Genomic DNA, 55,962 nt, shown 5'->3' on the forward strand with positions numbered 1-55,962 from the left:
GGCCGCCTGCTGGACGCCGGGAAGGCGGCCGGTGCCCTCCGCACGGACGTGGACGCCCACGGGGTCCTGCTGCTGATCGCCTACCTCGGCCGGCTGGACCGGGACGCGTGGGAATCGACGGCACGGCCGCTGATGAGCGTCATCCTCGACGGCCTCCGCCGACGGGACGCGGAGCGGTGAGGGCCCGTACGGCGAGGCGGGACACCCCCAGCCCTCCGGTACCTGAGCAGCCGAGCGCCGGGGGGCGGAGATGCCCCACCCCCAGCCCCTCCAGCGTTTGAGGAGCGGGGTCCCGGGAGCGGAGATGCCTCACCCCAGCCCCTCCGACACTCAAGCAGCAGGGCCCCGGGGCGGAGAAGCCCCACCCCCAGCCCCTCCGGCGTTTGAGGAGCGGGGTCCGGGGGCGGAGCCCCGGCGGGGGTGTGGGGGGCGGAAGCCCCCACCAGGGGGGCCGGGGGCCGTGCCCCCGGTTCGGGAAGGGGCGGGGTGGGGAAAGGTCACCCCAGCTGTTTTCAGCGGGGTGAAGTAGAGCCGGTGGGGCGGTGGTTTTGGGAGCCGCTGGTTCGGCGGCGGGAATGGGAGCCACCTGGTGTGATGGTGCGCGACATGCCACCTTTGGAGTAATCGGGGTTTTGGGCTGTTTGGCCGCTCACGCTGTGGTCGTTGATCACGGTCGTGTCAGGAGACCCGTGTGTACAGGTCGCGTGAGTGGATCTTTGAGCGGATCCGCCGGGACCGGCGTCTGGACCCGGCGGTGTCGGGGCGGGCGCTGGCCCTGCGGTACCGGGTGTCGCGGAACACGGTGGCGAAGGCGCTGGCGTCGCCGGTGCCGGCGAAGCGGAAGAAGCCACCGCCGCGTGCGAGTGTGCTGGAGGTGATGCCCGCTCTTCTGCACCCTGCCGTCCTGAGCAGCGTCGAAAGGAGGCCAAGGCCAATGGTGGACCGATGAAGGAAAGGCGCCAGAGTGACTGAGCACGACATGACGGTCGAAGGGCTGCTGGCAGCGGTGGAACAGGCGCCACCAGTAGATTCTGTTGCAGTGGTCGCCCAGGCCCTTGCCAGGCAGATGGATGCCCGTGAGGTCCGCTTCTGGATCATCGATTTCACCGGCGACGTCTTGCTGTCTCTACCGGTGGCCAATAACACGGAAGGCGAAGGCGGAGACCAAGACCACATCGACCTTCGCGGCGGCCTCCACGAGGAGGTGATCCGCTCCCAGCAACTGCACATCACCCAGACCCCCGAGCCGGTGAGCGGATACCGGGCGCTGGCACCGGTGACCACCCATGGAGACGCCATCGGCATCCTGGAAGTGACCACAACCGCCCAGCCCAGCCCACGTCACCGCCACCAGATCACGCAGGCCTCCCAAGCCCTGGCCTACATCGTCACCTCCAACCGGCGCTTCACCGACCTCTACGAATGGGGCCGGCGCAGCATCCCGCCCACCCTGGCCGCTGAAATCCAGCACAACCTTCTCCCACAGGCTCTGTCCTGTGAAGCCGGACCGGTCACTTTCGCCGGCGCCCTCCAGCCAACCCACGACATCTCCGGCGACACCTTCGACTACAGCCTGGACAGGCACACCCTGCACGTCTCCATCACCGACGCCATGGGCCACCACACCCACGCCGCACTACTGGCAACGCTCATCGTCGGCTCCCTGCGCAACACCCGGCGCGCCCGGGCCCCTCTGGCCGAGCAGGCCCGGGCAGCACACCAGGCCGTCCTGGACTACGGCCAGGACGCCACCGTCACGGGCCAGCTCCTGAACATCAACCTGTCCACCGGCCACGCCCAGTTCGTCAACGCCGGCCACCCCTGGCCACTGCGACTGCGCAACGGCCGCGTCAGCGAGATCCAACCGGAAGTGGACCTGCCCTTCGGCGCACCCTGGGACGGCCACTTCCGCGTGCAGAACCTTCACCTGGCCCCCGGAGACCGACTGGTTCTGATCACCGACGGGATGACCGAACGCAACACCACCGCCCTGGACCTCCCCGCCCGCATCGAAGCCGACGCCGCCCTACACCCCCGCGAAGCCGTCCGCTCCCTCATGCGCGCCCTCCGCCGAGCCACCCAAGGAAACCTGCTGGACGACGCCACCGTCATCTGCCTGGACTGGCACGGCACCGGCTCCAGCCGGCACACCAGCACGACCAGCGCCGACACCTTCCCAAATCGCCACTGACGCACACCAGAACACGAGCACCACCGCAGCCCGCTCCCAGCACACGGAGTCGGGCCCCTTGGCACGCGCCTGTCAGGGACACGAATCAAAGGGCCCGGGGACCACAAGGTATCGAGACCGACGACCAGGCCAACGCGGACATGCTCGTCCGTGTCCTCACGGACAAACATCACCCGATAGGGGCGGCTCCCGATCCCACCGCCGATCATGATCCGCGGTGCTGTCCCTCTCGTGCACAAACGCAGCAGTCTGGCTCCCGATCCCACCGCCCAAGTGGCTCCCGTTCACCCCGTCAGAAACACCCCAGCCGAGCCAGCGCCTTCCGCACCTCCCCCAAATCCCCGTCCGACGCCAACCCCGCGTGGTACAGCCGGATCTCATCCGCGCCCAACTCCACCGCATGCGCCGCGTCATCCACCAGCGCCGACGGCCGGCCCCCCATCCCCGCCACCACCGTGAAGTTCGCGGCGAGCACCGTCCCCTCCCGCCGGTGCGGAACAAACGGCGGGAGGACGGCCGTGCGCACCGCCCCGTCACCGGTGCACGGCAGCACCACCCCATCCGCGTGCGCCAGCACATCCGCCGGGTCGACACCCACGTTGGCCCCGACGCCCCGCCGGTTCGGCACCGCGTGCAGCAGCACCTGGAAGCCGGCCGGGGCCGCGGCCCGTACCGCGGCGACCGCGTCCCGCTGCAGCCCGCTCGCGACCCCGTCCCGCCACGCCGAGAAGACCCCGGCCACGTCCGCGTCCAGGGTCCCGGGAGCGGGCGCCCCGGCCCACACCGGGGCCAGCGCCCGCCGTACGGCCCCCCGCAGCTCCCCCGGGTCCGCGCCCAGCCCCTCGTAGCCCGCGCAGCAGCACTCGCAGAAGCACAGCGACATCAGGTACTGCGCCTCGTCCCCCAGCCCCACGCCCCCGATCTTGTCGTGGGCGTGGAGATGGGCGAGCCCGTACCACCCGCAGGACTCCAGCTCGACGCCCAGCGCCCCCGGCCGCGCCGAAGCCTCGGCCGCCAGGTCGACCAGGTACTCCCGCACCTCGGGCCGCCCGATGCACGGCGCCCACGGATAACGGTCCCCGTACGCGTTCCGTACGGAGGTGCCCGGATGCTCGTCCCCCATCCGCGAGTTGTGGGCCAGCACGACCCACGCGTGCACCTCGAGACCGGCCCCGGCCAGGGCCTCCGCGGCCTCGCCGAAGGGGTCGGCCCCGGCCACCCACGCCTGCTCGTACGGCCGCAGCGCGCGCCCGGCCCACCGCTTGGCGTCCGGCGGGTACAGCACCGCCGCGTGCCGGGCGGTCACGATCCGGTGTTCGGGGTGCCGGGGGGTCAGGGCCCGCGTCGAGTGGTACGCGGACGCCAAGGTGACCTGCCGTACGCCCAGGTCGGCGATCCGCGCCGCCGCGTCCGGGTCCCCGACCACATCCCACGGATAGACAAAGGCCGAGGACTTCATCGCGCCCCGCCCTCCCCCACCAGTTCCATGCCCCGCTCGATGAGCCCGGCCAGTTCCTTGACGTGCGCCGCGCTCGGCTCGCTCAGCGGCGGCCGCACCTCGCCCACGTCCAGCCCGCGCAGCCGCACGCCCGCCTTCACCAGCGATACGGCGTACCCCCGCCCCTGGTTCCGCAGTTCGACGAGCGGCCGGAAGAAGCCGTCCAGCAGCCGGTTGACGACATCGTCGTCCCCGGCCGTCAGGGCCCGGTGGAACGCCAGCGCGACCTCGGGCACGAAGCAGAAGACGGCGGACGAGTAGAGCGTCACCCCGATCGACCGGTACGCGAGCCCGGTCAGCTCGGCGGTCGGGAGGCCGTTGAAGTACCGGAATCCGTTGTCCGCTCCCGCCTCCCGCACCGCGCTCACGATCCGCTGCATCAGGTCCAGGTCGCCGAGCCCGTCCTTCAGCCCGGTGATCCCCGGCACCCGCGCCAGCCGCACCACGGTCTCCGGCGTGAAGACGGCGTTGTCGCGCTGGTAGACCACGACGTCCAGCCCGGTCGAGCCCGCCAGCGCCGTGTAGTGCCGGACCAGCCCCTCCTGGTCCGCGACCACCAGGTACGGCGGCATGGCGAGCAGCCCGTCGGCCCCGGCCCGCTCCGCGAGCTCGGCGTACTGGACGGCCAGCGCCGTCCCGTACCCGGCGCCCGCGACGACCGGCACCCGCACCCCGCCGGCGGCCTCGACCGCCGCGGCCTCTTCCACGGCCACCGTGACGCAGTCGTGGAACTCCTCGGGGGTCAGCGCGTGGAATTCCCCCGTACCGCAGCACGCGAAAACGGCCCCCGCGCCCGCTTCGATGCCTCGGCGCACATGGGTGCGGTACACGTCGAGGTCGAGGGCGCCATCGGGCCCATAGGCGGTCACGGGGAAGAACAGCAGTCCGTCAAGGCGCTCGGCGAGCGATGCCGAGGCTGCGGGGGCTGTGGTCACGGGCTCTCCCTGTCGCGTGCACGTTTCTGACCGACATCTATATTCATGAACGCACACACCGTAAGGTAGCCGTCGCGTACGGGTCAAGAGTCGAGGCGTGCGTCGATCACCCTTGACGCCACCTCCCGTAATCCCTACGTTGTCCATGCATCTGAACAAGATGCACATATACGTCCTACGTCGCGTCCGTACGGAGGAGATCCGCCCATGTCCGCGCCCGCTCCCCGCACCATCCTCCTCACCGGCGCCGCCGGAGGCATGGGCACCCTGATGCGGGAGCTGCTGCCCCCGTACGGCTACGAGCTGCGCCTGCTGGACATGGCGCCCATCCCCGACGCCCCCGACGCGATCGTCGCCGATCTCGCCGACAAGGACGCGCTGCGCCACGCGGTGGAGGGCGTCGACGCGATCATCCATCTGGCGGGCATCTCCCTGGAAGCCTCGTTCGAGAAGATCCTCAGCTCCAACATCCAGGGCACGTACAACCTGTACGAGGCGGCCCGCGAGGCGGGCGTCCGCCGGATCGTCTTCGCCTCCAGCAATCACGCGGTGGGTTTCACCCCCCGCCCGGCCGGCGACGACGCCCCGCTGATCCCGGTCGACACCCCGCGCCGCCCGGACACCTACTACGGCATCTCCAAGTCGTTCGGCGAGGACCTGGCCTCGTACTACTGGGACAAGCACGGTATCGAGTCCGTCGCCATCCGCATCGGCTCCTGCTTCCCCCAGCCGACGAGCGTCCGGATGCTGTCGATCTGGATGAGCCCGGCCGACGGCGCCCGCCTCCTGCACGCCGCCCTCACCGCGAAGGACGTCGGCTACACCGTCGTGTACGGCAGCTCGGCCAACACCCGCCTGTGGTGGGACCTGTCCTCCGCGCGGGCGCTGGGCTACGACCCGCAGGACGACTCGGAGCCGTACGCCGCGAAGCTCATCGCCGAGCAGGGCGAGCTGGACCCGGACAACCCCGAGCACGCCCACCTGGGCGGCGCGTTCTGCGTCAACCCGCCGATCTGGCCCCACTGATCGCGTACAACATCACGTACGCAGGTCATCACGTACCACTCCGGCCGACGCGATCGCGAGGGCCGGAATGCCGGGGCGGTGGCGGCGGTTGGGCTGATCATGACGCAGAATCCGGGACCCAGACCCCTCTCCGACGACGCCGCCTCCGCGCTGCTCGCCGCCCAGCAGTTCGGCACGCTCGCCACCGTCAAGCGCAGCGGCCACCCCCACCTGACCACCATGGTCTACGGCTGGGACCCGGACGCCCGCATCGTGCGGTTCTCCACCACGGCGGACCGGGTCAAGGTCACGCATCTGCGGCGCGAGCCCCGGGCGGCGGTGCATGTGCAGGGTGGCGACCCGTGGTCGTTCGCCGTGGCGGAGGGGGAGGCCGAGGTCTCCGAGGTGACGACGGCTCCGGGGGACGCGGTGGGGCGGGAACTGCTGGGGATGCTGCCGGAGGCCGCGAAGCCGGAGGACGAGGACGCGTTCCTGGCGCAGTTGGTCGCCGAGCGCCGGGTGGTCATCCGGCTGAAGGTGGACCGGCTGTACGGGACGGCGCTGGACTTCGACACCCCCTAAGGGCCGTCGGGGGTGATCGTGGCGGGCATCGGGCCGTCCGGGCGGACCGTGAAGCCGAACACGGTCGCCGCCGGGGTGGCGTGGAACGCCGGGGTGAAGGCGGGCAGGAGGTGCCGCAGCAGCTCGGTCGTCTCGCGCATCGCGAACTGCGCGCCCAGGCAGGCCCGGGCGCCGAGGCCGAAGGGGTAGTACGCGCCCTGCCGGGAGGAGCGGTCCACCCCGGCGAACCGCGTCGGGTCGAACCGCTCCGGGTCCGGCCACAGGGCCGGGTCGCGGTGGGTGAGGTAGGGGCAGACGAAGATGTCGGTGCCCGCCTCGACGCGGTAGCCGGTGAGGGTGTCGTCCTCGGTGGCGTGCCGGGGGATCAGCCACGCCGACGGATAGAGCCGCATGGCCTCGGAGACGAGGGCGCGCAGGGCGCTCTCGCGCTCGGGCGAGCCCTCGTCTCCCGCGTCCAGGGCCCAGCGGCGGGCCTCGGGGTGGCGGTCGAGCAGCAGATACAGCCAGGACAGGGTGGTGGCGGTGGTCTCGTGCCCGGCGGCCATCAGCGTGACCAACTCGTCGCGGATGAGCTGGTCGGTGTATTCGGGGCGGGTCTCCCCGGCGTCCACCAGGACGCGCAGCACGCCGGGCCCGTCCGGGCCCGCCTCTCCCCGGCGGGCGGCCGCGATCGCGCGTGCGGCGACGGCGTCGATCCGCGCGAGGTCGGCGGCCACGGTGGCGCGCAGCGCCTCCGTGTCGGTGGAGGCGGAGGGGGTCGACGGGAGGGCGGCCCCCACGGCCTCGACGGCGGCCAGCTCGCGGTGGGTGGCCTCGTCGAGGGGGTGGCCGGTGAGGGAGCGCCAGATGGTGTCGAGGGCGAAGAAGCGCAGGTCCTCGGCGACATCGGTGGGGGCGCCGGTACGGGCGGCGGCCGCCCAGCGCTCGGCGGCCCGGCGCGCGGCGGCGGCGATGCGCTCCTCGTAGCGGCGGATGCCCGCCCCGGTGAACTGGGCCTGGAGCAGGCGGCGCTGCCGCTTCCACGCCTCCCCGGTGGCCGAGAGCACCCCGTCGCCGACGAGCACCCGCGCCCGGTGGGAGCGCTTGACGTAGCGGTCGGGGTGCAGGGCGAGGACGTGCCGCACCGCCTCCGGTTCGGTGACCAGCACGGTGGGGCGCGGCCCGAGCCGTACGCCGCTGACCCCGCCGAGTTCGCGCGCGAGGGCCAGCAGATCGACCACCGCCCCCGAGGTGGCGCGCCACCGCTCGACGGCGGCCGGGTCGAGGAGCGGGACGGGGGCGCCGTGCGGGGCTGTGGTGGCCAAGGTGCTCTCCTGCTCGCTCGATGAACACTGGGTACGACGACGCTCGGTACAACGAGGGAGCGGGCTCCCGGGTCAGCGTACTGGCCCGGCAGCCTTGAGGACGTCACCCGTTACGGCTTGGGGCCCTGTGCGGCGACGGCCTCGACCCACGCGTCCACGGTCGTCACGGTCGCCTGGCGCGGGAACACCTTCTCGGTGAGCACCCGGTGCACCTCCTCGTCGGTGTCGGCGCAGCCGTCGGCCAGCACGGTGAGCCGGTAGTCCAGGTCGGCGGCCTGCCGCAGCGTGGACAGCACGACACCGCTGGTCGCGACGCCGGTCAGGACGAGATCGGTGATGCCCTGGGACCGCAGGACCAGCTCCAGGTCGCTTCCGGCGAAGGCGCTGATCCGCTTCTTGGTGATCACCGGCTCATCGGGCCGGGGCGCGATGTCGGGGTGGATCGCGGCGCCCGGGTCCACGGGCGTGAACGCCTCGGACGCCCCCAGCGCGCTGAAGGACATGTTCCGTTCCGACACCTCCGGGTGCCCGGACCGGAAGCCGACCACGACGTGCAGCACCGGAATCCCGGCGCTGCGGGCGGCGTCGACCGCGCGGGCCAGGCGCGGCAGGTAGTCGGGGTCGGCGACGCGGCCCACGATGCCGTTCTGGATGTCCATCGCGAGCAGTGCGGTGTGCGGCATGGTTGAGCCTTTCAGCGCTGAGGGGAAGGGGCGGAGGCGATGCGGCCCAGCGAGCGGTCCGCGACCGTCATCGCCAGGAACAGTCCGGCGATGGCGAGCATGAGCCAGGCCAGGCCGTGCAGGCCGACGGTGTCGGCGTGGGGCCCGAAGAAGGCGCCGTTGGCGCCGGAGGCGACCATCGCGCCGATGTAGAGGAACGTGCGCAGCAGCCCCGCGGACGAGCCCATCCGCTCGGGGTCCGCCTGGTGGTACACCGCGTTCTGCAGGGCCAGGTTGTTCAGCCCCTGCGGTACGCCGCACACGAGCGCGACGGCGATCAGCAGCCACACCGGGCTGTGCGGCTGGAGCGTGAGCAGGATGAGGCATACGGCGATCTGCCCGACCGCGCCGACGATGAGTTTGCCGCGCACCTCGCTGCGGCGGCCGGTCGCCGTGGACACCGCGATCGCCGCCAGGAACAGCGGCAGTTGCGCGAGGCCCGCCTGCGACGCGGTCAGCCCCCGCCCCTCCTGGAGCCACTGGGTGTAGCCGTACAGCATGACGTACGACACGACAGCGACCAGGAACATGCGCGCGTACGTCAGCAGCAGCGGAACGTTGCCTCCGAGCACCCGCAGATCGATGAACGGCTCCGCCACCCGCAGCTCACGCACCGCGAACCCGGCCGCCGCCGCCACCATGAGCACCGGCAGGTACCAGCGGTCCGCGCCCGGCTCCATCAGGAACAGCAGCAGCGATACGAGCATCCCGGCGAACAGCGCCATGCCGACGAGGTCCAGCCCGGCTCCCGCGCCTTCACGGCGTGGGTGGGCTTTCGGCAGCCGCCGGGCGCCGAGGATCAGCCCGGCCACGGCCAGCGGGAGGTTGACGGCGAACGTCGTACGCCAGCCACCGACCCCGATCAGCAACCCGCCCAGGGACGGGCCGATCACCGCGACGGTCTGGTTGGCCACCGCGAGCGCGGTCAGCACCCCGGCGGGGCTCTCCCGGCCCGTACGCCGGGCCTCGCTGCGGATGAGGTACATCGCGGCCGGATAGCCCGCGCACGTACCGAACCCCAGCACCACCCGCGCCACGATCAGCGCACCCAGGTCCGGGGCCAGCACGCCGATGAGCCCCGACAGCCCCGTCAGCGCCGAACCGGCGAGGAACAGGCGGCGCGGCCCGTACAGATCGATCAGCCGCCCCACCACGGGCTGGCCTATCGCGGTCGCCAGATAGAGCGCCGAGACCAGCCAGGCCGTCTGCGCGGGCGGAGCGCCGAAGGCCGCGCCGATCGGCACCAACGACACCGAGACGATGGAGGAGTTGACCGGGTTGAGGATCGACCCCAGCATCATCGGCGCGAGCAGCCTGCGGTCGAATCCGCCGGGCGCCTGGGGCTTGCCGACGCGTCGCATGAGTCGCGTGATCATATGGCGTTGAGCCGGTCGAGCAGGGCCAGCGCCTCGATGACGGTCTGCCGTTCGTCCTCGGTGAAGCCGGATTCGAGCGACCGGGCCAGCCACTCCTCGCCCGCCCGCCGCTTGTCCTCCAGGAACGCCTGCCCGGTCTCGCTCACCGAGATCAGCTGCCGCCGCCGGTCATCCGGATCGGGCCGCCGCTCGATCAGCCCCCGCTCATCGAGCGCGCCGAGCGTGAGCGCCATGGACTGCGGCCGCACGCGCTCGGCGGCGGCGAGCCCACTGGCCGAGGACGGCCCGTCCTTGCTGAGCCTGCTGAGCACGGACGTCTGCGTGGGGGTGAGCCCTTCCACGTCGTACGTCTCCCGCAGCCGCCGCCGCAGACGGCCGACGACGATACGGATCTCATGCGCGGCGCGCACGGACGACGCGGACATGCCGGGTGGGGTCTCTGCCATGCCCCCACCATAAATTTCATCAGGCCAGCCTGTCCAGTCTGCACTGAACAGGCTGGCCTGCCATTCAGCCGTCTCCGGCCGGTCAGGGGATCAGCCTGCGCGGCAGAGCGTGTCCTTTACGGGCATCGTGCCCTCGACGAGGTAGCGCGTGGTGGTGTTCAACGCGCAGGGATTGTCGCCGAGGACGTAGGCACCGTGCCCGGTGTCGTCGACGCTGAGCAGCCGGGACCGGTCCGCGAACTTCTGGCGCAGCATCTTCCCGCCCTCGTGCGGTGTCGCCGGGTCGCGCAGGTTCTGGACGAGCAGCACGTTCCGTGGCCCGTCGTCGTCGATCGCGACCGGCGGCTCGGCCGGGGCGTACGGCCAGAAGGCGCAGGGCGTGATGTTCGCGGCGGCGGCGCCGAACAGCGGGTAGCGCTCGCGGTCCTCGGCGACGCCGTTCCGATAGGTGTCGACGTCCTTGGGCCACTTGACATCGTTGCAGGTCACGGCGGCGAACACGGCCAAGGGGTTGTCGATCGAGGACGACGGCCCGGACGCCCTCAGACGGCGGGCAGCCGCCTCGTCGCCACCCGCCAGCGCCTGCCACTGCTGAGCCAGCTTGGGGTACTGCGACTTCTTGTACAGGAGGCCGAAGGTGTACTGCCGCAACAGGCTGCCGTCGACGCCCGCCACCGGAGCCTTGTCGAGCCGCTCGGCGAGGGTGAAGTAGGTCGTGCGGACCTGCTCGGGAGTGCGGCCCAGGCCGTAGCTGTCGTGCCGGGCGGCCGCCCATTTCGCGAAGTCGGGGAACGCCTGCTCCATCCCGAGGGCGTAGCGGCGCATGCCGTCGCGGTCGAGGTGGGTGTCGCCGATGTTGCTGTCGAGCACGACCCGGTCGGAGCGCTCGGGGAACATCGACGCGTAGGCGGCCCCGAGTGCCGTGCCGTAGGAGTAGCCCAGGTAGCTGGTCTTCTCCTCGCCGAGCGCGGCCCGGATACGGTCCAGGTCGCGGGCGGTGTTCGCCGTGGTCAGGTGACGTAACACCCCGTCGCGGTCATGGCTCCGGCACTGCTCGGCCGCCTCCTTCGCGACCTTCGCCTGTGCGGTGACCGCCGCGTCGTCGACCGCGTAGGGAGGAATGTTGGCGTTGTAGGGGCCGTCCTCCGTGAACCCGCACGCGACCGGTGCCGAGTGCCCGACGCCGCGCGTGTCCATGCCGATCAGGTCGTAGCGGTCCAGGACGCCGGCGGGTATGCCCCGGGCCGCCAGCAGCGCGGGCAGTGCCAGCCCGGACCCGCCGGGGCCACCCGGATTGAGCATGAGCGTGCCGCGCCGCTTGTCCGGGTTCGTGCTGGCCAGCCGGGAGATCATGACATCGATCCGAGCGGCCCCGGGGTCGGCGTAGTCGACCGGCACAGGCACGGTGGCGCACTGCAACGTGGTCGGGGCCGCCTCGGTCACGACGTCCTCCGGGCAGGTGCCCCACCGCACCTGCGGCGCTCGCGGCGCGTCCGCGACGGCCGGCCCCGGGGCCAGCGAGCCGCTGAGGCCGAGGACGAGCGCCAGGGCCGACGTCCGGCCGATACTGCGTTGTCGTTTCATGTCCAGTCTCCGCATACCCATCGCACGGCTGTGGTCGCCACCCATCGCACCCCGTGCCCTTGGGGCATGGTCAACACCGGCGCGGTCGAGGCTTGACCATGCCCCAAGGGCACGGTCTTGAATGGATCGCGGGAAAGGGCACCCCGATGACATGGAGCACACGTCAGCTGGCCGAACTCGCCGGCACGACACTGAAAACCGTCCGGCACTATCACGAGATCGGCTTGCTGGACGAGCCGGACCGAGCGGCCAACGGCTACAAGCGGTACGGCGTCACGCACCTGGTCCGCCTGCTGCGCATCCGCAGGCTGGTCGACCTCGGCGTACCGCTGTCGGACATCCCCTCGGTCGAGGCCGCCGACGAGAGGTCCGAGGAGATCCTCCGCGTCCTGGACGCGGAACTCGCGGCGAGCATCGCTCGCCAGCAGCGGATGCGACGGGAACTGGCGGCGATCCTGGACAACCGGGCCTCGATCGACCTTCCGGCGGACTTCACGACGCTCGCCGACGGTCTGCCGGAAGCGCAACGCTCCCTCCTGCTGGCGTACTCCAGCATTCTCAACCCCTCGGCGATGTCCGCGCTCCGGGAGCAGCTCTCAGGGCCGCGCAGCGATGTCGCCGCGCAGTTCGAGGCCCTCCCCGAGGACGCGCCCGAGGAGGTGCGGCGGCACATCGCGCGACGCCTCGCGCCCGAAGTCCGCGAACAGCAGAAGGACCACCCGATCCTGCGTGACCTGGAAGCCTCCTCCCGCCGGGGAGCGGCGATCACCCAGTCGGTGATCGTGAAGGCATTGACCGAGTTCTACAACGAGGCCCACCTCGACGTTCTGCGCCGCGTGCACGCGTTGCTGGCGGAGGACGACGACGGTCCAGCCTGCCGCCGCGAGGGCTGAACAGGCTGGACCGTTGGTTCAGTTGTGCGCGGCGAACCCCACGAACGTATCCCACGCGGTGGCCGGGAACGTCAGCACCGGGCCGGTGGTGTCCTTGCTGTCACGGACGTGGATGGTGCTCGGGCACGCGGCGACCTCGACGCACTGGCCGCCCTCACCCCCGCTGTAGCTGCTCTTACGCCACTCCATGGCGACCTCGACGCAGTTGCCGCCCTGGCTACCGCTGTAGCTGCTCTTGAACCAGACCAACTCGCCTATGCCCCTGTTCATAGCTCTCCCAGCATCCCCTCGATGAGGTCCAGCGACTCCCGTGGATTGAGAGCCTGGGCCCGGATGATTCCATACCGTACGGCGATGGAGCGGACCTCTTCCCGGTCGGTAATCAAAATGCCGCGCCCCTGACCTTCCAGGTAGGCGACCTGCTCCCCCTTCTTGGGAACCATCAGCGTGAACGGGCCGTCGATACCGGCGTTGTCCTCCCGGGCCGTCGGCATGACCTGGATCTCGACGTTGCGCTTCTCCCCGATGAGAAGCAGCTGCTCCAACTGTCCGCGCAGAACCTTCCGTCCACCATACGGCTTGCGCAAAACCGACTCCTCCATGACGAAGCTCATGATGGGAGCGGGATTCGCGCTGAAGACCGTCTGGCGGGCCAGCCGTGCGGCCACGCCCTGGTCGATGATTTCCTGACCCAGCAGGGGGCGCCGCAGCACGAACATCGCGTTCGCGTAGTCGTCCGTCTGCAAGAGTCCGTTGATGACGTGGGTGTCGTACACATGCATCTCGACAGCTTCCGCTTCGATCTGCGCCGCATCACGGAAGAACGCCGGGTAACGGGCCAGCGCGGCCTGTTCCTTCATCGTCTTGAGGATGCCCCCGGCACTCAGCACCTCATCGGCTTTATCGATCAGATCCGGCTTCGGGATGCGGCGCCCGCACTCCACCGACGCGATCTGGTCCGCGCTGTACCCGACGCGTGCCCCCAGTTCCGCCTGCGTGAGTCCCGCTCGCTCCCGGAACAGCTTCAACTGCCTGCCGAACGCCCTCGTGAACGCTGACGTGTTATCCGAACCTGCCATTGGGTCACCACCCCTGCCCATCGCGCCCTCGCGTGTCCGACAGACACTGTCCGTACAGGCGCGCTTACTGGTCACGGTAGGCACACGACCGCCACCCTCGTTGCCATGACGACCGAAAATCCCCCCTCACGGGGTACGACGCAGGGCCAGCTCCCCTCCGTACCCGGCGAGTTCGCCATGCGCTTCACCTCGACGCCGCGCGGTGCGCGGCTCGCGCGGCGGCTCGTATCGCACCGGCTGGCCGCGTGGGGGTACCCGTACGATTCCAGCCCCAACGAGATCACCACGCTGATCGCCAGCGAGCTGTGCGCGAACGCGGTGCGTCACGGACGCGTCCCCGGGCGGGACTTCCACGTACGGCTGACCGCGCCCCTGGACGCGTCCGGCCCGATCCGTATCGAGGTCTCCGACACCCGCACCGAACGGCTGCCCGCGCTCAAAGCGGCGGCGCCGGAGGCGGAGACGGGCCGTGGTCTCTTCCTCGTATCGCAGTTCGCCGAGCGGTGGGCGGTCGGGCCACGGCCCAACGGCGGGCCCGGGAAAACTATTTGGGCTGAGATCGCAACAAAATATGGGTCGCCCGCGCCTATCGTTGGCGACCATGGAACAGCGGATACAAGCCGCCCTGCGCGTGGAGATCAGCGCCGAGGCGGATGATGGGGATCTCGCGATCCACGACCTGTACCGGTGGCTGCGGCAGGACAAGGACGTCCGCGCGCACGCCGATCTGAACATGCTCCCGGCCCACCCGCACGGAAAGCTGGAGATCATCGATCTGGTGGTCACCCAGGGGCTCGGCGCGCTGAACCTCGGGCTGTCCTACGCCGCGTGGCGCGCCGCGCGCCCGACCGCGCCCGCCGTCGTCATCAGCGCCAACGGGCGGTCGATAACGGTGCGCGGGGAGTGTGACGCGGAGACGGTGCGCCGCTTCGTGGAGGCGATGGAGTCCGCTTCCGCCCCCGTGGCGGAAGCGGACGGCTGACCGCTCGGCCTTGACGGCCTCCGCCTCCCGGGTGACAGTCGTGGAACGTCATAGAACCCACAGGAGAGTGGAGCGAGTCATGGCGTTACGGTTCATCGCCAAGGACCCGAACACCAACGGGACACAGTGCCCCACGGCCTGGGTGGACGACGAAGCGGAGGAGATCGTCGTTCAGGGATGGAAGGCCGGGGAAGCGCTCTTGGCTCAATGCCGGGAGACGGGTCCGATCCCCGAGTCGGAATCGGTGGTACGGCTGCCCATCCGCATGGTGCCCGCACTGAGAGAGGCGTGTGATGTCGCAGACCGACTTGGCATTCACTGAGCTACTCGCCAACACGTACCATTCAGCCGTCCATCTGGAGATGCGCGACTCCTATGGAATCGGGGAGGAGGCGGCGGAGTTCGAACAGTGGTGTTCGGGCTGGCGGCCCGATCCGGACCCGGCCACGTGGTGGAACGACTTCCACACCTGGGTCCGCGAGGCGACGGCCCGGGGCGTGGTGTTCCGCCGGGCACGCCTCGTATCCGAACCGGTCAGCGAGTACATCCGATACGAACACGCCTGCACATACCAGAACGTGACGGCCGGGGAGCTGGTCCGGTGGCTTCCACGCCGCCAAGCATCGGACATCGCACTTCCTGGAAATGACTTCTGGCTCTTTGATGGTCGTCTGGTCATGTGGAACCACTTCACCGGTGAGGGTGGTTCGGCCGGGCCGGAGCTGGACGAACGCCCGGAAGCGGCGAAGCTGTGCGCGTCGGCGTTCGAAGCCGTCTGGGAACGTGCGACGCCACACGAGGACTACACGATCCGATAGACCTGTTCAGCACATGCCCGTGTCTCCGTCATCAAGCGTCCAGGCTGCCCGTAGGAGCGTTGCCGACCGACTCCGGGAGCTACGGAGGGACGCGGGCCTGACCGGCCATGGCTTGGCCGAGAGGGCCGGTTGGTACAAGTCCAAGGTGTCCCGGCTGGAGAATGCCGTGACCCCGCCATCGGACGACGACATACGTCGATGGTGTGCCGCGTGCCGGGCGGAGGACCAGGCCCCCGACCTGATCGCGGCGGCCCGCTCCGCCGACAACATGTATGTGGAGTGGCGGCGTGTCCAGCGCACGGGGCTGCGCAGACTCCAGGAGTCCTACGCCGCTCTCTATGAGCGCACACGGCTTTTTCGGACCTACTGCGCCAACGTCGTCCCCGGCGTCCTCCAGACGCACGAATATGCCACGGCCCTGCTGCGGTCCATCAGTCAGTTTCACGAGACACCGGACGACGTGGCAGACGCGGTAGAAGCTCGGCTGGCCCGCTCGGCGCGCGTCGTGCGCGAGGGAGACCACCGGTTCGCACTGCTCGTGGAGGAGTCGGTCCTCCGCCATCGTGTGGGTGACACGGAGACGATGGCCGGCCAGTTGGGCTATCTGCTGTCCGTCATGGCGTTCCCGTCCGTCTCTCTGGGGGTGATTCCGTTCACCGCCGAACGCCGTATGTGGATGATCGAGACCTTCACGGTCTACGACGACGAACAGGCCGAAGCGGAGTTGCTGACTGCCCGCGTGAACGTGACCGCACCCACTGAAGTGCGCCAGTACCTGAAGGCGTTCGGGGAGTTCTCCCGTCTGGCGGTCTACGGGGGCGACGCGCGGGCCCTGATCACCTCCGCCATCAGCGCCCTGGAGTGATCCGCGTGGAACTCTGTGGAACTTCCTTGGGGTGGCCCCACCGCCATCCCTAGCGTGCTGCTCACCCAGCACAACCGACCGATGAGGAGCGGTGAGACAACGATGAGGGTAAACATCAACCTGAACGCCCAGGGCGACGACGACAACACGCCCGGCCAGCCCTGGCAACCCCCGCAGGACCCCCCGAGCCCCGACGGTTCCAGCCCCGAGGGCGACGGGAAGCACCGCAAGTGACACTGGACGTTCTGCGTACGGACCGCCCCAGCCGCAAGGAGCTGGGGCGAGTCCTCATGGAGTCCGGCGCCCTCTCCTCGGATTGGGCGCCGACATTCGCGGCCGTGGACCGGGCCATGTTCCTCCCGGATCTCATCTGGCCCTATGACATGACCACCCGCACGAGTAGCCCCGTCGACCGGCAGAAGGACCCGGACGCCTGGTACGACGCCGCGGACAGCGACATTCCCATCGTGACCCAGTGGGACGACGGGGCACACCGGGGCCCCGGCCCCGGGGAACTGTCCACCAGCTCGTCGTCCATGCCGTCCGTCGTCTATTCCCTGCTCCAGGACCTCGGCGTGGAGGACGGATTGCGGGTGCTGGACGTGGGCACGGGCACCGGGGAAACGGCTGGGGCGCTCACCCACCGGCTGGGGCGCGAAAACGTGACGACGATCGAGGTGGACGGGGCGGTGTCCGCGGCGGCCCGCGAATGCCTGTGCAGGCATGGCCTGTACCCCCAGGTGGTCGTGGGCGACGGGTTCGAGGGCTGCCCGGACGCGGCTCCCTATGACCGCGTCCTTGCAACGGTCGGCATCCGCAGCGTGCCCACGGCGTGGATCAACCAGACCCGGCCCGGCGGGGCCATCCTCGCGCCCTGGGGCACGTTCTACAGCAACGCGGACGCCATGGTTCGGCTGACGGTCACGTCAGGGGTGGCCACGGGCCCTTTCACTCGCTCCGTGGAGTTCATGAAACTCCGCGCACAGCGCGGCCCCACGACCCGTCATGACGACTACCTGTCGGCTGGACACCTGGAAGACGCGGAGCGGAGCGCCACGGACATCACGGAGGAGGAGTTCGTCACCGGTCGGTTCACGGACCTGCCGTTCGTGCTCGGTCTCCGGGTGTTCCAGTGCCGCCAGGCCGTAGCGGTCAAGCGCGACGGCGCGCGACCCGTGTGGTTCTACGGCCTGACGGACAGCTCCTGGGCGTGCGTGATGTTTCGGGACGAGGAGGCGCGAGCCTCCGTCTGGCAGTCAGGGGCCCGGCGCCTGTGGGACGAGGTGACCGACGCCTACCGCTGGTGGAAGCGCCGGGGTTCTCCTGAGCTGACCCGCTTCGGACTTACGGTCACCGCGCACGGTCAACGCGCGTGGCTGGACGATCCGGCACAGGAGTCATGGCCCGTGTGCTCCCCTGACTGACACCCTCGCAGTACCGGCCCGGCCGTGCAAATCCCGGTGGCGCATGGGCGGGCCGTTGTCCTCGGCCACCGATTCCTCCGGTCCCGGGCCAGGTGACCCCGGGCCTTCGCAACGCACCCCCAGGGGCTCGGCGCGCTGAACCTCGGGCTGTCCTACGCCGCGTGGCGCGCCGCGCGCCCGACCGCGCCCGCCGTCGTCATCAGCGCCAACGGGCGGTCGATAACGGTGCGCGGGGAGTGTGACGCGGAGACGGTGCGCCGCTTCGTGGAGGCGATGGAGTCCGCTTCCGCCCCCGTGGCGGAAGCGGACGGCTGACCGCTCATTCGCTGCCGCGCAGCGTGAGGATGTACGTCGCGGTGAGCGCGACGGCGCGGTCGTCGTCATGCGACAGATCCGCGAGGGCACGTGACGCCAGGCTCCCGGGGATGTCCGCGAGCGCCTGGGTCAGCCGTCGACGTGCGGCCGCTCCGACGGCGGCTCGGGCGAGGCAGTCGACGAGCCCGGTGGCGATCTGATTCGCCAGCGCGGGATCACGCGCCAGCGTGCTCAGCGCGTCGGCCGCGTCGACGTCGTTCCGCTCCTCGACGATCATGTCGATGAGCGTCGGGACCGCGTCGGCCACTCCCCGCGCCCCGAGCGCCAGAGCCGCGTACCCGCGAACCACGACGTCGGGGCTCGTGAGGGCGTCCCGCAGCAACGCGGTCGCCTCGTCGTTCGGAATCTCGGCGACGCACTGGACGGCACGCTTGCGCACCTCGGCCTCCGGGGAGCCGAGGCCGTCCGCCAGCAGTGCCGGCCCGTCCCCGCCCGCCTGCGCCAGCGCCCAGCGGAGGGCCCCGGCCACATGCGGATCCGATTCGCTCAGCACGGCCTCGACCAGTGCTTCCACCGGCACGGGCACGTCCTCGACCGCCGACAGGGCCGCGCGCTGCCGCGCCGCCGCGCTCGTCGACCCCAACGCCTGGAGGAGCGCGACGGTCTGGAGGACGTCCTCCCACCCGGCGGGTTCCGCGGCCCCGATCCGACGCAGTCGCGTCAGCAGCTCCGTCTCCGCCGCGATACGGTCCCGCGTCTGGCGGATGAGGTCGTCGACCAGCTCGGCGGGCGCGAAGCCGGGGTCATCGAGCGTGCGCCTGACGTCGCGCAGCGACAGCCCCAACGACCGCAGGCTCTCGATATGGAAGATCCGCCGGATGTTCTCGCTCGAATACTCCCGATAACCGGAGTCGGTACGGCCCGTCGGCCGCACCAGGCCGAGCGATTCGTAATGCCTGAGCATGCGGGCGCTGACCCCGGCACGCCGCGCGACATCACCGATCAGCACTGCCTGCCCCCGCCCCTCCTGAGCCGCCCGCGCCGAGGGCCACGACGCGCTTCGCCTCCTCCATCGCGAACTCGAACCCGGCGTCCGGGTCGCGCCACAGCCGTTCCGTGGCGATCGCGTGTGCGCGCACGCGAGGGTCGGGATGGGTCGTCGCGGCGTCCAGCGTCGGCAGCATCACCTCCCCGAGCGCGATCAGCGCCCGGCTGAGGCTCAGCCGCGTCTCGCGCCCGCCGCGCCCGAGCTGTGTCGCCAGCCCTGCGGCCAACTCGCGCTCCTCGCCTTCAGGTACGAGCACGACCGCCGCCCGCCAGGCGCTGCGGGCCACCTCGTCGTCGGCGTCGGCCAGCAGCGCCGGTGTGATCACCGGCCAGGCTCCCCGATCCCCGATCTTGGACAGGGTGTGCAGCGCCTGGCTCCGTGCCTGCGCACGCTCCGAGCGGACTTCGGCGCACAGCACCGGGACCGTCATCGCCGCCGCGTGGCGGGTGAGTGCCCACGTCAGCATCTCGCGCACGGAGAATTCGGCTTCGATCGCGCACCGCTCGACGAGCGTGCCGATGAACCGGGGGTCCGGGGTCGTGCCGACCGCCAGCGCCGCCCGCAGCCTGACCGACGCGTTGTTGTGTTCGAGCCCCTGAAGAGCGCGTGCCGTGTTCGTGTCCACATCCGCAGTCAAGACCTTGTCACCGTGTCAAGGTCAAGCTCACAGGCTCGTGGGCCCTTCGAGGGCCTGCAGCATCCCCGCGGGCAGCCGTTCGGTGCCCCAGCTGCGCTCGATGTAGCCGATGATCCGCGCGATGTCTTCGGCGGGCACCCGCTCCGGTTCGCCTTGCTCAAGCGGGTCGGCGTGGAAGATGTAGAGCCGCGAGGCGAACTGGTCGAACGGCAGTGAGGCCTCGCCGAACCGCTCGCCGTTGCCCGCGGTGGAGACGACGACGCCGTCGCCCCAGTCCTGGCCGCTGTCTCGATTTGCCGCACAAGCCCCTCGCGCCCGCGCGCGTGCCCGCGCGAAAACCTGCTCCCCACTACCGGCGCGGCCTCACCCGGCTTCGCTCCGACCAGCTGACCGAAATACTGGGCGCGGTCGGAGCGCTATCGACGCTCTGGGGGCCGGCTTCACGATGCGCTACACCACTCTGGCGGCCACCGCCGTCCGTACCCGCCCGGCTCACCGCGCGCACAACCGCTCCAAGGCCGACTGGCTCTCCTCGTCCGCGGCGCGGTGGATCACCAACCGATGGTCCGGATCTTGAAGTGGCATCAGCACTTCGAAATGCACGGCGATCACACCGACCTCAGGATGCCGGATCACCTTGCGCCCGCGGCCGTTGACCTTGACGTCCCGCTCGGCCCACAAGCGCGCGAATTCCTCGTCATGAGCGGTGAATTCGGCGATGAGGTCGGTCAACGCCCGATCCTCCGGATGCGCGGCCCACGCGGCGCGCAGGTGGGCGATCCCCTCCCGCACGACGCGTTCGCGGTCGACATAGAACTCACGCACCTCCGGATGCATCAGGCACAGCCACATCGCATTGCGCCGCGAGGGCGGAAGGGTGCCGAAATCCAGCAGCAGCCTCGCCATTTCGCCGTCCGAACGCAACCTCGCCATCGTGGACGTGGTGAAGGAGGTCGCCGCGGAGCTGGGCCGCACACCCGCCCAGGTCGGGCTGGCCTGGACCCTGCGGAACCCGGGCGTGACGGCACCGATCATCGGCGCCCGCACCCCCGCGCAGCTGGAGGACAACCTGGGCGCCTTGGAGATCGACTTCACCGCCTCCCAACTGGCCCGCCTCGACGGGGCCGGCGCGCCCGAACTCGGCTTCCCTCACGACATGCTCGCCAGTGACCACATCCGCGGTGTGACCGCGGGTGACCTGAAGATCGAAACCCGCCGCTGATACTCGCGGGCGCCGGCTGTCGGTCGCCGGGCAGGTGCTGGAACCACCAACCGGTGGCCACCGATGACGCGCGAGGGCCGCGCCCCCACGACGCAGCCGCACCAGGACCCGGCACCCGGCACCCGGCATTCGCACCAGGTCAAGGAACTGTAAAGCAGGGACGTTCGTTACCCCGGACATGACCGCTATGACTCCCGGCTCGAACCTCCCCCTCTCCGTCGCGCGCGTGGCGGTTGACGTCACCGCGCCCGTGCGGCTCGACGTATCGGGCCTGCTGCTCACCGCCGACGGCAAAGTGCGCTCCGACGACGACTTCGTGTTCTACAACCAGCCCACCGGCCCCGGCGTGAGCCACCGCGCCGGGGCCGGGGGCGGTGGTGACGCGATCACCGTCGACACCGCCGCCGTTCCGCCGGACATCGACAAGATCGTGGTGACGGCCAGCCTGGACGCCCCCGGCGCCACCTTCGCGGGCACCGAGCCGACCGCCACCGTGCGCGGGGCGGACGACGGCGCCGTGATCGCCACGTTCACCCCGCCCCAGCTGGGGGCCGAGACGGCGCTCGTGGTCGTCGAGGTGTACCGGCGGGGCGGGGCCTGGAAGGTGCGGGCCGTGGGGCAGGGCTATGCGAATGGTCTGGCGGGCATCGCGACGGACTTCGGCGTGACGGTGGAAGAACCCGCCGCCCCGGCCGCCCCGGCCGCGCCCGCCGCGCAGCCCGCGCCCCCGGTCACCCACGCGCCCCCGCCGACCGGCCCGGCGGCCTCCGTTCCGCCGCCGCCCATGCCGGCGGCCCCGCCCTCCTCGGGGAAGATCAACCTGGACAAGGGCCGGGTGAGCCTCCAGAAGAACCAGACCGTCTCCCTGGTCAAGGGCGGTCGCCCCATGCTCAGCTCGGTGAGGATGGGCCTGGGCTGGGAGCCCGCCTTCCGTGGCGCCGACATCGACCTGGACGCCTCCGTGATCGCCTTCGGCGCCGACCGCAAGAAGATCGACGCGTGCTTCTTCGGCAAGCTGGCCATCCTGAACGGCGCCATCCAGCACTCCGGTGACAACCTCACCGGCGAGGGCGGCGGCGACGACGAGTCCATCACCGTCCACCTGGGCGGCCTCCCCCCGGAGGTCACGGGCCTCGTCTTCACCGTCAACTCCTTCTCCGGCCAGAAGTTCACGGACGTGGCCAAGGCGTACTGCCGCCTGGTGGACGCCCAGACGAACGAGGAGCTGGTCCGCTTCGACATCACCCACGCCGAGCCCCGGACGGGCGTGATGATGGCGAAGCTGATCAGGCAGTTCTCGGGCGAGTGGGAGATGACGGCGATGGGCGAGTACGTGGACTCGCGCACGGTGCGCGGGATGGCGAAGCCCGCGGGCAAGGCCCTCTGAGTCCCGGGCGGGGTGCGCCCCCGGCGGGCTCGGCCCGGTCCCGCACCGGGGGGGCGCACCGAGGCAGACCCGCAGCTTCGGCCGTTCCGTCATGCGCAAGCCGCATTATGAAGCGGATTGCTAAACTAGGGCACGTGGCAGAAGAAGCGGCAGAGCCCGGCCTCGGCGAAGGCCCGGCCAAGGCGATCAGCGTGTCCCTCCCCGAGGGCACCGTGCGGGCCCTGCGCGACTACGCGGGCAATCGCGGGGTCTCGGCACTCGTCGCCGTGGCCATCGAGGAGCATCTGCGTAACCAGGCCACCCGCGAATACCTCGCCGAGTTCGAGGATGAGAACGGCCCGTTCACCGGCGCGGAGCGTCAGGCGGCCGCCGACGTCTGGGCCGCGGCCGAGCGTCGGGAGTCCCGGTGGCACGAGGCCGTCTGACCGGGGGCGGCTGCCTCGTCCTGGACAGCCAGGGACTGTCGCTGTACCTGGAGCAGGACCGGGCCGTGATGAACATGGTGCGATCGGCGCTGGATCGCGGTGCGGACCGGGTGGTCAGCGGCGCCACCCTCATCGAGGCCCAGCATGGGAGCATCAAACGCGCACGCTGGAACTACGTGCTCTCCCAAGTCCGCGTGGAATCCCTCAGCGTGGACTGGTCGAAGGAAGCCGCGCTCCTGCTCCAGGAGACCGGTTTGCACGGCCACAAGTACGCCATCGACGCGATGGTGGCGGTCACGGCGCTGCACCAGCCCGGCCCTGTGGTCATGCTGACGTCGGACACGGACGACATGGAAAAACTGTGCGGGGGCCGGGTCACTCTCGTCGCCGTCTGACCGGAAAAAACGGGGCGCGCCCGGCCGCGCCGCCGCAGTACGGTCCCGGCCATGGGCCATGACGACGAGGACAGGTACTTCGCAGAGAGCGTCGCCGCGACATACGACGAGTCGTCGGCAGAGATGTTCGAGCCGGGCGCGGTGGACCCGGTGGTCGACCTGCTGGCGGAGCTGGCCGAACCCGCGTCACACGGCGCTGAGCGGCGCCAGGCCGGCCAGCCTCGCCAGGCGGCGGTAGGAGTCGAGCAGGGCGTCCTGGTCGTACGTACTCGTCGTGACCAGGACCTCGTCCGCGCCGCTGCTCCCGATCAGCTCATCGAGCGCGGCGGCCACCTCGTCCTCCGTGCCGTACAGCTGGCCCCGCAGCCCGTCCTCGTAGAAGCCGCGCTCCTTCTCCGTCATGTCCAGCGCGGCGATCTCCTCCGGCGGGGCGAGCGGGGGGAAGCTGCCGTGGGTGCGGGAGTGGGCCATCGCCCAGGCCTCGGGGACGAGGAGGCGGCGGGCCTCTTCCGTCGTGTCGGCGACCGCCACGTTGCCCGAGACGACGACGTACGGGGCGGACGACCACGCCGAGGGGCGGAAGCCCGCCCGGTAGCGGTCGATCGCGCGGAGCATGCGGTCCCTGCCGCGCAGATCGCCGATGACGAGAGACAGCCCGGCCTCGGCGGCCACATCGGCGCCCGCGCCCGTCGCCAGGACGAAGGCGGGCAGGGTCAGGCCCTCCGCCGGGTGGGCGTGGACCTGGGGGTAGGCGCGCTGCTCACCGGTGAACCAGCCCAGCAGCTCGGCCAGGTGCGCGCCGAAGTCCCGCGCGGCGTCCTTCTCGGCACCCAGGGCGCGGCGGATGCCGTCGGTGAAGCCGACCGAGCGGCCGAGCCCCATGTCGATGCGGCCGGGGTGGAGGGAGGCCAGCACCCCGAACTGTTCGGCCACCACCAGCGGGCGGTGGTTCGGCAGCATCACACCGCCGGTGCCCACCCGGATGCGGTCCGTCGCCGCCGCGACGGCGGCCGCCAGCACGGTGGGCGCGGACCCGGCGACGCCGGGGACGCTGTGGTGCTCCGAGACCCAGAACCTGTGGAATCCCAGAGCCTCGGCCTGCCGCGCGAAGCCCACGGTGTCGCGCAGCGCCTGGGACCGCTCCCGCCCCTGCCGGGTGCGGGAGCGGTCCAGGACGGAGAAGGGCACGTTACGAAGGCGCGAGGTCACCTACGCGTCAACGCAGTCGCCCGCCCCCGGGATTCCCCGCCGTGAAGGCCGCTCAGCGCTGACGGCGCCAGGGGCCGGTGATCGCCAGCATGATGCCCGGCTCCTGGATGTTGGCGTACAGGGTCGCCCCGTCGGGCGAGAAGACCACGCCGGTGAACTCGCTGAACTCCGGCTCCTCGGCCGAGCCGATGTTCAGGTCGTTGCGGGCGATCGGGTACGTGCGGCCGTCGTCCGTCGCCCCGAACAGGTGCTGGACGCCCTCGCCGTCCTCGGCGATCACCAGACCGCCGTACGGCGAGACGGTGATGTTGTCCGGGCCGTCGAACGCGCCGTCCTTCGACGGGTCCGGGTTGACGCCCAGCAGCACCTTGAGGGTGAGGGTGCGGCGCTTGGGGTCGTAGAACCAGACCTGGCCGTCGTGCTGGACCGGGCTCTCCTCACGGGCGTACGAGGAGACGATGTACGCGCCCCCGTCGGCCCACCACATGCCCTCCAGCTTGCGCGCCCGGGTGATCTGGCCGTCGGCGAACTGCTTGCGGACGGGCACGGACTTGGCGTCGCGGTCGCGCACCGGCTCCCAGTCCACGCCGTAGACCGTGCCGGTCCTGGTTGCGCGGGACAGGTCGTCCACGAAGTTGCCGCCGGAGTCGTAGCACTTGGGCGCCTGGAGCACGCCCGCGTCGTCCTTCAGCGTGCGCAGCCGGCCGCGGCCGTGCTCGAAGCCGTGCGGCGGGACCCAGCGGTAGAACAGACCGTTCGGGCCGGAGGCGTCCTCGGTGAGGTAGAGGTGGCCGCGCTTGGGGTCGACGACGACCGCCTCGTGCGCGTACCGGCCCAGCGCCTTGATCGGCTTGGGGTCGCGGTTGGCCTCGCGGTCCTGCGGATCGACCTCGAAGACGTAGCCGTGGTCCTTGGTCATGCCGTTCTGGCCGGCCTTGTCCTCGGTCTCCTCGCAGGTCAGCCAGGTGCCCCACGGGGTGCGCCCGCCCGCGCAGTTGGTCGAGGTGCCCGCGATGCCCACCCACTCGGTGACGTGGTCGCCGTGCTTGGCGACCTCGACCACGGTGCAGCCGCCGGACGCCGCCGGGTCGTAGACCAGGCCGTCGATCAGCGGAACCGGGTGCGGCCAGTCCGCGCGGGGGCCCTTCAGCTCGTGGTTGTTGACGAGCAGCGTCGCGCCGCGGGGACCCTCGAAGGTCGCGGTGCCGTCGTGGTTGGACGGGGTGGACTCGCCGGATTCCAGCGTCGTCTCACCGGTCCGGGTGATGATCTTGTACGTGAAGCCCTTGGGCAGGGCCAGGATGCCCTTGGGGTCGGCGACGAGCGGGCCGTAACCGAGCCCCGCGGCGCTGCCGGTGGCCTCCGCCGCCAGGGCGCCGGGCGCGGTGCCGAGCACCCCGGCGCTGCCGACGAGGGCGAACCCGGCCCCGGTGTAGGCGGAGCGCTTCGCGAAGTCTCTTCGGGTGAGGGGCATCTTTATCTCCTGAGCGGCGAGGTCCTGGCTGCGGACGCCATGCTGGGGACTGCGCGCATAGATTTTCGTCCCAGACCGAACAGCAGTTGAACGGAACGAGACATCGACGGACCAAACGGGCCCATCGATGTCTCGCTGACAGATATCGACGCCCATGCAGGCGATAACAGATTTCGACATCTGTCATCCGTTACCTGTTGAACGTCAGCCGTTGGCCGTTGGTCGCTACCCGCTCTCCGTCATCCGCTGTCCGCTGTCCGCTGTCCGTCCATCGCCGCCAGGAGACTCTACGCCCGGGAGCGGGCCTTGAACGCGGCCTTCCGGGCCTCCTTCGCGGCCTTCTTGTCCGGGTGCAGCCGCCCCATCGCCTCCAGCACGTCGGCCGTCGCCGGGTGGTCCACCTTCCAGGCCGACTCGAAGAAGCCGCCGGACTGGTCGACCAGCCCGCGCACCAGGTCCCGCAGCTCCTCGGAGTCGTCCTCCGCGGCGAGCTGCGCGGCCAGGGTGTCCACCGTCAGCCAGAAGACCATGGTCTCCGACGGCTCCGGGATGTCCTTCGCGCCGTGCTCGGCCAGCCACACCCGGGCCAGCCCGCCCAGGTGACGGTCGTCCAGCACCTCCCGCAGGGCGGGCTCGGCCGCGCCGCCGACCAGCGACAGCGTCTGCTGGCAGGTGAGCCGGCGCAGCGGGGCGTCCTCGTCGTCGCCGCGGGCGGCGGCCAGGAGCTCCCGGGCGGCCCCGTCGGGCGTACGGCGGTCGAGCCACAGCTCGGCCTCGGCGTGCGCGGCGGACTCGGGGTGGCCGGGGAGGGTGTCCAGCAGGACGTCCGCGCCCTTGTCGGCCAGATCGCCGACGACCGGGGCGTCGACGCCCGCGTCGAGCATGCGGGAGCGGACGGCGTAGACGCCGAGGGGGGTGAGGCGGACCATCCCGTAGCGGGAGACGTCCTCCTCGTCGTCCTGCGGCTGCTGCCGCGCCGGGTCGGACTCGTGGAGGCGGACCTCCCCGTCGACCTCCTCGATCAGCGCCTCGTCCACCGGCTGGTACTCGATCAGACCGGTCGGGGCGAGCAGCCGGAACTGGTCGTCCAGCCGCACCATCGCCTCCGACACCTCTTCGAGGATGTCGTCGGTGGGCTCGTCCATGTCGTCGGGGACGACCATGGAGGCGACGAGCGCGGGCAGCGGCACCGCGCCGACGGCCGCCTCCTCGTCCATGGCGGTGAGCAGGTAGAGGTTGCCGAGGATTCCGTCCAGGAACTCGGCCTCCTCCTCCGGGTTCCAGTCGATCGAGTCGAGGTCGATCTCGCCGCCCTCGCTGATCTGGTCCACGATGTCGGCGAGGTCGGGCGCGGCGGCGTCGGCGAGGACGGTCTCGAAGCCGTCGAGCCAGATGTCGAGGACGTCCTGCGGGCTGCCGCCGGTGATCAGCCGCAGTTCCTCACCGCTGGTCGCGATGGCGGGCGCCTCGCTCTCGCCGTCGGCCACGGAGTCCACGTCGTCCGCCTCGGCCGCGTCGTCGGCCTCGGACTCCTGGATCGCGACCAGCCCGGTGTCGACGGCCAGCTGCCACGCCTGGGCGACGTGCTCGGCGCCTTCCTCGTCGGCCGCGAGGTCCAGCAGCTCCACCGCGGCCCGCAGATCCTCGGCCGACAGCACGCCCCCCACCGCCACCGGCTTTCCGGGCTCGGCCCAGCGGGCGAGCCGCACCGCGCGGGCGAGGAGCGGCGCGGCGAGCGCGTCCCGGGCGAGTTCCGCCTCGGTGCGGAGCCGCACGGGCGGCATGGTGGGGCGGTCTCCTGGCATATCGGGAAGTCTCCTCGGCCGTGGTGGTACGGAGGGCACGGGGCGCGCGGCCCGACCCCCCAGCGTAGACGGAACGCGGGGGCAGTTTCGTCCCGATGTGGCCGCCCGCCGCGTTCCCTCGCCCGTTCCCGTGTCTGTTCATTCCTCTGTCCGGGTCCGTACACCTGACCGCCCTTGACAACTGTCCTGCGGAGACAAGAGATTGACGCGCGTAGAGGCCACCTCGTCCCTCTGTTCACTCCGCATCGGAGGCCATCACTCATGTCCCCTCGCGCCCGGCGCACCGCCGTCGCCGTCACCGTCACCGCCGTCGCGGCAGGGCTGCTCGTCGGCCCGTCGTCCGCGTTCGCCTCATCGTCCGCCGACGCGGCCCGCGTCCATGACATCCAGGGCCGCACCCGGATATCCCCGCTGGCCGGGAAGCAGGTGACCGACGTCCCCGGCACGGTCACGGCGGTGCGCGCCTTCGGCTCGTCGCGCGGCTTCTGGATCCAGGACCCCCGGCCGGACGCCGACCCGGCCACCAGCGAGGCCGTCTTCGTCTTCACCGGCTCCACCACACCGTCCGTCGCCGTCGGGGACGCGGTCCTGGTCAGCGGCACGGTGAGCGAGTACTACCCGGGCGGGGCGTCGGCCGGGCTGCAGTCGCTGACCGAGATCTCCAAGGCCACGTGGACGGTCCGGTCACAGGGCAACGCGCTTCCCGCCGCCTTCCGGCTGAACCCCTCCACCGTCCCCGACCGCTACGCCCCCGGCGGCTCCCTGGAGGGCCCGGCGCTGCGGCCCCGTTCGTACGCCCTGGACCGCTACGAGTCCCTGGAGGGCATGCGGGTCGCGGTCGCCGACGCGCCCGTGGTCGGCGCGACCAACACGTACAAGGAGCTGTGGGTCACCGCCGAACCCCGCCACAAGCGCACCGCGCGCGGCGGCGCCCTCTACGACACGTACCGCGACCCGAACGCCGGGCGGCTGAAGGTCACCTCCCTGCTCCCCTACGCCGAACGCCCCTTCCCGGTCGCCGACGTCGGCGACCGGCTCACCGGGACGACGGCCGGGCCGCTGGACTACGACAACTTCGGCGGCTACACGATCGCGGCCAGTGCGCTGGGGACACTGGACGATCGCGGGCTGGAGCGGGAGAGCACCCGCAAGCAGACGTCCGGCGAACTGTCGATCGCCACGTACAACGTCGAGAACCTGTCGCCCAAGACCGCCCAGTCGAAGTTCGACCGCCTCGCCTCCGGCCTGGTCGACAATCTCGCCTCGCCCGACATCGTCGCCCTGGAGGAGGTCCAGGACGACAACGGCGCCACCAATGACGGGGTCGTGGGCGCCGACGCCACGCTGAGGAAGCTGACGGACGCGATCGCCGCGGCCGGTGGCCCGGCGTACGAATGGCGGCAGATCAACCCCGTGGACGACCAGGACGGCGGGCAGCCGGGCGGCAACATCCGCGTCGCCTTCCTCTACAACCCGAAGCGGGTGGCCTTCACCGACATCCCGGGCGGGGACTCGACGACGCCGGTCAGGGTCGTGAAGAAGGACGGCGGGGCCGGCCTGTCGGCCTCCCCGGGGCGCATCGAGCCGGGCAGTGCGGTGTGGAAGGACAGCCGCAAGCCGCTGGTCGGGCAGTTCGCCTTCCGGGGCCGCCCGGTGTTCGTGGTCGCCAACCACTTCAACTCCAAGGGCGGCGACCAGGGCCTCGACGCCCGCGTCCAGCCGCCCGTCCGGTCCTCGGAGACCCAGCGCACGGGCCAGGCCACGGCGGTCAACACCTTCGTGAAGTCCCTGCTGGCCGCCGATTCGAAGGCGGCGGTGGTCGTCGCGGGCGACCTCAACGACTACCAGTTCTCCCCGGCGCTGTCCGGCCTGACCGAGGGCGGCGTCCTGACCGACCTGGTGACGCGCCTGCCGCGCGATGAGCGGTACGGCTACGTCTACAACGGCAACTCGCAGGTGCTGGACCACATCCTGACCAGCCGGGCCCTGCGCGGCCCGGACTACGACATCGTCCACATCAACGCGGAGTTCGCCGACCAGTCCAGCGACCACGACCCCCAGGTGGTCCGCCTGCGCCCCTGACGGAAGGCTCGGCCCCGCCGTGGTGATGCTGCACGGTGGCGCATGTCCGGCGCGGCAGCCCCAGGGGCCGCCGTCGCCGTGCGGCACCGCGAGCCCCGGGCCGCGCCCGGCCCGGGGGCCCGGGGGCCGGAGCCCCCGGGTCCGGGGAGGGGCGGGGTGGGGGGCTTTCCCGACTGCCGTCAGTTGTGGGTGTGCAGCGCCTCGTTGAGGCCGCCCCAGGAGCCGGTGCGCGGCAGGACCTCGACCGCGCCGGTCGTGGAGTTGCGGCGGAAGAGGAGGTTCGTCGCGCCGGACAGCTCAAGCGCCTTGGCGATCTTGCCGTCCGGGAGGGTCACCCGGGTGCCCGCCGTCACGTACAGGCCCGCCTCGACGACGCAGTCGTCGCCGAGGGAGATGCCGAGGCCCGCCTCGGCACCCAGCAGGCAGCGCTCGCCGATGGTGATGGTCTGCTTGCCGCCACCGGACAGCGTGCCCATGATCGACGCGCCGCCGCCGATGTCGGAGCCGTCGCCGACGACGACGCCCGCGCTGATGCGGCCCTCGACCATGGAGGTGCCCAGCGTGCCCGCGTTGAAGTTGACGAAGCCCTCGTGCATGACGGTCGTTCCGGCGGCGAGGTGCGCGCCGAGCCGTACACGGTCGGCGTCACCGATGCGGACACCGGCCGGAACGACGTAGTCCGTCATCCGCGGGAACTTGTCGACGCTGGTCACCGCCAGGTGCAGACCCTCGGCGCGGGCGGCGAGCCGGGCCCGCTCGACCTGGTCGGCGGCGACGGGACCGAGCGAGGTCCAGGCGACGTTGGCGAGCAGGCCGAACTGGCCCTCCAGGTTCAGCCCGTGCGGCTTGACCAGCCGGTGGCTGAGCAGGTGCAGCCGCAGGTACACGTCATGCGCGTCGAGCGGCTTGTCGTCGATCGAGGCGATGACCGTGCGGACGGCGACGACCTCGACGCCACGGCGCGGGTCCGGGCCGAGCGCCTTGAGGGCGGTCTCGCCCAGGAGCTGCGCGGTGCGCTCGGCGTCGAGCCGTTCGGTCCCGGCCGGGCCGGGCGCGTCGGCCAGCTCGGGGGCCGGGAACCAGGTGTCCAGAACGGTGCCGTCCTCGGTGAGGGTGGCGAGCCCGGCGGCGACGGCGCCGGTGGTGCGGGTGGTGGTGGCTGCATCGGTCATGGTCAGCACGCTAACCGGAGCCGGGGCCCGGAGGCTAACCGGTCTCAGCGGACAGACGCCGGGCGGGGCGCCGGGCCCGGCCAGGGCCGGGCGGTGCCGCGCCGCCGGTCGTCAGCGGGCCCGGCCGCGGAAGGCGATCAGGAAGGTCTCGGGCCGTTCCGGCGCCCGGGTGGCCGGACCGTCTCTACACCCCGGCCACCCGGGCGAACGCCGCCCGCGCCTCCTCCCGGTCGAACTCCCGCCCGGTCAGCAGGATCTGCAGCAGCATCCCGTCGAACAGGGCGTTCACGGCGCGCGCGACGTCCCGGTCGGCGGTGCGCCGCTCCAGCAGCTCCGTCATCCGGTCCAGGAACGCGGCGGCGATCGGCCGCACCGAGGCGCGGCGCAGGGCCGCGAGATACAGCTCGTACTCCAGCTCCAGCCGCTTGCGGTCGCCCGTCAGCAGCAGCTCCATCAGCCCCGCCATGCCGTCGGCGAGCGGCGTCCCGGGGGGCGCGTCGCGCTCCCAGCGCTCCATGTCGGCCAGCCACTCGGCGTTGACCTGGTCGAGCGCGGCGACCAGCAGGTCGTCCAGGGTCGCGAAGTGATACGTGGTCGAGCCGAGCGGCACGTCCGCGGCGGCGGCCACGGACCGGTGGCTGAGCGCGCCCATGCCCCGCTCCCCCACCACCGCGATCGCGGCGTCGATGATCCGCTGCCGCCGCTCGGGGTCGTAGCGGCGCCCCATCAGTGGGCCCCGCCGAGGTTCAGCATGATCACTCCGACGATCACCAGGAGCACCCCGATCACCCTGGCGGCGGTCGCCGCCTCCCCGAGGAACACCATCCCGATCGCGGCGATGAGGGCGGTCCCGGCCCCGGCCCAGACGGCGTACGCGGTGCCGACGGGGATCGTCTTGAGCGTCTGGGCGAGCAGCACGAAGGCGATTCCGTAGCCCAGGGCGGTCGCCAGCGAGGGCCAGAGCTTGCTGAAGCCGTCGCTGTACTTCATCGAGGTGGTCGCCAGGACCTCGGCCAGGATCGCGCCGGAGAGCGTCAGGTATCCCATGTGTACGATCGTACACAACGATGCGTACGAACGTACACAAAACGTTCCGGATACGCGAAAGCGGCCCTTGGCGCACGGTGCGCCAAGGGCCGCTTTCGCGTATCCAGGACCCTCAGACGTTGAAGCCGAGAGCCCGCAGCTGGTCGCGGCCGTCATCGGTGATCTTGTCCGGGCCCCACGGCGGCATCCAGACCCAGTTGATCCGCAGCTCGTTGACGATGCCGTCGGCCGCGGACTTCGCCTGGTCCTCGATGACGTCGGTCAGCGGACACGCCGCGGACGTGAGCGTCATGTCGATGGTGGCGATGTTGCTCTCGTCGACGTGGATGCCGTAGACGAGGCCGAGGTTGACCACGTCGATGCCCAGCTCGGGGTCGACCACGTCGTAGAGGGCCTCGCGGACCTCTTCCTCGCTCGCGGGCTTGGTGGTGGTTTCCACGGTGGAATCCAGGTTCTCAGTCATGCGGTCTTCCCTTCAGCGCCGTCGCCCAGGGCCTGAGCGGTGGCGTCCTTCCATGCCATCCAGCTCAGCAGCGCGCACTTGACCCGGGCCGGGTACTTGGAGACACCGGCGAACGCGACCGCGTCCTCCAGCACCTCTTCCATCGCGTCGTCCGGCTCCAACTGGCCCTTGGACTGCATCAGCTCCAGGAACGTCGTCTGGATCCTGCGAGCCTCGCTCAGCTCCTTGCCCACCAGCAGGTCGTTGAGCACGGACGCGCTCGCCTGGCTGATGGAACAGCCCTGGCCCTCGTAGCTCACGTCCTCGATCGTCTCGCCGTCAAGCCGCACCCGGAGGGTGATCTCGTCACCGCAGGTGGGATTGACGTGGTGTACCTCGGCGTCGCCGTCCCTGAGCCCCCGCCCGTGGGGGTGCTTGTAGTGGTCCAGGATGACGTCCTGGTACATCGAATCCAGCTTCACGTGGCATCCCCTAGCCGAAGAAGTTCCGTACGTGCTCCAACCCGTCGACCAAGGCATCCACCTCGGCCGGCGTGGAGTACAGATAGAACGACGCTCGCGTGGTCGCAGGAATTCCGTACCGCAGGCACACCGGACGGGCACAGTGGTGACCCACTCGGACGGCGATGCCCTGCTCGTCGAGGACCTGGCCCACATCGTGCGGGTGGATGTCACCGAGCGTGAAGGAGATCGTGGCGCCGCGCTCCTCGGCCGTGGTGGGGCCGATGATGCGCAGATCGGGCACCTGAAGGAGCCTGCCGACCGCGTAGTGGGTCAGGGCGTGCTCATGGCGGGCGATGTCCTCCATGCCGATCGAGGCCAGATACTCCACGGCCGCGCCCAGGCCGACGGCCTGGGCGATCGGGGGCGTACCGGCCTCGAACTTGTGCGGCGCCGGGGCGTAGGTGGAGGAGTTCATCGAGACGGTCTCGATCATCTCGCCGCCGCCGAGGAACGGGGGCAGGTCCTCCAGCAGCTCCTGGCGGCCCCACAGCACACCGATACCGGTCGGGCCGCACATCTTGTGGCCGGTGAAGGCCACGAAGTCGGCCTGGAGCGCCTGGACGTCCAGCAGCATGTGCGGGGCGGCCTGGGAGGCGTCGATGACGACGAGCGCGCCGACATCCTGCGCGCGGCGGACGATCGCCTCGACCGGGTTGACCGTGCCCAGGATGTTGGAGACCAGCACGAAGGAGACGACCTTGGTCTTCTCCGTGATGACCTGCTCGATCTCGGACAGGTCGAGACGGCCGTCATCGGTGAGGCCGAACCACTTCAGCTTCGCGCCGGTGCGCTGCGAGAGCAGCTGCCACGGCACGATGTTGGAGTGGTGCTCCATCTCCGTGATGACGATCTCGGTGTCCTGGTCCACCCGGTAGGGCTCATCGGCCCAGCCGAGCATGTTCGCGACCAGGTTCAACGACTCCGACGCGTTCTTGGTGAAGATCACCTCGTCGCGGCTGGGAGCGTTGATGAAGGTCGCGACCGTGTCGCGGGCGCCCTCGTACAGCGCCGTGGCCTCCTCCGCGAGCACATGGACGCCACGGTGCACATTGGCGTTGGAGCGCTCGTAATAGCTGTTCAGCGCGTCCAGGACCTGACGCGGCTTCTGCGAGGTCGCCGCGTTGTCCAGGTAGACGAACTTCTTGCCGTCGTGGACCGTGCGGTCCAGGATCGGGAAGTCCTTGCGGATCGCCTCGGTGTCGAGGAGGCCCGGCAGCTGTGTCACTCGGAGACGCCTCCCTTCACGTACGCCTCGTAGCCCTCTTCCTCCAGCTTGTCCGCCAGCTCCGGGCCGCCGGACTCGGCGATCCGGCCCGCGGCGAACACGTGGACGTGGTCGGGCTTGATGTACCGCAGGATGCGGGTGTAGTGGGTGATGAGCAGGGTGCCGACCTGGCCGGACTCGCGGACGCGGTTGACGCCCTCGGAGACCACGCGCAGCGCGTCGACGTCGAGACCGGAGTCGGTCTCGTCGAGGATCGCGATGGCCGGCCTCAGCAGCTCCAGCTGAAGGATCTCGTGGCGCTTCTTCTCACCGCCGGAGAAGCCCTCGTTGACGTTCCGCTCGGCGAAGGACGGGTCGATCTGGAGGCGCTGCATGGCCTCCTTGACCTCCTTCACCCAGGTGCGCAGCTTCGGCGCCTCGCCGCGGATCGCGGTCGCGGAGGTGCGCAGGAAGTTGGAGACGGAGACGCCGGGCACCTCGACCGGGTACTGCATGGCGAGGAAGACACCGGCGCGGGCCCGCTCGTCGACGGACATCTCCAGCACGTTCTCGCCGTCGAGGGTGACGGTGCCGCCGGTGATCGTGTACTTCGGGTGACCGGCGAGCGAGTACGCCAGGGTGGACTTGCCGGAGCCGTTGGGGCCCATGATGGCGTGCGTCTCGCCCTGCTTCACGGTCAGGTCGACGCCGCGCAGGATCTCGCGCGGGCCGCCCTCGGCCTCGACGGAGACGTGCAGGTCGTGGATCTCAAGCGTTGCCATGGGTGCCTCAGGACTCCTGGGTGACGGAGACGAGCACGTCGTCCCCTTCGATCTTTACGGGGTATACGGGGACGGGGCGCGTCGCGGGGAGGCCGGACGGCTTGCCGGTGCGCAGGTCGAAGCTGGAGCCGTGCAGCCAGCACTCGATCTGGCAGTCCTCCACCTCGCCCTCGGAGAGCGAGACGTTCGCGTGCGAGCAGATGTCACTGACCGCGAACACCTCGCCCTCGGTGCGCACCAGCGCGACCGGCACGCCGTCGAGCTCGACGCGCTTGGGAGCGTCCTCTTCGAGTTCGGTCAGCGCGCACGCGCGCACATAGGTCGCGGTCATCCTACGGACGCCTCCAGCTCGGCCTCGATCTTGGCGATCAGACGCTCCTCCAGCTCGGGCAGCCCGATCTGCTGGACCAGCTCGGCGAAGAAGCCGCGGACGACGAGGCGGCGCGCCTCCTCGGCCGGGATGCCCCGGGCCATCAGGTAGAACAGCTGCTCGTCCTCGAAGCGGCCGGTCGCGCTCGCGTGACCGGCGCCGACGATCTCGCCGGTCTCGATCTCCAGGTTCGGCACCGAGTCGACGCGGGCGCCGTCGGTGAGGACCAGGTTCCGGTTCAGCTCGTAGGTGTCCGTGCCCTCGGCCGCGGCGCGGATCAGCACATCGCCGATCCAGACCGCGTGCGCGTCCTTGCCCTGCAGCGCGCCCTTGTAGGCCACGTTGCTGCGGCAGTGCGGGGTGTCGTGGTCGATGAAGAGCCGGTGCTCCTGGTGCTGGCCGTTGTCGGTGAAGTACAGGCCGTACAGCTCGGCCTCACCGCCCGGCGCGCCGTAGACGACGCGCGGGTGCAGCCGGACCAGGTCGCCGCCGAAGGTGACGACCACGGACTTGAAGGTGGCGTCCCGGCCGACCAGCGCGGTGTGCTGACCGACGTGGACGGCCGTGTCGTCCCAGTCCTGGACGGAGACGACGGTGAGCTTGGCGCCGTCGCCGATCAGGTACTCGACGTTGGCGGCGACCGTGGCGTCGCCGGTGTGGTCGATGACGACGACGGCCTCGGCGAAGGCGCCGACCTCGATCACCTGGTGGCCGAAGGCGGTGCCGCCCTCGCCGTGCACGGCGATCCGCACCGGCTGGTCGAGCACCGTCTCCTTGGGCACGGAGACGACCGACGCCTTCTCGAAGGAGCTGTACGCCTGGGCCGCCACCCGGTCCACCGGCTTGCCGGCCCTGCCCAGGCGCGCGTCGTCACGGCCCACGGTCTCGACGGTGACGCCCTCGGGGGCGGACACCTCGACCTTGACGCCGCCATCGGCGACGGCGGTGCCGTCGTGGAGGCCGCGCAGCCGCTCCAGCGGCGTGAACCGCCAGTCCTCCTCGCGCCCGTGGGGCACGGGGAAGTCGGCCACGTCGTACGACGCGGGGGCGCTCACGCGCGCGTCGATGGGCTGCTTCCCCACCTGGATGACGCCGTCCGTGGTGGATCCGGCCGGAATGGTTTCAGCCATGGCTGTCGTACTGCTCGCTTTCTGCCTTCTGGGGCTTACACGGGGGTGCCCCGACGGCGGGGCGGGAAGGACGGTTGGCGTCAGCCGACCGAACCCTCCATCTGCAGCTCGATCAGCCGGTTGAGCTCCAGCGCGTACTCCATGGGCAGCTCGCGCGCGATCGGCTCGACGAAGCCGCGCACGATCATCGCCATGGCCTCGTCCTCGGACAGACCGCGGCTCATGAGGTAGAAGAGCTGGTCATCGCTGACCTTCGAGACGGTCGCCTCGTGGCCCATGGACACGTCGTCCTCGCGGACGTCCACGTAGGGGTAGGTGTCCGAGCGCGAGACGGTGTCGACCAGCAGGGCGTCGCACAGCACGTTGGACTTGGAGCCCTCGGCGCCCTCGCCGATCTCGATCAGACCGCGGTAGGAGGTGCGGCCACCGCCCCGGGCCACCGACTTGGAGACGATGTTCGAGGAGGTGCGGGGCGCCATGTGCACCATCTTGGCGCCGGCGTCCTGGTGCTGGCCCTCGCCCGCGAAGGCGATGGACAGCGTCTCGCCCTTGGCGTGCTCGCCCATCAGGTAGACGGCCGGGTACTTCATGGTCACCTTGGAGCCGAGGTTGCCGTCGACCCACTCCATGGTCGCGCCCTCGTACGCCACGGCGCGCTTGGTGACCAGGTTGTACACATTGTTCGACCAGTTCTGGATGGTCGTGTAACGGCAGCGGGCGCCCTTCTTGACGATGATCTCGACGACCGCGGAGTGCAGCGAGTCCGACTTGTAGATCGGCGCGGTGCAGCCCTCGACGTAGTGGACGTAGGCGTCCTCGTCGACGATGATCAGCGTCCGCTCGAACTGGCCCATGTTCTCGGTGTTGATCCGGAAGTACGCCTGGAGCGGGATGTCCACGTGGACGCCCTTGGGCACGTAGATGAAGGAGCCGCCGGACCACACGGCCGTGTTCAGCGAGGCGAACTTGTTGTCGCCCGCCGGGATCACCGTGCCGAAGTACTCCTTGAACAGCTCCGGGTGCTCCCTGAGCGCGGTGTCGGTGTCCAGGAACAGGACGCCCTGCTCCTCCAGGTCCTCACGGATCTGGTGGTAGACCACCTCGGACTCGTACTGAGCCGCGACACCCGCGACGAGGCGCTGCTTCTCGGCCTCCGGGATGCCCAGCTTGTCGTACGTGTTCTTGATGTCCTCGGGCAGGTCCTCCCAGGAGGCGGCCTGCTTCTCGGTGGAGCGGACGAAGTACTTGATGTTGTCGAAGTCGATACCCGACAGGTCCGAGCCCCAGGTGGGCATGGGCTTCTTGCCGAAGAGCTTCAGCCCCTTGAGACGGAGCTTGAGCATCCACTCCGGCTCGGACTTCTTCGCCGAGATGTCGCGTACAACCTCCTCGGAGAGGCCGCGCTTGGCCGAGGCGCCGGCCACGTCGGAGTCGGCCCAGCCGTACTCGTAGTTGCCCAGACCCTCGAGCTCGGGGTGAGCGGTCTCCGTGGGGAGAGTCATTCGGGGTTCCTCCCGGCCGTGCTGGCAGATGCTGTGGTGGTCTTGGTGGTGCGGTGGTCGGTCTTCTCGACCGCGAAGTCGGTCTGTCCGGTCTTCGGAATGAACGTCGTGCACACCCCGTCGCCGTGGGCGATGGTGGCCAGACGCTGGACATGGGTCCCGAGCAGCTGGGAGAAGACCTCGGTCTCCGCCTCACACAGCTGCGGATATCGCTCGGCTGCGTGGGCGACCGGGCAGTGGTGCTGGCAGAGCTGTTCGCCGACGGGCGCGCTGCGCGCCGTAGCAGCGTACCCGTCCGCGGACAGCGCGCCCGCCAGGGCTTCGGTACGCCGCCCGGGGGCGGCCGCCTCGACGGCGCCGCGGTACGCCTCGGCCTGGGCGGCGAGCCTGGCGCGGGCGAACGCCGCGACGGCGGCCCGGCCCGCCTCGCCGCCGCCCGCGCTCTGCTCGATCCAGCGCAGGGCGTCGACGGCGAGATCGTCATAGGCCTGGTCGAAGGCGTCACGGCCGCAGTCCGTCAGCGCGAACACCTTGGCCGGGCGGCCGCGCCGACGCGCCCCGTACACCCTCTTCTCACGGGGCTCGACGACGCCGTCGGCGACGAGGGTGTCGAGGTGGCGCCGCACGGCCGCCTGGGTCAGCTCCAGCCGCAGGGCCAGCTCGGCGGCCGTGGACGGTCCGTGGTCGAGGATGGAGCGGGCGACCCGGTTCCGGGTGCCGTGCTGCTCCTCGGGAGCGGTCGCGGCGGGCACACCGGATCGCGCGGCCGCCTCGGCCGCGCTTCCCTCGGGAGCCTCGCTCGCGTATTTCACAACGCCATTGTTGCGTAATTCCGCCGCAAGGTACAACCGGAAGCGGAGACGGCTTCCGGTGGAGTGTGTCACTTAGGCGTACCTAAGTGTGACCTGCGGCGATGCCGCTTCCGTGCCCGCCGGAGGGGATCTCACGGGAGCCGCGCGGGGATCGCGTTCCGGCCCTGCCGCCCACGGCGCGCCCCGGCGTTCGTAGACTGCCGGACATGCGAGAAGAGCCCGCGGTCGACGTCGTCGGCCTGGTCAAACGGTACGGCTCGAAGACCGCCGTCGACGGGCTCGACCTGTCCGTCGGCCGTGGCACCGTGAGCGCCGTCCTCGGCCCCAACGGCGCAGGCAAGACCACCACCGTCGAGACGTGCGAGGGATATCGCCGCCCCGACGCCGGGACGGTGCGCATATTCGGCCTCGACCCGGTCGCCGACGCGGCGGCGCTGCGGCCGCGGGTGGGCGTCATGCTCCAGTCCGGAGGGGTTTATTCCGGGGCGCGCGCAGAAGAGATGCTGCGCCACACCGCCTCCCTCCACGCCCATCCCCTGGACGTGCCCGCCCTCATCGACCGGCTGGGCCTCGGCTCCTGCGGCCGGACGACCTACCGGCGGCTCTCCGGCGGCCAGCAGCAGCGGCTCGCGCTCGCCATGGCCGTCGTCGGACGCCCCGAACTGGTCTTCCTCGACGAGCCCACCGCCGGACTCGACCCGCAGGCCCGCCGCGCCACCTGGGACCTGGTCCGCGATCTGCGCCGCGACGGCGTGACCGTCGTGCTGACCACGCACTACATGGACGAGGCCGAACAGCTCGCCGACCATGTCGCGATCATCGACGGCGGCAAGGTCATCGCCCAGGGCACCCCCGAGGAGCTGTGCCGCGGCGGCGCCGAGAACACCCTGCGCTTCAGCGGCCGCCCCGCGCTCGACCTGGCCTCGCTGCTCAAGGCGCTGCCCGCCGACAGCAGCGCCGCCGAGCTGACCCCCGGCGGCTACCGGGTCACCGGCAAGGTCAACCCGCAGATGCTGGCCACCGTCACCTCCTGGTGCGCGCAGAACGGCGTGATGCCGGACCGCATCTCGGTCGAGCGGCACACCCTGGAGGACGTCTTCCTGGAGCTGACCGGTAAGGAGCTGCGCGCGTGACCGCCACAGGCACTTATCTCCCCCGGCCGGGGGCGGCACCGCTGCTCCGGATGATCCGCGCGCAGGCCGCGCTGGAGACCCGGATGCTGCTGCGCAACGGCGAACAGCTGCTGCTGACCGTCGTCATCCCCTCCCTCGTCCTGGTGCTCTTCAGCAGCGTGAACATCGTTGACACGGGCGCCACCGGCGCCGCCGGGAACACCGTCGACTTCCTCACGCCGGGCGTGCTGGCGCTCGCCGTCCTGTCCACGGCCTTCACCGGGCAGGCCATCGCGACCGGTTTCGAGCGGCGCTACGGCGTCCTCAAGCGGCTCGCCGTCTCCCCGCTGCCCCGGTGGGCGCTGATGACCGCCAAGACCTGCGCGGTGCTGGTCACCGAGGTCCTGCAGATCGCGCTGCTGACCGCGATCGCCTTCGCGCTGGACTGGTCGCCGCACGGCGACCCGCTCGCCGTGGTGCTGCTGCTGGTCCTCGGCACCGCCGCGTTCTCCGGGCTCGGGCTGCTGATGGCGGGCACCCTCAGGGCCGAGGCGACCCTCGCCGCGGCCAACCTGGTCTTCCTGCTGCTGCTCGTGGGCGGCGGGGTGATCGTCTCGCTGGACAAGTTCCCGGGCGGGGCCCGCGCCGTCCTGGAGCTGCTGCCGATCTCGGCGCTCTCCGGCGGGCTGCGGGACGTCCTCCAGGACGGGTCCGGAGTGCCCTGGCGGGACCTCGGCATCCTGGCCGTGTGGGCCGTGCTGGGGCTCGGGGCGGCGGCGCGGTTCTTCCGCTGGGAGTGAGGGCTGGGAGCGGGGGCTGGGAGTGAGAGCCCTCCCGGGCCGCTTCCGCCGGTAACCGGGACCCTCGTGAAAAGCTGCACAAGCTCCGTCCTACGATGGCTCCGTGCCGAATTCGCTGAATCCGTTCGAGCTGATCGCCCGGCGCTGGCAGCCCTCCGCGCGCTTCGTGGAGCGCGCCGCGCTCGCCACCGTGGTGATGGCCGTGGTCATCGTCGTCACCGGGGGCGCGGTGCGGCTGACCGAGTCCGGGCTGGGGTGTGACACCTGGCCCCGGTGCACCTCCGGGAGCCTCACGCCCACCGCCGACATGGGCATCCACGGCGCCATCGAGTTCGGCAACCGGATGCTGACGTACGTGCTGTGCGCGTTCACCGGTCTGCTGATCATCGCCGCCCGGGCCCGTCAGCCGTGGCGCCGCTCCCTCACCCGGCTGGGCTGGGCCCAGTTCTGGCTGATCATGAGCAACGCCATCATCGGCGGCATCATCGTCCTCACCGGCCTGAACCCGTACATCGTCAGCTCGCACTTCCTGCTGGCCACCGCGCTCCTCACGGTCGGGATGGTCGTCTGGCAGCGCTCCCGCGAGGGCGACGGCGCCCCGCGCGACCTGGTGGCCCGTCCGGTGCGCCAGCTGACCTGGCTGCTGGTCGGCGCGACCCTGACGCTGATCCTGATCGGCACCGTGGTCACCGGTTCCGGTCCGCACGCCGGTGACGCCCGTGAGGTGCACCGGATCCCGCTGAACTGGCAGGAGATCACCCAGCTGCACGTGGACTTCGTCTACATCGTGCTGGGCCTCACCGCCGCCCTGTGGTTCACGCTGCGCGCCGTGAAGGCCCCGGAGCCCCAGCGCCGTGCGGTGCGCGACCTGCTGGCCGTGCTGCTCCTCCAGGGCGTGATCGGGTACGTCCAGTACTTCACGGGCCTGCCCGAGGTGGTCGTCGGCATCCACATGTTCGGCTCCTGCCTGGTGTGGATCGCGGTCCTGCGGGTGCTGTTCTCCCAGCGCGAGCGCCCCGCGCTCGCCGTCGCCGCGGACCCCGGCCCGGCCGGCGACCATGAGGCGGTTCAGCCGGACAGCGCCCCGGCGGACCCGGCCCCGGAGCCCGAGCCCGCCGCGTCCAGCCGGTAGACCCGGCGCGCGGTCCCGGCCGCGACCAGCCCGGCGATCCGCCGGGCCTCCGCCCCCGTACAGATCCCGTCGGCGACCCACTCGGCCGCCAGCCGGCCCATCGCCTGGCCGAACAGCCGGACGGCGGTCACATACAGCTCGGGAAGCGCTCGGGCGCCGGTGGAGAACAGCAGCTTGCCGAACGGCGCCTCGGCCAGCGTCTCCGCCGGGCGCGGTCCCGCGTCCGCGTAGACGTGCGGGAACACCGCGGCGAGCCGGGCCGCCCGGCGGTGATGCGGCCGGTCGGGCAGCAGCACCAGATCGGTGCCGAACCCGGCGGTGGCGCGCAGGAAACCGACGAGCGGCCGGGGATCGGCGCAGTGCAGCTGCACCGGCAGCCCGGTCGCCACCGCGCTCCACATCAGATGCTGGGCGAGCACCGGGTCGGGCGCCCGGTCGCGCACCGGGCGTACGGACAGCCGCCGGGCCGCCGCGCGCCGCACCTCGCGCGGGTCGGGCGGGGTCTCGTCACAGAAGGTGATGCCCAGCGCGAAGGCGGTGGCGTGCTGGGATGCGGAGTACAGGGCCTCGGCGGTGTTGCCGATGAACGCGTCGACCGTCCCCGAGGTGTCCGCGACCTGTTCGGCCAGCGGTTCGAGCCGTACGACCTCGTGCACCCGGCCGTCGGCCGCCGCCGCCAGCTCGGCGGGCGAGGTCAGGTCGCTCGGGGCGCCCGACTCCAGCAGGAACGTGCCGATGCCCGCGCCGCGCAGCAACAGCCGGGCGGCGCGGTATGCGCCCAGCTCGCGGCGGCGGGCGAGGTAGCGCACCGGCGTGCAGTGCGGCTCCATGCCCAGCAGCGGCGGGCACCAGCGGCGTACGGCGAGCCCGGTGAAGCTGTCGAAGTACGTGGTCCCCACCGGCGCCGGGCCCGATCCGGCGGCGGCGGCCAGATGCGTCTCGAACGAGCCGAGGCCCAGCTCGCCGTGGACGATGCCGTGGCCGTGCTGGTCGACCAGCGGCGGCAGCGCCACGCCCGGCCCATCCCGGGGCACCGGGCCGGGCGCGGGCCCCGCGGCGTGTCCGCAGGGTCCCAGGGTGTCCGGGGAACCCGTCGCCTCGTCCATCGCCGCCGCCTCCTCGCCCTCCGGCATCGCAGGGCTTAACGCCCGGATGCCGCACGAGGTGTCGCCGGTCGGCGTCCGGCGGACCGGCCGTATGCGGGCGCGGCCCCATTGTGCCGGTCCGGGGCCCGGACTTCGCGGGGTTCGGGCTGTGCGGGGTTCGGCCGTCGCGGGGCCGGCTCTGCGGCTCAGGCGTCGCGGTGGAAGGCTTTACGGCTCACGCGTCGGGGGTGTTGCGCGGGCCGCCCATCTGGATGCCGGCCATCCGCTTCCATTCGTACGGACCCGTGCGGACCTTCGCCGCGAGATCGCCGTCGAAGTCGTCCTGGAGGGTGAGCCCGGCGATCTCGACGGCGCGGCGGGCCGTGTCCTGGCTGGGGGCGACGAGGGTGCCCCATTCGCCGTTGGCGCCCACCAGGGCGATCCGGACGGTGCCGCGGCCGATGTGGGCGAGCTGGCCCTCGGCGCTGCCGCCGTGGCTCTTGGCGAAGGCCGTGATCTGGTGGGCGAGCCGCTGGGCCCGCTTCTCGTCCTTCGGGGACGCCTGCGTGGTATCTGCCATACCCCCGATGCTACCCGCCGGTAATTACCGCAGGAAGGGGTCCACGGCGACGGCGACGAACAGCAGCGAGACATAGGTGATGGACCAGTGGAACAGCCGCATCTCCTTGAGCTTCGCGCCGGTGATCTCCGCCCGGGCGCGCGCCTGGAGCCCGTGCGCCTCCTTGAGCCAGAACGCGCCCAGCACGGTCGCCACCACCGGGTAGAACCAGCCGGTGTAGCCGAGCGGCCACAGCAGCAGCGAGACGCCGACCATGGCCCAGCTGTAGAGGACGATCTGCCGGGCGACCGCCTTGTTGCCCGCGATGACGGGCAGCATCGGCACGCTCGCCCGCTCGTAGTCGTCCTTGACCTTCATGGACAGCGGCCAGTAGTGCGGCGGCGTCCAGAAGAAGATGACCAGGAAGAGGATCACCGCGGCCCAGGACACCTCATTGGTGACCGACGACCAGCCGATGAGCACCGGCATGCAGCCCGCGATGCCGCCCCACACGATGTTCTGCGAGGTACGCCGCTTGAGCCACATCGTGTAGACGAGGACGTAGAAGGCCAGCGCGCCGAGGGCCAGCATCGAGGACAGCGGGTTGACGAAAACCCAGAACCAGGCGGTGGAGGTGACGGCGAGCGAGAAGGCGAAGACCAGGCACTCGCGCGGCGAGACCATGCCGGTGACCAGAGGACGCTGCGAGGTGCGGTCCATCATCGCGTCGATGTCGCGGTCGTAATACATATTGAACGCGGCGGCGCCACCGGCGGACAGATAGCCGCCGACGCAGGTCGCGAGGACCAGCCACAGGTCCGGGACGCCCCGGGCGGCCAGGAACATGACCGGCACCGTGGTCATCAGCAGCAGTTCGATGACGCGCGGCTTGGTCAGCATCACGAACGCCTTGACCCGGGCCCCGGCCGGCCGGTGGCCCGGAAGCCGCTGACCGAGGCTCGATTCGCTCGTTTCGAGCACCCCCGCAGGACGGGATTCGACGGCCGTCACGCACACCCCTGGTGGAAGCAAGAACCAGCAAGCACCGGAGATGAAGCCCCGGTAAAGACTTGCGCGTACCACGCCACTCTAGACGTAGCGGATACGCCGCCCGCCCCCGGGGTCCGGTCGTGTTGGCACCCCCCGAAAGACCAGCGCGGACGGTCCGCATAACCCTCCGATGACCATGGGAACACCGCCGGAACACCGCTTTGCGTGAGCCCCGTGAGGGAACTGGCAGGGAATGCCGGAACCTTGGGATTCGTTCCCCAGGACGTTGAGTGGAACTCGAAAAGATGACCGTTCTTACAGGGGTAGGCTCGACAACGCCGGTGTGCATACGGTCACCGGACAGCGACATTGTGGAGAGGAGCCCTGACTCAGGGTGAGCACGAAGCCGACTACCACAGACCTCGAATGGACCGATCTGGACCAGCGGGCCGTTGACACCGCCCGCGTCCTGGCCATGGACTCCGTACAGAAGGTCGGTAACGGCCACCCTGGCACGGCCATGAGTCTCGCGCCCGCCGCCTACCTTCTGTTCCAGAAGCTGATGCGGCACGACCCCTCCGACGCGGGCTGGGCGGGCCGCGACCGGTTCGTCCTCTCCCCCGGGCACACCAGCCTGACCCTCTACGTCCAGCTCTACCTGGCGGGCTTCGGCCTGGAGCTGGAGGACCTCAAGTCGTTCCGCACCTGGGGCAGCCTCACCCCGGGCCACCCGGAGTACGGCCACACCACCGGTGTGGAGACCACCACCGGGCCGCTCGGCCAGGGCATCGCGAACGCGGTAGGCATGGCGATGGCCGCCCGCTACGAGCGCGGCCTGTTCGACCCCGAGGCGCCCGAGGGCGCCTCTCCGTTCGACCACACCATCTGGGCGATCGTCTCCGACGGCGACCTGGAGGAGGGCATCTCCGCCGAGGCGTCCTCGCTGGCCGGCCACCAGAAGCTGGGCAACATCGTCGCCCTCTACGACGACAACCACATCTCCATCGAGGGCGACACCGCCACCGCGCTGTCCGAGGACGTGCTGAAGCGGTACGAGGCGTACGGCTGGCACGTCCAGCGCATCGAGCAGGCGGCCAGCGGCGACTTCGACATCGAGCAGCTGTACGCGGCGCTCAAGGCGGCGCAGGCCGAGACCGAGCGCCCCTCGATCATCGCCGCCCGCACGATCATCGCCTGGCCCGCGCCGAACGCGCAGAACACCGAGGCATCCCACGGCTCCGCGCTCGGCGCCGACGAGGTCGCCGCCACCAAGCGGGTCCTGGGCTTCGACCCCGAGCAGCACTTCCAGGTCGACACCGAGGTCATCAACCACACCCGCGGCCTGGTCGACCGCGCCCGCGAGGCGCACGCCGCCTGGGACAAGAAGCTCCAGGAGTGGCGCAACAACAACCCCGAGCGCGCCGCCCAGTTCGACCGCGTCACCGCCGGTGAGCTGCCGGACGGCTGGGAGAGCGCGCTGCCGGTCTTCGAGGCGGGCAAGGACGTCGCCACCCGCAAGGCGTCCGGTCAGGTGCTCAAGGCGCTCGGCGGAGTGATCCCGGAGCTGTGGGGCGGCTCGGCCGACCTCGCGGGCTCCAACAACACCACCATCGACGCGTCCTCGTCCTTCCTCCCGAAGGGCAACCCGCTGCCGGAGGCCGACCCGTACGGGCGAACGATCCACTTCGGCATCCGTGAGCACGCCATGGGCTCGACCATGAACGGCATCGCGCTGCACGGCAACACCCGTGTCTACGGCGGCACGTTCCTCGTCTTCTCCGACTACATGCGCCCGGCCGTGCGGCTGGCCGCGCTGATGAAGCTGCCGGTCACCTACGTGTGGACGCACGACTCCATCGGTCTCGGCGAGGACGGCCCCACCCACCAGCCGGTCGAGCACCTGTCCGCGCTGCGCGCCATCCCGGGCCTGAACATCGTGCGCCCGGCCGACGCCAACGAGACCGCCATCGCCTGGCGCGAGATCACCCGCCGTCACCACGACAAGCCGGCCCCGCACGGCCTCGCGCTCACGCGGCAGAACGTGCCGACGTACCAGGCCAACGAGGACGCCGCCAAGGGCGGTTACGTCCTGTTCGAGGCCGAGGGCGGCCAGCCGCGGGTGATCCTGATCGGCACCGGCTCCGAGGTCCAGCTCGCCGTCGAGGCGCGTGAGCAGTTGCAGGCCGCCGGTGTGCCCACCCGTGTCGTCTCGATGCCCTCGATCGAGTGGTTCGAAGAGCAGGACAAGGGGTACCGCGACAGCGTGCTGCCGCCGTCCGTGAAGGCGCGCGTGGCCGTGGAAGCCGGTATCGGCCTCACGTGGTACCGCTACGTCGGCGAGGCCGGCCGCATCGTCTCGCTGGAGCACTTCGGCGCCTCCGCCGACTACAAGGTGCTCTACCGGGAGTTCGGCCTGACCGCCGACGCCGTGGCCAGCGCCGCCCGCGAGTCCCTGGACGCCGCCGGGCAGTGACGCCCGCATCCGACTTGAACAGCGACGAGCAACAGGAGACACACCCCATGACAGACGCACTCAAGCGGCTGGCCGACGAAGGCGTCGCGATCTGGCTCGACGACCTCTCCCGGAAGCGGATCACCTCCGGCAATCTCGCCGAACTGATCGACCAGCAGCATGTCGTCGGCGTCACCACCAACCCGTCGATCTTCCAGAAGGCGATCTCCGGCGGCGACGGTTACGAGCAGCAGCTCACCGATCTCGCGGCCCGCAAGGTCACCGTCGAGGAAGCCGTCCGGATGATCACCACCGCGGACGTCCGGGACGCCGCCGACATCCTGCGCCCGGTCCACGACGCGACCGGCGGCCAGGACGGCCGGGTCTCCATCGAGGTCGACCCGCGGCTGGCCCACAACACGAGGGCCACCATCGCCGAGGCCAAGCAGCTCGCCTGGCTGGTGGACCGCCCGAACACCTTCATCAAGATCCCGGCCACCCAGGCGGGCCTTCCGGCGATCACCGAGGTGATCGGCCTGGGCATCAGCGTCAACGTCACGCTGATCTTCTCCCTGGAGCGCTACCGCGCGGTCATGGACGCCTACCTGACCGGTCTGGAGAAGGCCAAGGCGGCCGGTCTCGACATCTCCAAGATCCACTCGGTGGCGTCCTTCTTCGTGTCCCGGGTGGACACCGAGATCGACAAGCGCATCGACAAGCAGGGCACCGACGAGGCCAAGGCGCTGCGCGGCAAGGCCGCCATCGCCAACGCCCGGCTGGCCTTCCAGGCGTACGAGGAGGTCTTCGGCTCCGACCGCTGGGCCGCCCTGGACCGCGCATCCGCCAACAAGCAGCGTCCGCTGTGGGCCTCGACCGGCGTCAAGGACCCGGCCTACAAGGACACCCAGTACGTCGACGAGCTGGTTGCCCCGGGCACCGTCAACACGATGCCGGAAGCCACCCTCGAGGCGGTCGCCGACCACGGCGAGATCAAGGGCAACACCGTGGCCGGTGGCTACGAGCAGGCCAAGGCCGACATCGAGGCCCTGGCCTCCATCGGCATCTCGTACGACGAGGTCGTGCAGCTTCTGGAGGACGAGGGCGTCGAGAAGTTCGAGACGTCCTGGAACGACCTGCTGAAGTCCACTGAGGCGGAGCTGAACCGCCTCGCACCGTCGGAGGCGTGAAACCTTGACCACCAGCAGCAATCCGCTGCGTGACCCGAAGGACCGGCGGCTTCCGCGCATCGCGGGGCCGTCCGGCCTGGTCATCTTCGGGGTCACGGGTGACCTGTCCCGCAAGAAGCTGATGCCCGCCGTCTACGACCTGGCCAACCGCGGTCTGCTGCCGCCGGGCTTCTCGCTCGTCGGATTCGCCCGCCGCGACTGGGAGCACGAGGACTTCGCCCAGGTCGTCCACGACGCGGTGAAGGAACACGCGCGGACGGAGTTCCGCGAGGAGGTCTGGCAGCAGCTCGCCGAGGGATTCCGCTTCGTACCCGGGGAATTCTCCGACGATGAGGCGTTCGCCAAGCTGAAGGCGACCATAGAGGAGCTGGACAAGGCCCGCGGCACCGGCGGCAACTTCGCCTTCTACCTCTCCGTGCCGCCCAAGTTCTTCCCCAACGTGGTGCGGCAGCTCAAGAAGCACGGGCTGTCCGACGGGCAGAACCACTCCTGGCGGCGCGCCGTCATCGAGAAGCCCTTCGGCCACGACCTGAAGAGCGCCCAGGAGCTGAACCAGGTCGTCCACGAGGTCTTCCGGCCCAGCGACGTCTTCCGGATCGACCACTACCTGGGCAAGGAGACGGTCCAGAACATCCTGGCGCTGCGCTTCGCCAACACCATGTTCGAGCCGCTGTGGAACCGTAGTTACGTCGACCACGTACAGATCACCATGGCCGAGGACATCGGCATCGGCGGCCGCGCCGGCTACTACGACGGCATCGGCGCCGCCCGTGACGTCATCCAGAACCACCTGCTCCAGCTGCTCGCCCTGACCGCCATGGAGGAGCCCGCCTCCTTCGACGCCAAGGCGCTGGTCACCGAGAAGCTGAAGGTCCTCACCGCCGTCAAGCTGCCGCGCGAACTGGGCAAGCACACCGTGCGCGGCCAGTACGCGCACGGCTGGCAGGGCGGCGAGGAGGTGCGCGGCTACCTCGAAGAAGACGGCATCGACCCGCAGTCCAAGACCGACACCTACGCCGCGGTCAAGCTGGAGATCGACAACCGCCGCTGGGCGGGCGTCCCGTTCTACCTGCGCACCGGCAAGCGGCTGGGGCGCCGGGTCACCGAGATCGCCGTCGTCTTCCAGCGCGCCCCGCACTCCCCCTTCGACGCCACCGACACCCAGGAGCTGGGGCAGAACGCCCTGGTCATCCGGGTGCAGCCGGACGAGGGCGTCACCATCCGGTTCGGCTCCAAGGTGCCCGGCACCTCCATGGAGATCCGCGACGTGACGATGGACTTCCAGTACGGCGAGTCCTTCACCGAGTCCAGCCCCGAGGCGTACGAGCGGCTGCTGCTCGACGTCCTGCTGGGCGACGCGAACCTCTTCCCGCGCCACCAGGAGGTGGAGGAGTCCTGGCGGATCCTCGATCCCGTAGAGGAGTACTGGGAGAAGCACGGGAAGCCCGAGCAGTACACGGCCGGAACCTGGGGGCCGAAGGCCGCGGACGAGATGCTCGCACGAGACGGACGGAGCTGGCGGCGGCCATGAACATCGATCTCACGGACACCACGTCCAGCCGGATCAACTCCGCTCTGGTCCAGGCACGCCGGGCCACCGGCACTCCGGCCGTGGGCATGGTGCTCACCCTCGTCATCGTCACCGACGAGGGCAACCACTACGACGCGCTGAAGGCCGCGAGCGAGGCGTCCAAGGAGCACCCCTCACGCATCCTGGTCGTCATCAAGCGGCCGGGCCGCTCGCCGCGCGACCGCAAGATGGCCCGGATGGACGCCGAGGTCCGGGTCGGCGGCGAGACCGGCACCGGTGAGACGGTCCTGCTGCGGCTCCACGGCGAACTGGCCAACCACGCCTACTCGGTGGTCCTGCCGCTGCTGCTGCCGGACGCCCCGGTCGTGGTGTGGTGGCCCGAGGACGCCCCGGAGCACCCCGCCAAGGACCTGCTGGGGCAGCTGGCCCAGCGCCGCATCACCGACGCCCAGGCCACCGAGGACCCGGTCGCCACCCTCGGCCTGCGGGCCGAGACGTACACCCCGGGCGACACCGACCTGGCGTGGACCCGGATCACGCCGTGGCGCAGTGTGCTGGCGGCAGCGCTGGACCAGAAGCACTCGAAGATCACCTCCGCGGTCGTCGAGGGCGAGGCGTACAACCCGAGCAGCGAACTGCTCGCGCTGTGGCTCGCCGAGCGGCTGCGGGTCCCGGTCGACCGGCAGATCACCGAGGGTCCGGGGCTGACCGCGGTGCGGCTGGAGACGGCCGACGGCGTGATCTGCCTGGACCGGGCCGACGGCGCGCTGGCCGAGCTGGCGATGCCGGGCCAGCCGGACCGGCACGTCGCACTGCAGCGGCGGGAGATGTCGGAGCTGATCGCCGAGGAGCTGCGCCGGCTCGACCCGGACGAGATGTACGCGATCTCGGTGAAGTTCGGCGTGAACAAGCTGAACGGCGGCGGTACGGCCCGGCACGACCCGGCCCCCGCCGGGACCGCGGATGCCGCCCCGTCCGGCGGCGGCACGGCCACCGCGACCGCCGAGAGGCCGCGCGAGGCGCCGGCGCCGCCCCGGCCGCCGCTGCCGACGCGCGACCCGGGCACCGCTCCGTCCCCGACGAACACCCCCGCCCCGCCGCAGGCCCCGTCGGCTCCGAAGCCCTCGGACCTGAAGCCGGGCGGCAAGCCGGAGGGAAAGCCCGGCGGGAGCAGCGGGAACGGCGGGAACGGCGGGAACGGCGGGAACGGCGGAAAGGCAGACAAGTGACCGCCCCGCAGGTCGTCGTCCACCGCGACAAGGAGCTGATGGCCCAGGCGGCCGCGGCCCGGCTGATCACGAAGATCGTCGACGCCCAGGCCGCCCGGGGCTCCGCCTCCGTCGTGCTGACCGGCGGCCGCAACGGCAACGGCCTGCTGGCGGCCCTCGCCACGTCCCCCGCGCGCGACGCCGTGGACTGGTCCCGGCTGGACCTGTGGTGGGGCGACGAGCGGTTCCTGCCGGACGGCCACCCGGACCGCAACGTCACCCAGGCCCGGGAGGCGCTGCTGGACGCGGTGGATCTGGACCCGGCGCGGGTGCATCCCATGCCCGCGTCCGACGGCCCGTACGGCGGCGATGTGGAGGCCGCCGCGGAGGCGTACGGCATCGAGCTGGGCCGCGCCGCACGGCCGGAGAACCACGGCGCGGCACCGTCCTTCGACGTCGCTCTGCTGGGCGTCGGCCCGGACACCCATGTGGCCTCGCTCTTCCCCGAGCTGCCCGCCGTCCGGGAGACCGAGCGGACGGTGGTCGGGGTGCGCGGTGCGCCCAAGCCGCCGCCCACCCGGATCTCGCTGACCCTGCCCGCGATCCGCGCGGCGCGGGAGGTGTGGCTGCTGGCCGCCGGTGAGGACAAGGCGAAGGCGGTGACCATCGCCCTGTCGGGGGCCGGGGAGATCCAGGCCCCGGCGGCGGGCGCGTACGGCCGCAGCCGCACGCTGTGGCTGCTGGACCGGGCGGCGGCGAGCGGTCTGCCGCGCGAGCTGTACCCACCGGCCTCGCCGTAGGCGCTGTCCGGCGGCGATCCCCCGTGCGCTCGGGTGCGCACGGGGGATCGCCGCTTTCAGGGCAGCGTCACCGCCTCAGCGGCCGCGCAGCGAGCGGTACGTGGCGACGAGTCGGGCCGTCGAGGCGTCGAGCCCCGGCACCTCGGCGCCCTCGGTCAGCGCGGGCTCGATCCGCTTGGCGAGCACCTTGCCCAGCTCGACGCCCCACTGGTCGAAGGAGTCGATGTCCCAGATGGCGCCCTGGACGAACACCTTGTGCTCATAGAGCGCGATCAGCTGGCCGAGCACGGAGGGGCTCAGCTCGGCGGCCAGGATGGTGGTGGTGGGGCGGTTGCCCTGGAAGGTCTTGTGCGGCACCAGCTCCGGGGCCACGCCCTCGGCGGCGACCTCTTCCGGGGTCTTGCCGAACGCCAGCGCCTGCCCCTGGGCGAAGAGGTTGGCCATCAGCAGATCGTGCTGGGCGACCAGCCCGGGCCGCAGGTCGTCCACCGGCTTGGCGAAGCCGATCAGATCGGCCGGGATCAGCTTGGTGCCCTGGTGGAGCAGCTGGTAGTAGGCGTGCTGGCCGTTGGTGCCGGGGGTGCCCCAGACCACCGGGCCGGTCTGCCAGCCGACCGGGTCGCCCTGCCGGTCCACCGACTTGCCGTTGGACTCCATGTCCAGCTGCTGGAGGTAGGCGGTGAACTTGGACAGGTAGTGGCTGTAGGGCAGGACGGCGTGCGCCTGGGCGTCGTGGAAGTCGCCGTACCAGACGCCCAGCAGACCGAGCAGCAGCGGTACGTTCCGCTCCGGCGGGGCGGTGGTGAAGTGCTCGTCCACCAGATGGAATCCGGCCAGCATCTCGCGGAAGCAGTCCGGGCCGATGGCGACCATCAGGGAGAGGCCGATCGCCGAGTCGTAGGAATACCGCCCGCCGACCCAGTCCCAGAACTCGAACATGTTGTCCGTGTTGATGCCGAACTCGGAGACCTTCTCCGCGTTGGTCGAGACCGCCACGAAGTGCTTCGCGACGGCCTCCTCACCGGCCCCGAGCCCGCTCAGCAGCCATGCGCGGGCGGCGACGGCGTTGGTGATGGTCTCGATGGTGGTGAAGGTCTTGGAGGCGACGATGAACAGCGTCTCCGCCGGGTCCAGGTCGCGCACCGCCTCGTGGAGATCGGCACCGTCCACATTGGAGACGAAGCGGAAGACCAGCTCGCGGTCGGTGTAGGCGCGCAGCGCCTCGTACGCCATCGCCGGGCCCAGGTCGGAGCCGCCGATGCCGATGTTGACGATGTTCTTGATGGGCTTGCCGGTGTGGCCGTGCCAGTCCCGGGCCCGGATGCGGTCGGCGAACACGCCCATCTTGGTGAGGACCGCGTGCACCTCGGGGACGACGTCCTCACCGTCCACCGTGATGACCGCCGAGTGGGGCGCGCGCAGCGCGGTGTGGAGCACCGCGCGGTCCTCGGTGGTGTTGATCTTCTCGCCGCGGAACATCGCGTCCCGCAGCGCGGCCACTCCGGTGGCCCGTGCCAGCTCCCGCAGCAACCGCAGCGTCTCGTCCGTCACCAGGTGCTTGGAGTAGTCGACGTGGAGATCGCCGACCTGGAGCGTGAACCTGCTCGCGCGCTCGGGGTCGTTCGCGAACAGCTCGCGCAGATGCGCGTCGCCCAGCGCCTTGCGGTGCTCGGCCAGCGCGTTCCACTCCGGCAGCTGATCGAGCCTGGTGCGGCCTTCTGCGTTCATCTCGGACATCAGCCCACTTCTCATCGGTGCCTGGCCCCCGTTGTCCACCAACCTAATTGACCGTAGCCCGCGGCACTGACAACGGCCCGGCCGCGCACCCCCGTAGGGTGCCCGGCCGGGCCGTCGTCACGCGCTGTCGCTGGGGTCCGGGCGTGGTCCGGCTCAGATCTCGCCGCGGAGCTTGGCGAGCGCCTCGGCGAGGATCGCCTCGCCGTCGGCATCGCTGCGCCGCTCCCGCACATAGGCGAGGTGGGTCTTGTACGGCTCGGTGCGGGGCGGGTCCGGCGGGTTGTCCCGGTCCTTGCCGGCCGGGAAGCCACAGCGGGGGCAGTCCCACGTGTCCGGGATCTGCGCGTCGCTGGCAAAGCTCGGCACGGTCTCGTGCCCGTTCGAGCACCAGAAGGAGATGCGCAGGCGCGGCGCCGATTCGCCTCGCTCGGCTTCTCCCATCGGCCCCGCTCCGACCCGACTTCCACGGATCGCGTTGCCACTTGCCACGGTCGTAACTCCCTGCGTGATGGTGCCGCGAAGCATCGAAATGGCGGCCCCGCTGCCCGGCGCCCCAGTCTACGAAAGGCCCAACGCGCGTCCATCGACAGGAGTTACACCCGCCCTTGAGGACGCCACTCCCATGATAGGCCGCGAATCGGCCGCACTGACGACGGTACGTCAGTTATCGGGCCGGAATCGCGCCTCGACAGAACTTCGGTCGAATGTCAGTCGAGCTTCATCAGCAATCCGAGCACGACGATGACGACGAACCACAGCAACCCGACCACGATGGTGATGCGGTCCAGGTTGCGCTCAGCGACCGAGGAGCCACCGACGGAGGACTGCATTCCGCCGCCGAACATGTCGGACAGACCCCCGCCCTTCCCCTTGTGCATGAGCACCAGCATCATCATCAAAAGGCTCAAGATGATGAGGGCGATCGAAAACCCCATGATCACAGCCGGACCAACTCTCTCGGGCTCGTTACGGACGGTTTATTACGGGAGACGGGGGCCGGGGAGGCACGAAACGCGCCACCACGACCCCCGACAGAGTACGACGAGGCTCGGCTCAGGGCCTACTCACTGGTCGCGGAAACGAACGATCTTGACGAATTCGTCGGCGTCCAGCGCCGCGCCGCCGATCAGGGCGCCGTCCACGTCCGGCTGCGCCATGATCGCCGCCACGTTCCCGGACTTCACCGAGCCGCCGTACTGGATCCGGACCTTGTCGGCCAGCTCCTGGCTGTACAGCTCGGCCAGCCGGGCGCGGATGGCCCCGCAGACCTCCTGGGCGTCCTCGGGGGTGGCGACCTCGCCGGTGCCGATCGCCCAGACCGGCTCGTACGCGATCACGATGGTCTCGGCCTGCTCGGCCGGGACGTCCTTGAGGCCGCCGTCCAGCTGCGCGAGGGTGTGCGGCACCTGCTGGCCCGCTTTGCGGACGTCCAGGCCCTCGCCCACGCACAGGATGGGGGTGAGGTCGTTCCGGAAGGCCGCCTTGACCTTGCCGTTGCAGATCTCGTCGGTCTCGGCGTGGTACTGGCGGCGCTCCGAATGGCCGATGGTCACATAGGTGCACTTCAGCTTGGAGAGCATCGGCCCGGAGATCTCGCCCGTGTACGCGCCGGAGTCGTGCGCGGAGAGATCCTGGGCGCCGTACTTGATCTTCAGCTTGTCGCCGTCGACCAGGGTCTGCACCGACCGCAGATCGGTGAAGGGCGGAAGAACCGCGACCTCGACGGCCTCGTAGTCCTTGTCGGCGAGCGCGAAGGCGAGCTTCTGGACGTGGGCGATGGCCTCGAGGTGGTTGAGGTTCATCTTCCAGTTGCCCGCCATCAGCGGGGTGCGGTCACTCACGGTTGTTCAGTCCTCCAGTGCGGCGAGGCCGGGGAGCGTCTTGCCCTCGAGGTATTCGAGGCTTGCACCGCCGCCGGTCGAGATATGGCCGAAAGCGGACTCGTCGAAGCCCAGGATGCGGACGGCCGCGGCGGAGTCGCCGCCGCCCACCACGGTGAAGGCCGGGCTGTCGAGGAGCGCCTGGGCCACGGCCTTGGTGCCGTCGGCGTAGTCGGGGTGCTCGAAGACGCCCATCGGGCCGTTCCAGAAGACGGTGGCCGTGTCGGCGAGCTTCGAGGCGTACAGCTTGCGGGTGTCCGGACCGATGTCCAGCCCCTCCAGATCGGCCGGGATGGCGTCCGCGGAGACGACCTGCGGATGCGCCGGGGCCTTGGTCTTGAGGTCCGGGAAGCCGTCCGCCGCGAGGACGTCGACCGGCAGCACGAACTCCACGCCGCGCTCCTCCGCCCGCCGCAGGTAGTCCCGGACGACCGGAACCTGGTCCTCCTGGAGCAGCGACTTGCCGACCTCGTGGCCCTGGGCCTTGAGGAAGGTGTACGCCATACCGCCGCCGATCAGGATGCGGTCGGCCTTCTCCAGCAGGTGGTCGATGACGCCGAGCTTGTCGGAGACCTTGGCGCCGCCGAGGACCACCGCGTACGGCCGCTGGACGTCCTCGGTGAGCTTCTTCAGGACACCGACCTCGGTGGCGATCAGACCGCCCGCGGCGTGCGGCAGCCGCGCCGGGAGGTCGTACACGGAGGCGTGCTTGCGGTGCACCGCGCCGAAGCCGTCGCCCACGTAGAGGTCGGCGAGGGCGGCGAGCCGATCGGCGAACGCGCCGCGCTCGGCGTCGTCCTT

General features: G+C 70.8%; 58 protein-coding genes and 2 pseudogenes (2 of these 60 cut by a window edge). 26 read left to right on the forward strand and 34 right to left on the reverse strand.

The genetic code is table 11. The features are described from left to right. A protein-coding gene (locus ASC60_RS23655; RefSeq protein ID WP_055554182.1) for a TetR/AcrR family transcriptional regulator crosses the window boundary here: on the forward strand, positions 1-180 show its final stretch. Its footprint begins 381 nt before the window's first position; the window shows 180 of its 561 coding nt (coding positions 382-561); its start codon lies off the left edge, out of view; the stop codon is at positions 178-180. Positions 181-979: 799 nt separating this feature from the next. Then, a complete protein-coding gene (locus ASC60_RS23665) occupies positions 980-2,191 on the forward strand; it encodes a PP2C family protein-serine/threonine phosphatase (protein WP_055554185.1) in 1,212 nt (403 codons plus the stop codon). Positions 2,192-2,483: 292 nt separating this feature from the next. On the opposite strand, the gene ASC60_RS23670 is transcribed toward ASC60_RS23665, so the two are convergent. Both ASC60_RS23670 and ASC60_RS23675 read right to left on the reverse strand, forming a co-directional pair. Continuing rightward, positions 2,484-3,650 (reverse strand): hypothetical protein, encoded by a 1,167-nt coding sequence (locus ASC60_RS23670; RefSeq protein ID WP_055554187.1) that lies wholly within the window; start codon positions 3,648-3,650, stop codon positions 2,484-2,486. Continuing rightward, positions 3,647-4,624: a 5-dehydro-4-deoxyglucarate dehydratase gene (locus ASC60_RS23675; protein WP_055554189.1), complete on the reverse strand. Its 978-nt coding sequence runs from the start codon at positions 4,622-4,624 to the stop codon at positions 3,647-3,649. Before ASC60_RS23675 ends, ASC60_RS23670 begins: the two co-directional genes overlap by 4 nt. Positions 4,625-4,831: 207 nt before the next feature. Between ASC60_RS23675 and ASC60_RS23680 the strand changes: the two genes are divergently transcribed. Then, on the forward strand, positions 4,832-5,650 hold the full coding sequence (locus ASC60_RS23680) for an NAD(P)-dependent oxidoreductase (RefSeq protein ID WP_055554191.1): 819 nt from the start codon (positions 4,832-4,834) through the stop codon (positions 5,648-5,650). Between the two features lie 99 nt (positions 5,651-5,749). After that, positions 5,750-6,211: a TIGR03618 family F420-dependent PPOX class oxidoreductase gene (locus ASC60_RS23685; RefSeq protein WP_055554423.1), complete on the forward strand. Its 462-nt coding sequence runs from the start codon at positions 5,750-5,752 to the stop codon at positions 6,209-6,211. Here the strand turns inward: ASC60_RS23685 and ASC60_RS23690 are convergent. The 5 genes from ASC60_RS23690 to ASC60_RS23710 all read right to left on the reverse strand — a co-directional run bounded on the left by ASC60_RS23690 (position 6,208) and on the right by ASC60_RS23710 (position 11,643). After that, positions 6,208-7,515, reverse strand: a complete 1,308-nt coding sequence (locus tag ASC60_RS23690) for a cytochrome P450 (RefSeq protein WP_055554193.1) — start codon at positions 7,513-7,515, stop codon at positions 6,208-6,210. The genes ASC60_RS23685 and ASC60_RS23690 overlap by 4 nt on opposite strands. Before the next feature lie 110 nt (positions 7,516-7,625). Then, on the reverse strand, positions 7,626-8,198 hold the full coding sequence (locus ASC60_RS23695) for a cysteine hydrolase family protein (RefSeq protein WP_055554195.1): 573 nt from the start codon (positions 8,196-8,198) through the stop codon (positions 7,626-7,628). Positions 8,199-8,209: 11 nt separating this feature from the next. Beyond that, the gene (locus ASC60_RS23700; RefSeq protein WP_055554197.1) at positions 8,210-9,613 is read right to left on the reverse strand and encodes an MFS transporter; all 1,404 of its coding nucleotides are present in this window, start codon (positions 9,611-9,613) and stop codon (positions 8,210-8,212) included. Then, entirely contained in the window at positions 9,610-10,059 is a 450-nt protein-coding gene (locus ASC60_RS23705) for a MarR family winged helix-turn-helix transcriptional regulator (protein ID WP_055554199.1), read from the reverse strand. The genes ASC60_RS23700 and ASC60_RS23705 overlap by 4 nt, the downstream gene beginning before the upstream one ends. A 90-nt stretch (positions 10,060-10,149) precedes the next feature. After that, complete coding sequence (locus ASC60_RS23710) at positions 10,150-11,643, reverse strand: alpha/beta hydrolase (RefSeq protein WP_055554201.1); 1,494 nt, start codon at positions 11,641-11,643, stop codon at positions 10,150-10,152. A 146-nt stretch (positions 11,644-11,789) separates the two neighbouring features. On the opposite strand from ASC60_RS23710, the gene ASC60_RS23715 reads away from it, so the two are divergent. Then, positions 11,790-12,536 (forward strand): MerR family transcriptional regulator, encoded by a 747-nt coding sequence (locus tag ASC60_RS23715; RefSeq protein WP_055554203.1) that lies wholly within the window; start codon positions 11,790-11,792, stop codon positions 12,534-12,536. 18 nt (positions 12,537-12,554) lie between these two features. Here the strand turns inward: ASC60_RS23715 and ASC60_RS23720 are convergent, their stop codons facing one another. Together ASC60_RS23720 and ASC60_RS23725 are read right to left on the reverse strand one after the other, a co-directional pair. Continuing rightward, positions 12,555-12,806, reverse strand: a complete 252-nt coding sequence (locus ASC60_RS23720) for a DUF397 domain-containing protein (protein WP_055554205.1) — start codon at positions 12,804-12,806, stop codon at positions 12,555-12,557. After that, positions 12,803-13,615: a helix-turn-helix transcriptional regulator gene (locus tag ASC60_RS23725; RefSeq protein WP_055554207.1), complete on the reverse strand. Its 813-nt coding sequence runs from the start codon at positions 13,613-13,615 to the stop codon at positions 12,803-12,805. Before ASC60_RS23725 ends, ASC60_RS23720 begins: the two co-directional genes overlap by 4 nt. Positions 13,616-13,720: 105 nt before the next feature. Here ASC60_RS23725 and ASC60_RS39555 point away from each other — a divergent pair, with 105 nt between their 5' ends. The 8 genes and pseudogenes from ASC60_RS39555 to ASC60_RS43100 all read left to right on the forward strand — a co-directional run. Beyond that, entirely contained in the window at positions 13,721-14,272 is a 552-nt protein-coding gene (locus ASC60_RS39555; RefSeq protein WP_234357094.1) for an ATP-binding protein, read from the forward strand. Then, positions 14,217-14,597 carry a hypothetical protein gene (locus ASC60_RS23730; RefSeq protein WP_234357095.1) on the forward strand — a complete coding sequence of 127 codons (381 nt, stop codon included), beginning with the start codon at positions 14,217-14,219 and terminating at the stop codon, positions 14,595-14,597. Before ASC60_RS39555 ends, ASC60_RS23730 begins: the two co-directional genes overlap by 56 nt. Positions 14,598-14,676: 79 nt before the next feature. Then, the gene (locus ASC60_RS23735) at positions 14,677-14,919 is read left to right on the forward strand and encodes a hypothetical protein (RefSeq protein WP_055554208.1); all 243 of its coding nucleotides are present in this window, start codon (positions 14,677-14,679) and stop codon (positions 14,917-14,919) included. Beyond that, complete coding sequence (locus ASC60_RS23740; RefSeq protein WP_055554210.1) at positions 14,891-15,415, forward strand: DUF6879 family protein; 525 nt, start codon at positions 14,891-14,893, stop codon at positions 15,413-15,415. The genes ASC60_RS23735 and ASC60_RS23740 overlap by 29 nt, the downstream gene beginning before the upstream one ends. A 13-nt stretch (positions 15,416-15,428) precedes the next feature. Continuing rightward, on the forward strand, positions 15,429-16,280 hold the full coding sequence (locus ASC60_RS23745) for a helix-turn-helix transcriptional regulator (protein ID WP_055554212.1): 852 nt from the start codon (positions 15,429-15,431) through the stop codon (positions 16,278-16,280). 102 nt (positions 16,281-16,382) lie between these two features. Next, a complete protein-coding gene (locus ASC60_RS43775; RefSeq protein WP_267892819.1) occupies positions 16,383-16,514 on the forward strand; it encodes a hypothetical protein in 132 nt (43 codons plus the stop codon). Next, positions 16,511-17,704 (forward strand): methyltransferase domain-containing protein, encoded by a 1,194-nt coding sequence (locus tag ASC60_RS23750; protein WP_234357096.1) that lies wholly within the window; start codon positions 16,511-16,513, stop codon positions 17,702-17,704. The genes ASC60_RS43775 and ASC60_RS23750 overlap by 4 nt, the downstream gene beginning before the upstream one ends. A 132-nt stretch (positions 17,705-17,836) precedes the next feature. Then, positions 17,837-18,019 (forward strand): annotated as a pseudogene (locus tag ASC60_RS43100) (hypothetical protein); the annotation flags it as partial. 4 nt (positions 18,020-18,023) lie between these two features. Here ASC60_RS43100 and ASC60_RS23755 read toward each other — a convergent pair. From ASC60_RS23755 to ASC60_RS23765, 3 genes are all read right to left on the reverse strand, one after another. Beyond that, positions 18,024-19,028, reverse strand: coding sequence for a MerR family transcriptional regulator (locus ASC60_RS23755; protein WP_055554214.1), 1,005 nt, complete (start codon positions 19,026-19,028; stop codon positions 18,024-18,026). Then, on the reverse strand, positions 19,015-19,692 hold the full coding sequence (locus ASC60_RS23760) for a HEAT repeat domain-containing protein (RefSeq protein WP_234357097.1): 678 nt from the start codon (positions 19,690-19,692) through the stop codon (positions 19,015-19,017). Before ASC60_RS23760 ends, ASC60_RS23755 begins: the two co-directional genes overlap by 14 nt. A 504-nt stretch (positions 19,693-20,196) precedes the next feature. Further along, positions 20,197-20,637: a hypothetical protein gene (locus ASC60_RS23765; RefSeq protein WP_234357098.1), complete on the reverse strand. Its 441-nt coding sequence runs from the start codon at positions 20,635-20,637 to the stop codon at positions 20,197-20,199. Here ASC60_RS23765 and ASC60_RS23770 point away from each other — a divergent pair. The 4 genes and pseudogenes from ASC60_RS23770 to ASC60_RS23785 form a co-directional block, all read left to right on the forward strand. Continuing rightward, positions 20,618-20,926 (forward strand): annotated as a pseudogene (locus tag ASC60_RS23770) (aldo/keto reductase); the annotation flags it as partial. The gene ASC60_RS23765 and the pseudogene ASC60_RS23770 overlap by 20 nt on opposite strands. Before the next feature lie 187 nt (positions 20,927-21,113). Continuing rightward, on the forward strand, positions 21,114-22,313 hold the full coding sequence (locus ASC60_RS23775) for a TerD family protein (protein WP_055554220.1): 1,200 nt from the start codon (positions 21,114-21,116) through the stop codon (positions 22,311-22,313). A gap of 134 nt (positions 22,314-22,447) precedes the next feature. Next, on the forward strand, positions 22,448-22,738 hold the full coding sequence (locus ASC60_RS23780) for a hypothetical protein (RefSeq protein ID WP_055554222.1): 291 nt from the start codon (positions 22,448-22,450) through the stop codon (positions 22,736-22,738). After that, positions 22,720-23,133 (forward strand): PIN domain-containing protein, encoded by a 414-nt coding sequence (locus ASC60_RS23785; RefSeq protein WP_055554224.1) that lies wholly within the window; start codon positions 22,720-22,722, stop codon positions 23,131-23,133. The genes ASC60_RS23780 and ASC60_RS23785 overlap by 19 nt, the downstream gene beginning before the upstream one ends. 186 nt (positions 23,134-23,319) lie before the next feature. Here the strand turns inward: ASC60_RS23785 and ASC60_RS23790 are convergent, their stop codons facing one another. From ASC60_RS23790 to ASC60_RS23800, 3 genes are all read right to left on the reverse strand, one after another. Beyond that, the gene (locus ASC60_RS23790; protein ID WP_055554226.1) at positions 23,320-24,342 is read right to left on the reverse strand and encodes an LLM class flavin-dependent oxidoreductase; all 1,023 of its coding nucleotides are present in this window, start codon (positions 24,340-24,342) and stop codon (positions 23,320-23,322) included. 52 nt (positions 24,343-24,394) lie between these two features. Further along, positions 24,395-25,816 carry an alkaline phosphatase PhoX gene (locus ASC60_RS23795; RefSeq protein WP_055554228.1) on the reverse strand — a complete coding sequence of 474 codons (1,422 nt, stop codon included), beginning with the start codon at positions 25,814-25,816 and terminating at the stop codon, positions 24,395-24,397. A 287-nt stretch (positions 25,817-26,103) separates the two neighbouring features. After that, complete coding sequence (locus tag ASC60_RS23800; protein ID WP_055554230.1) at positions 26,104-27,621, reverse strand: hypothetical protein; 1,518 nt, start codon at positions 27,619-27,621, stop codon at positions 26,104-26,106. 261 nt (positions 27,622-27,882) lie between these two features. On the opposite strand from ASC60_RS23800, the gene ASC60_RS23805 reads away from it, so the two are divergent. Beyond that, positions 27,883-29,703: an endonuclease/exonuclease/phosphatase family protein gene (locus ASC60_RS23805; RefSeq protein WP_055554232.1), complete on the forward strand. Its 1,821-nt coding sequence runs from the start codon at positions 27,883-27,885 to the stop codon at positions 29,701-29,703. 179 nt (positions 29,704-29,882) lie between these two features. On the opposite strand, the gene dapD is transcribed toward ASC60_RS23805, so the two are convergent. The 11 genes from dapD to ASC60_RS23860 form a co-directional block, all read right to left on the reverse strand. After that, on the reverse strand, positions 29,883-30,875 hold the full coding sequence (dapD, locus tag ASC60_RS23810; protein ID WP_055554429.1) for a 2,3,4,5-tetrahydropyridine-2,6-dicarboxylate N-succinyltransferase: 993 nt from the start codon (positions 30,873-30,875) through the stop codon (positions 29,883-29,885). Positions 30,876-31,059: 184 nt separating this feature from the next. Then, positions 31,060-31,602 carry a TetR/AcrR family transcriptional regulator gene (locus ASC60_RS23815; protein WP_055554233.1) on the reverse strand — a complete coding sequence of 181 codons (543 nt, stop codon included), beginning with the start codon at positions 31,600-31,602 and terminating at the stop codon, positions 31,060-31,062. Continuing rightward, positions 31,602-31,922, reverse strand: coding sequence for a multidrug efflux SMR transporter (locus ASC60_RS23820; RefSeq protein WP_055554235.1), 321 nt, complete (start codon positions 31,920-31,922; stop codon positions 31,602-31,604). Before ASC60_RS23820 ends, ASC60_RS23815 begins: the two co-directional genes overlap by 1 nt. Before the next feature lie 112 nt (positions 31,923-32,034). Then, positions 32,035-32,385 carry a metal-sulfur cluster assembly factor gene (locus ASC60_RS23825; RefSeq protein WP_055554236.1) on the reverse strand — a complete coding sequence of 117 codons (351 nt, stop codon included), beginning with the start codon at positions 32,383-32,385 and terminating at the stop codon, positions 32,035-32,037. Beyond that, positions 32,382-32,846 (reverse strand): Fe-S cluster assembly sulfur transfer protein SufU, encoded by a 465-nt coding sequence (gene sufU, locus ASC60_RS23830; RefSeq protein WP_009718822.1) that lies wholly within the window; start codon positions 32,844-32,846, stop codon positions 32,382-32,384. Before sufU ends, ASC60_RS23825 begins: the two co-directional genes overlap by 4 nt. Before the next feature lie 10 nt (positions 32,847-32,856). Continuing rightward, the gene (locus ASC60_RS23835; protein ID WP_055554238.1) at positions 32,857-34,113 is read right to left on the reverse strand and encodes a cysteine desulfurase; all 1,257 of its coding nucleotides are present in this window, start codon (positions 34,111-34,113) and stop codon (positions 32,857-32,859) included. Continuing rightward, positions 34,110-34,874, reverse strand: a complete 765-nt coding sequence (sufC, locus tag ASC60_RS23840; protein WP_055554240.1) for a Fe-S cluster assembly ATPase SufC — start codon at positions 34,872-34,874, stop codon at positions 34,110-34,112. Before sufC ends, ASC60_RS23835 begins: the two co-directional genes overlap by 4 nt. A 7-nt stretch (positions 34,875-34,881) precedes the next feature. Continuing rightward, entirely contained in the window at positions 34,882-35,205 is a 324-nt protein-coding gene (locus tag ASC60_RS23845) for a non-heme iron oxygenase ferredoxin subunit (RefSeq protein WP_055554242.1), read from the reverse strand. After that, positions 35,202-36,374, reverse strand: a complete 1,173-nt coding sequence (gene sufD / locus ASC60_RS23850; protein WP_055554244.1) for a Fe-S cluster assembly protein SufD — start codon at positions 36,372-36,374, stop codon at positions 35,202-35,204. The genes ASC60_RS23845 and sufD overlap by 4 nt, the downstream gene beginning before the upstream one ends. A gap of 80 nt (positions 36,375-36,454) precedes the next feature. After that, entirely contained in the window at positions 36,455-37,876 is a 1,422-nt protein-coding gene (gene sufB / locus ASC60_RS23855; RefSeq protein ID WP_055554246.1) for a Fe-S cluster assembly protein SufB, read from the reverse strand. Beyond that, positions 37,873-38,688, reverse strand: coding sequence for a metalloregulator ArsR/SmtB family transcription factor (locus ASC60_RS23860; protein ID WP_055554248.1), 816 nt, complete (start codon positions 38,686-38,688; stop codon positions 37,873-37,875). Before ASC60_RS23860 ends, sufB begins: the two co-directional genes overlap by 4 nt. Before the next feature lie 206 nt (positions 38,689-38,894). On the opposite strand from ASC60_RS23860, the gene ASC60_RS23865 reads away from it, so the two are divergent. The 3 genes from ASC60_RS23865 (at position 38,895) to ASC60_RS23875 (ending at position 41,732) form a co-directional block, all read left to right on the forward strand. After that, positions 38,895-39,821 (forward strand): ABC transporter ATP-binding protein, encoded by a 927-nt coding sequence (locus ASC60_RS23865; protein ID WP_055554250.1) that lies wholly within the window; start codon positions 38,895-38,897, stop codon positions 39,819-39,821. After that, positions 39,818-40,600 (forward strand): ABC transporter permease, encoded by a 783-nt coding sequence (locus ASC60_RS23870; protein WP_055554252.1) that lies wholly within the window; start codon positions 39,818-39,820, stop codon positions 40,598-40,600. The genes ASC60_RS23865 and ASC60_RS23870 overlap by 4 nt, the downstream gene beginning before the upstream one ends. A gap of 103 nt (positions 40,601-40,703) precedes the next feature. Continuing rightward, complete coding sequence (locus tag ASC60_RS23875) at positions 40,704-41,732, forward strand: heme A synthase (protein ID WP_055554254.1); 1,029 nt, start codon at positions 40,704-40,706, stop codon at positions 41,730-41,732. Here the strand turns inward: ASC60_RS23875 and ASC60_RS23880 are convergent. From ASC60_RS23880 to ASC60_RS23890, 3 genes are all read right to left on the reverse strand, one after another. Continuing rightward, complete coding sequence (locus ASC60_RS23880) at positions 41,669-42,838, reverse strand: amidohydrolase (protein ID WP_234357099.1); 1,170 nt, start codon at positions 42,836-42,838, stop codon at positions 41,669-41,671. The genes ASC60_RS23875 and ASC60_RS23880 overlap by 64 nt on opposite strands. 214 nt (positions 42,839-43,052) lie before the next feature. Further along, complete coding sequence (locus ASC60_RS23885; RefSeq protein WP_055554256.1) at positions 43,053-43,397, reverse strand: hypothetical protein; 345 nt, start codon at positions 43,395-43,397, stop codon at positions 43,053-43,055. Between the two features lie 24 nt (positions 43,398-43,421). After that, positions 43,422-44,387 (reverse strand): heme o synthase, encoded by a 966-nt coding sequence (locus ASC60_RS23890; RefSeq protein WP_079038572.1) that lies wholly within the window; start codon positions 44,385-44,387, stop codon positions 43,422-43,424. A gap of 373 nt (positions 44,388-44,760) precedes the next feature. Between ASC60_RS23890 and tkt the strand changes: the two genes are divergently transcribed. The 5 genes from tkt to pgl are packed head-to-tail and all read left to right on the forward strand — an operon-like array spanning position 44,761 to position 51,544. Continuing rightward, entirely contained in the window at positions 44,761-46,839 is a 2,079-nt protein-coding gene (gene tkt / locus ASC60_RS23895; protein ID WP_055554257.1) for a transketolase, read from the forward strand. A gap of 47 nt (positions 46,840-46,886) precedes the next feature. Further along, entirely contained in the window at positions 46,887-48,005 is a 1,119-nt protein-coding gene (tal, locus tag ASC60_RS23900; protein ID WP_055554259.1) for a transaldolase, read from the forward strand. Positions 48,006-48,009: 4 nt separating this feature from the next. Next, positions 48,010-49,536, forward strand: a complete 1,527-nt coding sequence (gene zwf, locus ASC60_RS23905; RefSeq protein ID WP_055554261.1) for a glucose-6-phosphate dehydrogenase — start codon at positions 48,010-48,012, stop codon at positions 49,534-49,536. Continuing rightward, on the forward strand, positions 49,533-50,765 hold the full coding sequence (opcA, locus tag ASC60_RS23910; protein ID WP_055554263.1) for a glucose-6-phosphate dehydrogenase assembly protein OpcA: 1,233 nt from the start codon (positions 49,533-49,535) through the stop codon (positions 50,763-50,765). The genes zwf and opcA overlap by 4 nt, the downstream gene beginning before the upstream one ends. Continuing rightward, positions 50,762-51,544: a 6-phosphogluconolactonase gene (gene pgl, locus ASC60_RS23915; protein WP_055554265.1), complete on the forward strand. Its 783-nt coding sequence runs from the start codon at positions 50,762-50,764 to the stop codon at positions 51,542-51,544. Before opcA ends, pgl begins: the two co-directional genes overlap by 4 nt. Positions 51,545-51,619: 75 nt before the next feature. Here the strand turns inward: pgl and pgi are convergent, their stop codons facing one another. From pgi to pgk, 5 genes are all read right to left on the reverse strand, one after another. After that, the gene (gene pgi, locus ASC60_RS23920; RefSeq protein WP_055554435.1) at positions 51,620-53,272 is read right to left on the reverse strand and encodes a glucose-6-phosphate isomerase; all 1,653 of its coding nucleotides are present in this window, start codon (positions 53,270-53,272) and stop codon (positions 51,620-51,622) included. 162 nt (positions 53,273-53,434) lie between these two features. Then, complete coding sequence (locus tag ASC60_RS23925) at positions 53,435-53,770, reverse strand: RNA polymerase-binding protein RbpA (RefSeq protein WP_009718803.1); 336 nt, start codon at positions 53,768-53,770, stop codon at positions 53,435-53,437. 218 nt (positions 53,771-53,988) lie between these two features. Next, a complete protein-coding gene (gene secG, locus ASC60_RS23930; protein ID WP_039942143.1) occupies positions 53,989-54,216 on the reverse strand; it encodes a preprotein translocase subunit SecG in 228 nt (75 codons plus the stop codon). 129 nt (positions 54,217-54,345) lie between these two features. Beyond that, positions 54,346-55,122 carry a triose-phosphate isomerase gene (gene tpiA, locus ASC60_RS23935; RefSeq protein WP_055554267.1) on the reverse strand — a complete coding sequence of 259 codons (777 nt, stop codon included), beginning with the start codon at positions 55,120-55,122 and terminating at the stop codon, positions 54,346-54,348. A 6-nt stretch (positions 55,123-55,128) separates the two neighbouring features. Then, on the reverse strand, positions 55,129-55,962 hold the 3' portion of the coding sequence (gene pgk / locus ASC60_RS23940) for a phosphoglycerate kinase (RefSeq protein WP_055554269.1). It continues 369 nt past the right edge of the window; only the last 834 of its 1,203 coding nucleotides appear in the window; its start codon lies beyond the right edge, outside the window; it ends in the stop codon at positions 55,129-55,131.

Origin of the sequence: Streptomyces sp. NBRC 110028 (genome assembly GCF_001417735.1) — a bacterium.
GTDB lineage: Bacteria > Actinomycetota > Actinomycetes > Streptomycetales > Streptomycetaceae > Streptomyces.

Bases quoted from the DNA above. Each gene is read 5' to 3' on its own strand.
- ASC60_RS23700 (WP_055554197.1), bottom strand. From the start codon at position 9,613: ATGATCACGCGACTCATGCGACGCGTCGGCAAGCCCCAGGCGCCCGGC.
- ASC60_RS23665 (WP_055554185.1), top strand. From the start codon at position 980: ATGACGGTCGAAGGGCTGCTGGCAGCGGTGGAACAGGCGCCACCAGTA.
- pgi (WP_055554435.1), bottom strand. From the start codon at position 53,272: ATGAACGCAGAAGGCCGCACCAGGCTCGATCAGCTGCCGGAGTGGAAC.
- ASC60_RS23730 (WP_234357095.1), top strand. From the start codon at position 14,217: ATGGAACAGCGGATACAAGCCGCCCTGCGCGTGGAGATCAGCGCCGAG.
- ASC60_RS23805 (WP_055554232.1), top strand. From the start codon at position 27,883: ATGTCCCCTCGCGCCCGGCGCACCGCCGTCGCCGTCACCGTCACCGCC.
- ASC60_RS39555 (WP_234357094.1), top strand. From the start codon at position 13,721: ATGACGACCGAAAATCCCCCCTCACGGGGTACGACGCAGGGCCAGCTC.
- ASC60_RS23795 (WP_055554228.1), bottom strand. From the start codon at position 25,816: ATGCCCCTCACCCGAAGAGACTTCGCGAAGCGCTCCGCCTACACCGGG.
- ASC60_RS23715 (WP_055554203.1), top strand. From the start codon at position 11,790: ATGACATGGAGCACACGTCAGCTGGCCGAACTCGCCGGCACGACACTG.
- ASC60_RS23695 (WP_055554195.1), bottom strand. From the start codon at position 8,198: ATGCCGCACACCGCACTGCTCGCGATGGACATCCAGAACGGCATCGTG.
- ASC60_RS23885 (WP_055554256.1), bottom strand. From the start codon at position 43,397: ATGGCAGATACCACGCAGGCGTCCCCGAAGGACGAGAAGCGGGCCCAG.
- ASC60_RS23710 (WP_055554201.1), bottom strand. From the start codon at position 11,643: ATGAAACGACAACGCAGTATCGGCCGGACGTCGGCCCTGGCGCTCGTC.
- ASC60_RS23685 (WP_055554423.1), top strand. From the start codon at position 5,750: ATGACGCAGAATCCGGGACCCAGACCCCTCTCCGACGACGCCGCCTCC.
- ASC60_RS23670 (WP_055554187.1), bottom strand. From the start codon at position 3,650: ATGAAGTCCTCGGCCTTTGTCTATCCGTGGGATGTGGTCGGGGACCCG.
- ASC60_RS23800 (WP_055554230.1), bottom strand. From the start codon at position 27,621: ATGCCAGGAGACCGCCCCACCATGCCGCCCGTGCGGCTCCGCACCGAG.
- ASC60_RS23705 (WP_055554199.1), bottom strand. From the start codon at position 10,059: ATGGCAGAGACCCCACCCGGCATGTCCGCGTCGTCCGTGCGCGCCGCG.
- ASC60_RS23815 (WP_055554233.1), bottom strand. From the start codon at position 31,602: ATGGGGCGCCGCTACGACCCCGAGCGGCGGCAGCGGATCATCGACGCC.
- ASC60_RS23865 (WP_055554250.1), top strand. From the start codon at position 38,895: ATGCGAGAAGAGCCCGCGGTCGACGTCGTCGGCCTGGTCAAACGGTAC.
- ASC60_RS43775 (WP_267892819.1), top strand. From the start codon at position 16,383: ATGAGGGTAAACATCAACCTGAACGCCCAGGGCGACGACGACAACACG.
- sufD (WP_055554244.1), bottom strand. From the start codon at position 36,374: ATGGCTGAAACCATTCCGGCCGGATCCACCACGGACGGCGTCATCCAG.
- ASC60_RS23845 (WP_055554242.1), bottom strand. From the start codon at position 35,205: ATGACCGCGACCTATGTGCGCGCGTGCGCGCTGACCGAACTCGAAGAG.
- ASC60_RS23720 (WP_055554205.1), bottom strand. From the start codon at position 12,806: ATGAACAGGGGCATAGGCGAGTTGGTCTGGTTCAAGAGCAGCTACAGC.
- ASC60_RS23740 (WP_055554210.1), top strand. From the start codon at position 14,891: ATGTCGCAGACCGACTTGGCATTCACTGAGCTACTCGCCAACACGTAC.
- ASC60_RS23825 (WP_055554236.1), bottom strand. From the start codon at position 32,385: ATGACTGAGAACCTGGATTCCACCGTGGAAACCACCACCAAGCCCGCG.
- ASC60_RS23680 (WP_055554191.1), top strand. From the start codon at position 4,832: ATGTCCGCGCCCGCTCCCCGCACCATCCTCCTCACCGGCGCCGCCGGA.
- ASC60_RS23735 (WP_055554208.1), top strand. From the start codon at position 14,677: ATGGCGTTACGGTTCATCGCCAAGGACCCGAACACCAACGGGACACAG.
- opcA (WP_055554263.1), top strand. From the start codon at position 49,533: ATGAACATCGATCTCACGGACACCACGTCCAGCCGGATCAACTCCGCT.
- ASC60_RS23725 (WP_055554207.1), bottom strand. From the start codon at position 13,615: ATGGCAGGTTCGGATAACACGTCAGCGTTCACGAGGGCGTTCGGCAGG.
- sufC (WP_055554240.1), bottom strand. From the start codon at position 34,874: ATGGCAACGCTTGAGATCCACGACCTGCACGTCTCCGTCGAGGCCGAG.
- dapD (WP_055554429.1), bottom strand. From the start codon at position 30,875: ATGACCGATGCAGCCACCACCACCCGCACCACCGGCGCCGTCGCCGCC.
- ASC60_RS23880 (WP_234357099.1), bottom strand. From the start codon at position 42,838: ATGGACGAGGCGACGGGTTCCCCGGACACCCTGGGACCCTGCGGACAC.
- ASC60_RS23745 (WP_055554212.1), top strand. From the start codon at position 15,429: ATGCCCGTGTCTCCGTCATCAAGCGTCCAGGCTGCCCGTAGGAGCGTT.
- tal (WP_055554259.1), top strand. From the start codon at position 46,887: ATGACAGACGCACTCAAGCGGCTGGCCGACGAAGGCGTCGCGATCTGG.
- ASC60_RS23765 (WP_234357098.1), bottom strand. From the start codon at position 20,637: ATGGCGAGGTTGCGTTCGGACGGCGAAATGGCGAGGCTGCTGCTGGAT.
- secG (WP_039942143.1), bottom strand. From the start codon at position 54,216: ATGGGGTTTTCGATCGCCCTCATCATCTTGAGCCTTTTGATGATGATG.
- ASC60_RS23820 (WP_055554235.1), bottom strand. From the start codon at position 31,922: ATGGGATACCTGACGCTCTCCGGCGCGATCCTGGCCGAGGTCCTGGCG.
- ASC60_RS23775 (WP_055554220.1), top strand. From the start codon at position 21,114: ATGACTCCCGGCTCGAACCTCCCCCTCTCCGTCGCGCGCGTGGCGGTT.
- sufB (WP_055554246.1), bottom strand. From the start codon at position 37,876: ATGACTCTCCCCACGGAGACCGCTCACCCCGAGCTCGAGGGTCTGGGC.